The 57,671-nt window shown below is 63.6% G+C and carries 45 protein-coding genes and 1 pseudogene (1 of these 46 running past the window's edge); 13 read left to right on the top strand and 33 right to left on the bottom strand.

Annotated elements, in window-relative coordinates; genetic code table 11:
• Nucleotides 1–514, top strand: partial view of a hypothetical protein gene (locus BCY88_RS29520; RefSeq protein ID WP_120347698.1) — the 3' portion only. The gene continues 38 nt to the left of window position 1, outside the view; 514 of the gene's 552 nt are visible here — the last part of the coding sequence; its start codon lies off the left edge, out of view; its stop codon occupies nucleotides 512–514.
• Between the two features lie 33 nt (nucleotides 515–547).
• Here the strand turns inward: BCY88_RS29520 and BCY88_RS29515 are convergent, their stop codons facing one another.
• The gene (locus tag BCY88_RS29515; protein ID WP_120347697.1) at nucleotides 548–1,213 is read right to left on the bottom strand and encodes a hypothetical protein; all 666 of its coding nucleotides are present in this window, start codon (nucleotides 1,211–1,213) and stop codon (nucleotides 548–550) included.
• 314 nt (nucleotides 1,214–1,527) lie between these two features.
• On the opposite strand from BCY88_RS29515, the gene BCY88_RS40480 reads away from it, so the two are divergent.
• The gene (locus BCY88_RS40480) at nucleotides 1,528–1,662 is read left to right on the top strand and encodes a hypothetical protein (RefSeq protein ID WP_259461550.1); all 135 of its coding nucleotides are present in this window, start codon (nucleotides 1,528–1,530) and stop codon (nucleotides 1,660–1,662) included.
• A 319-nt stretch (nucleotides 1,663–1,981) separates the two neighbouring features.
• On the opposite strand, the gene hutG is transcribed toward BCY88_RS40480, so the two are convergent.
• From hutG to hutH, 7 genes are all read right to left on the bottom strand, one after another.
• Nucleotides 1,982–2,803, bottom strand: a complete 822-nt coding sequence (hutG, locus tag BCY88_RS29510; protein ID WP_120347696.1) for an N-formylglutamate deformylase — start codon at nucleotides 2,801–2,803, stop codon at nucleotides 1,982–1,984.
• 120 nt (nucleotides 2,804–2,923) lie between these two features.
• Complete coding sequence (locus BCY88_RS29505; protein WP_120347695.1) at nucleotides 2,924–4,309, bottom strand: formimidoylglutamate deiminase; 1,386 nt, start codon at nucleotides 4,307–4,309, stop codon at nucleotides 2,924–2,926.
• Between the two features lie 10 nt (nucleotides 4,310–4,319).
• Nucleotides 4,320–5,543 (bottom strand): imidazolonepropionase, encoded by a 1,224-nt coding sequence (hutI, locus tag BCY88_RS29500; protein WP_120347694.1) that lies wholly within the window; start codon nucleotides 5,541–5,543, stop codon nucleotides 4,320–4,322.
• 132 nt (nucleotides 5,544–5,675) lie between these two features.
• On the bottom strand, nucleotides 5,676–6,305 hold the full coding sequence (locus BCY88_RS29495) for a HutD/Ves family protein (RefSeq protein ID WP_120347708.1): 630 nt from the start codon (nucleotides 6,303–6,305) through the stop codon (nucleotides 5,676–5,678).
• 2 nt (nucleotides 6,306–6,307) lie between these two features.
• Nucleotides 6,308–7,996 (bottom strand): urocanate hydratase, encoded by a 1,689-nt coding sequence (gene hutU / locus BCY88_RS29490; RefSeq protein ID WP_120347693.1) that lies wholly within the window; start codon nucleotides 7,994–7,996, stop codon nucleotides 6,308–6,310.
• A 68-nt stretch (nucleotides 7,997–8,064) separates the two neighbouring features.
• Nucleotides 8,065–8,760, bottom strand: a complete 696-nt coding sequence (gene hutC, locus BCY88_RS29485) for a histidine utilization repressor (protein WP_120347692.1) — start codon at nucleotides 8,758–8,760, stop codon at nucleotides 8,065–8,067.
• Between the two features lie 25 nt (nucleotides 8,761–8,785).
• Nucleotides 8,786–10,309 carry a histidine ammonia-lyase gene (gene hutH / locus BCY88_RS29480; RefSeq protein WP_183081484.1) on the bottom strand — a complete coding sequence of 508 codons (1,524 nt, stop codon included), beginning with the start codon at nucleotides 10,307–10,309 and terminating at the stop codon, nucleotides 8,786–8,788.
• A 585-nt stretch (nucleotides 10,310–10,894) separates the two neighbouring features.
• On the opposite strand from hutH, the gene BCY88_RS29475 reads away from it, so the two are divergent.
• A complete protein-coding gene (locus tag BCY88_RS29475; RefSeq protein ID WP_120347691.1) occupies nucleotides 10,895–11,791 on the top strand; it encodes an NAD-dependent epimerase/dehydratase family protein in 897 nt (298 codons plus the stop codon).
• A gap of 145 nt (nucleotides 11,792–11,936) precedes the next feature.
• Entirely contained in the window at nucleotides 11,937–12,119 is a 183-nt protein-coding gene (locus BCY88_RS29470) for a hypothetical protein (protein WP_120347690.1), read from the top strand.
• A 112-nt stretch (nucleotides 12,120–12,231) separates the two neighbouring features.
• Here the strand turns inward: BCY88_RS29470 and BCY88_RS29465 are convergent, their stop codons facing one another.
• Both BCY88_RS29465 and BCY88_RS29460 read right to left on the bottom strand, forming a co-directional pair.
• Complete coding sequence (locus BCY88_RS29465) at nucleotides 12,232–13,599, bottom strand: APC family permease (protein ID WP_120347689.1); 1,368 nt, start codon at nucleotides 13,597–13,599, stop codon at nucleotides 12,232–12,234.
• A gap of 238 nt (nucleotides 13,600–13,837) precedes the next feature.
• A complete protein-coding gene (locus BCY88_RS29460; RefSeq protein ID WP_120347688.1) occupies nucleotides 13,838–14,674 on the bottom strand; it encodes a carbon-nitrogen hydrolase family protein in 837 nt (278 codons plus the stop codon).
• 345 nt (nucleotides 14,675–15,019) lie between these two features.
• On the opposite strand from BCY88_RS29460, the gene BCY88_RS29455 reads away from it, so the two are divergent.
• Nucleotides 15,020–15,901: a helix-turn-helix transcriptional regulator gene (locus tag BCY88_RS29455; protein WP_120347687.1), complete on the top strand. Its 882-nt coding sequence runs from the start codon at nucleotides 15,020–15,022 to the stop codon at nucleotides 15,899–15,901.
• 113 nt (nucleotides 15,902–16,014) lie between these two features.
• Here BCY88_RS29455 and BCY88_RS29450 read toward each other — a convergent pair whose 3' ends face one another.
• The 3 genes from BCY88_RS29450 to BCY88_RS29440 form a co-directional block, all read right to left on the bottom strand.
• Entirely contained in the window at nucleotides 16,015–16,749 is a 735-nt protein-coding gene (locus BCY88_RS29450; RefSeq protein ID WP_120347686.1) for a DUF899 domain-containing protein, read from the bottom strand.
• Between the two features lie 157 nt (nucleotides 16,750–16,906).
• Nucleotides 16,907–17,317 carry an ArsR/SmtB family transcription factor gene (locus tag BCY88_RS29445; protein WP_120347685.1) on the bottom strand — a complete coding sequence of 137 codons (411 nt, stop codon included), beginning with the start codon at nucleotides 17,315–17,317 and terminating at the stop codon, nucleotides 16,907–16,909.
• Between the two features lie 260 nt (nucleotides 17,318–17,577).
• Nucleotides 17,578–18,960 (bottom strand): NCS2 family permease, encoded by a 1,383-nt coding sequence (locus BCY88_RS29440; protein ID WP_120347684.1) that lies wholly within the window; start codon nucleotides 18,958–18,960, stop codon nucleotides 17,578–17,580.
• A 551-nt stretch (nucleotides 18,961–19,511) separates the two neighbouring features.
• On the opposite strand from BCY88_RS29440, the gene BCY88_RS29435 reads away from it, so the two are divergent.
• Together BCY88_RS29435 and BCY88_RS29430 are read left to right on the top strand one after the other, a co-directional pair.
• Complete coding sequence (locus tag BCY88_RS29435) at nucleotides 19,512–20,477, top strand: PRC-barrel domain-containing protein (protein WP_120347683.1); 966 nt, start codon at nucleotides 19,512–19,514, stop codon at nucleotides 20,475–20,477.
• Nucleotides 20,474–21,727: an MFS transporter gene (locus BCY88_RS29430; RefSeq protein WP_120347682.1), complete on the top strand. Its 1,254-nt coding sequence runs from the start codon at nucleotides 20,474–20,476 to the stop codon at nucleotides 21,725–21,727. Before BCY88_RS29435 ends, BCY88_RS29430 begins: the two co-directional genes overlap by 4 nt.
• A gap of 1,006 nt (nucleotides 21,728–22,733) precedes the next feature.
• Here BCY88_RS29430 and BCY88_RS29425 read toward each other — a convergent pair.
• Both BCY88_RS29425 and BCY88_RS29420 read right to left on the bottom strand, forming a co-directional pair.
• The gene (locus tag BCY88_RS29425) at nucleotides 22,734–24,089 is read right to left on the bottom strand and encodes an MFS transporter (protein WP_120347681.1); all 1,356 of its coding nucleotides are present in this window, start codon (nucleotides 24,087–24,089) and stop codon (nucleotides 22,734–22,736) included.
• A 67-nt stretch (nucleotides 24,090–24,156) separates the two neighbouring features.
• On the bottom strand, nucleotides 24,157–25,320 hold the full coding sequence (locus BCY88_RS29420; protein ID WP_220669704.1) for a M20 aminoacylase family protein: 1,164 nt from the start codon (nucleotides 25,318–25,320) through the stop codon (nucleotides 24,157–24,159).
• Between the two features lie 127 nt (nucleotides 25,321–25,447).
• Between BCY88_RS29420 and BCY88_RS29415 the strand changes: the two genes are divergently transcribed.
• Nucleotides 25,448–26,398, top strand: a complete 951-nt coding sequence (locus tag BCY88_RS29415) for a LysR family transcriptional regulator (RefSeq protein ID WP_120347679.1) — start codon at nucleotides 25,448–25,450, stop codon at nucleotides 26,396–26,398.
• A gap of 158 nt (nucleotides 26,399–26,556) precedes the next feature.
• Nucleotides 26,557–27,933 carry a hypothetical protein gene (locus tag BCY88_RS29410; protein ID WP_147408571.1) on the top strand — a complete coding sequence of 459 codons (1,377 nt, stop codon included), beginning with the start codon at nucleotides 26,557–26,559 and terminating at the stop codon, nucleotides 27,931–27,933.
• A gap of 83 nt (nucleotides 27,934–28,016) precedes the next feature.
• On the opposite strand, the gene BCY88_RS29405 is transcribed toward BCY88_RS29410, so the two are convergent.
• Both BCY88_RS29405 and BCY88_RS29400 read right to left on the bottom strand, forming a co-directional pair.
• A complete protein-coding gene (locus BCY88_RS29405) occupies nucleotides 28,017–28,475 on the bottom strand; it encodes a hypothetical protein (RefSeq protein WP_120347677.1) in 459 nt (152 codons plus the stop codon).
• A 90-nt stretch (nucleotides 28,476–28,565) separates the two neighbouring features.
• Nucleotides 28,566–30,023: an aldehyde dehydrogenase family protein gene (locus BCY88_RS29400; protein ID WP_120347676.1), complete on the bottom strand. Its 1,458-nt coding sequence runs from the start codon at nucleotides 30,021–30,023 to the stop codon at nucleotides 28,566–28,568.
• 214 nt (nucleotides 30,024–30,237) lie between these two features.
• Here BCY88_RS29400 and BCY88_RS29395 point away from each other — a divergent pair, with 214 nt between their 5' ends.
• Complete coding sequence (locus BCY88_RS29395; protein ID WP_120347675.1) at nucleotides 30,238–30,609, top strand: cupin domain-containing protein; 372 nt, start codon at nucleotides 30,238–30,240, stop codon at nucleotides 30,607–30,609.
• A 116-nt stretch (nucleotides 30,610–30,725) separates the two neighbouring features.
• On the opposite strand, the gene BCY88_RS29390 is transcribed toward BCY88_RS29395, so the two are convergent.
• The 3 genes and pseudogenes from BCY88_RS29390 to BCY88_RS29380 form a co-directional block, all read right to left on the bottom strand.
• The gene (locus tag BCY88_RS29390; RefSeq protein WP_120347674.1) at nucleotides 30,726–32,117 is read right to left on the bottom strand and encodes an NAD(P)/FAD-dependent oxidoreductase; all 1,392 of its coding nucleotides are present in this window, start codon (nucleotides 32,115–32,117) and stop codon (nucleotides 30,726–30,728) included.
• Between the two features lie 331 nt (nucleotides 32,118–32,448).
• Nucleotides 32,449–33,918: pseudogene (locus tag BCY88_RS29385) on the bottom strand (purine-cytosine permease family protein); the annotation flags it as partial.
• 337 nt (nucleotides 33,919–34,255) lie between these two features.
• A complete protein-coding gene (locus BCY88_RS29380) occupies nucleotides 34,256–35,224 on the bottom strand; it encodes a LysR family transcriptional regulator (RefSeq protein WP_120347673.1) in 969 nt (322 codons plus the stop codon).
• A gap of 177 nt (nucleotides 35,225–35,401) precedes the next feature.
• Here BCY88_RS29380 and BCY88_RS29375 point away from each other — a divergent pair, with 177 nt between their 5' ends.
• Nucleotides 35,402–36,820 carry an NAD(P)/FAD-dependent oxidoreductase gene (locus BCY88_RS29375; RefSeq protein WP_259461548.1) on the top strand — a complete coding sequence of 473 codons (1,419 nt, stop codon included), beginning with the start codon at nucleotides 35,402–35,404 and terminating at the stop codon, nucleotides 36,818–36,820.
• 64 nt (nucleotides 36,821–36,884) lie between these two features.
• On the opposite strand, the gene BCY88_RS29370 is transcribed toward BCY88_RS29375, so the two are convergent.
• On the bottom strand, nucleotides 36,885–37,778 hold the full coding sequence (locus tag BCY88_RS29370) for a LysR family transcriptional regulator ArgP (protein ID WP_120347672.1): 894 nt from the start codon (nucleotides 37,776–37,778) through the stop codon (nucleotides 36,885–36,887).
• A 97-nt stretch (nucleotides 37,779–37,875) separates the two neighbouring features.
• Between BCY88_RS29370 and BCY88_RS29365 the strand changes: the two genes are divergently transcribed.
• Nucleotides 37,876–38,502 (top strand): LysE/ArgO family amino acid transporter, encoded by a 627-nt coding sequence (locus tag BCY88_RS29365; protein WP_120347671.1) that lies wholly within the window; start codon nucleotides 37,876–37,878, stop codon nucleotides 38,500–38,502.
• Nucleotides 38,503–38,581: 79 nt separating this feature from the next.
• Here the strand turns inward: BCY88_RS29365 and BCY88_RS29360 are convergent, their stop codons facing one another.
• The 12 genes from BCY88_RS29360 to BCY88_RS29305 form a co-directional block, all read right to left on the bottom strand.
• Nucleotides 38,582–39,481 carry an alpha-amylase family protein gene (locus tag BCY88_RS29360; RefSeq protein ID WP_120347670.1) on the bottom strand — a complete coding sequence of 300 codons (900 nt, stop codon included), beginning with the start codon at nucleotides 39,479–39,481 and terminating at the stop codon, nucleotides 38,582–38,584.
• Nucleotides 39,474–40,976 carry an AMP-binding protein gene (locus BCY88_RS29355; RefSeq protein ID WP_120347669.1) on the bottom strand — a complete coding sequence of 501 codons (1,503 nt, stop codon included), beginning with the start codon at nucleotides 40,974–40,976 and terminating at the stop codon, nucleotides 39,474–39,476. Before BCY88_RS29355 ends, BCY88_RS29360 begins: the two co-directional genes overlap by 8 nt.
• Nucleotides 40,977–40,983: 7 nt before the next feature.
• Entirely contained in the window at nucleotides 40,984–41,220 is a 237-nt protein-coding gene (locus BCY88_RS29350; protein WP_120347668.1) for an acyl carrier protein, read from the bottom strand.
• 33 nt (nucleotides 41,221–41,253) lie between these two features.
• Complete coding sequence (locus tag BCY88_RS29345) at nucleotides 41,254–42,915, bottom strand: MBOAT family O-acyltransferase (RefSeq protein ID WP_120347667.1); 1,662 nt, start codon at nucleotides 42,913–42,915, stop codon at nucleotides 41,254–41,256.
• Between the two features lie 5 nt (nucleotides 42,916–42,920).
• Complete coding sequence (locus tag BCY88_RS29340) at nucleotides 42,921–44,198, bottom strand: alginate O-acetyltransferase AlgX-related protein (protein WP_120347666.1); 1,278 nt, start codon at nucleotides 44,196–44,198, stop codon at nucleotides 42,921–42,923.
• A complete protein-coding gene (locus tag BCY88_RS29335) occupies nucleotides 44,198–45,226 on the bottom strand; it encodes an alginate O-acetyltransferase AlgX-related protein (RefSeq protein WP_120347665.1) in 1,029 nt (342 codons plus the stop codon). Before BCY88_RS29335 ends, BCY88_RS29340 begins: the two co-directional genes overlap by 1 nt.
• Nucleotides 45,227–45,359: 133 nt before the next feature.
• The gene (locus tag BCY88_RS29330) at nucleotides 45,360–46,061 is read right to left on the bottom strand and encodes an alginate O-acetyltransferase AlgF (RefSeq protein WP_120347664.1); all 702 of its coding nucleotides are present in this window, start codon (nucleotides 46,059–46,061) and stop codon (nucleotides 45,360–45,362) included.
• 15 nt (nucleotides 46,062–46,076) lie between these two features.
• Nucleotides 46,077–48,665 carry a bacteriophage N4 adsorption protein A gene (locus BCY88_RS29325; RefSeq protein ID WP_120347663.1) on the bottom strand — a complete coding sequence of 863 codons (2,589 nt, stop codon included), beginning with the start codon at nucleotides 48,663–48,665 and terminating at the stop codon, nucleotides 46,077–46,079.
• Nucleotides 48,662–50,875 carry a glycosyl transferase family protein gene (locus BCY88_RS29320; RefSeq protein WP_120347662.1) on the bottom strand — a complete coding sequence of 738 codons (2,214 nt, stop codon included), beginning with the start codon at nucleotides 50,873–50,875 and terminating at the stop codon, nucleotides 48,662–48,664. The genes BCY88_RS29325 and BCY88_RS29320 overlap by 4 nt, the downstream gene beginning before the upstream one ends.
• Nucleotides 50,872–53,076 (bottom strand): cellulose biosynthesis cyclic di-GMP-binding regulatory protein BcsB, encoded by a 2,205-nt coding sequence (locus tag BCY88_RS29315; protein ID WP_259461547.1) that lies wholly within the window; start codon nucleotides 53,074–53,076, stop codon nucleotides 50,872–50,874. The genes BCY88_RS29320 and BCY88_RS29315 overlap by 4 nt, the downstream gene beginning before the upstream one ends.
• Before the next feature lie 148 nt (nucleotides 53,077–53,224).
• A complete protein-coding gene (gene wecB, locus BCY88_RS29310; RefSeq protein ID WP_120347660.1) occupies nucleotides 53,225–54,418 on the bottom strand; it encodes a non-hydrolyzing UDP-N-acetylglucosamine 2-epimerase in 1,194 nt (397 codons plus the stop codon).
• Nucleotides 54,419–54,960: 542 nt separating this feature from the next.
• Nucleotides 54,961–55,458, bottom strand: a complete 498-nt coding sequence (locus tag BCY88_RS29305) for a 2-thiouracil desulfurase family protein (protein ID WP_120347659.1) — start codon at nucleotides 55,456–55,458, stop codon at nucleotides 54,961–54,963.
• A gap of 1,097 nt (nucleotides 55,459–56,555) precedes the next feature.
• Here BCY88_RS29305 and BCY88_RS29295 point away from each other — a divergent pair.
• Nucleotides 56,556–57,671, top strand: a protein-coding gene (locus BCY88_RS29295) for an IS3 family transposase (protein ID WP_220669656.1) whose coding sequence is annotated in 2 segments (ribosomal slippage) — nucleotides 56,556–56,814 and nucleotides 56,814–57,671 — 1,117 coding nt annotated over the 2 segments. Because the reading frame shifts where the segments join, the coding sequence is not laid out codon by codon here. This gene is flagged as partial in the annotation.

Raw genomic sequence — 57,671 nt, 5'->3', positions numbered from 1 at the left:
CACCGCCTTGAGCGCTCCGGCGCGCGCCGCCGGCATCGATGCCGCCGACGATCTCTACGGCTGGCTGATCGGCAGTTGGGATATGGACGTGGTGCACTACCGCGTCGACCTCGGCCAGGCGCGCCGCCGCGGCGAGATTCATTTCGGCTGGGTTCTCGAGGGACGCGCCGTGCAGGACGTGTGGATCATGCCGCCACGCGGCGAGCATCAGGCGGGGCTCGCGCCCGCCGACACCATGTACGGCACCACACTGCGCGTGTGGGACCCGGCGCTGCGGGCGTGGCGCGTGACTTACATCAATCCGCAGACCGGTCAGCGCGACGAACTGATCGGACGGCGTGTGGGCAACGATCTCGTGCAGATCGGCACACATGCCGACGGCACGCCGATTCGCTGGAACTTCACCGATATCACACGGGACTCATTCCGGTGGACCGGGGTCGCGCTGGCGCAAGACGGCGTGACGTGGACACTCGAGGCCGAGTTTCACGCGCGGCGCAGGCTTCAGGTGTGAGTTGCGAGGTTACGAGGCCGCAGATAGCGGGCATCAATCCCCACCACCGATTTGCCCGAGCAAAGCCTGCAGCCGCTCCACGTGCCTGAGCAGCAAATGCCGATGCTTTTCGATCTGCTCGAGCCGGCCAGCCAGGTCGGCCTGGATCGGGTCGTCGAGCTCGGCGGCCGCGATCACGTCTTCCACTTTCGATCGCATCGACGCAAGATCCACCGGCGCGTGACTCAAATGCCGCTCGAAGCGCCGCACGTCCTGCATCGCCAGATCGCGAACTTTGCGGAAGTGAGCCTGCCGCCGATGCGCTTCGGCATCGAGCGTCTCTTCTTCGACGCGTTTGGCCGGACTCGCCTGACCGAAAATCGGCTCGGGCGGCCGCAGCACGGTTTTCTTGCGCACCGGATGCGCGGTGCCGCGAAAACGCGCGAGCGGCTGTTCGTTGTCGATCGCTTCGCGCGCGTTGGCCGGGATGTCCTGCTCGGTATGCGACACGTTCATCCAGCCGCCCGGCAAGCCCGTCACCGCCTCGATACCGCGCACGAATTCCTCGCTGAATTCGCGCTGGCCAGACAACATCAATTTCAGGTAACTGGCGGAAAAGGTCATCATGCGCGCCAGACGCGTCGCCGCGCCGACCTCACGGGTCAGCAGCACCAGGTTCGCTCGCCAGACCGGGAGCAGCAATTCATCGGAATCTTCCATCGCTGGGTCTTCCATCTTTTGCCCGATGTATGGATGACGTCATACCCACACGTCATCGTTCTGAAAGGGTAGCCGCATCAGCGCCTGATGCGCAATGCCCGCACGCGCATTGCGTGTCGCTCGACGTGTCGAAACGACACGCTAGCGTGCGACGCCCAGGGATAAAACGCCACGAAGCGCGGCGTTTTGAGTTGACCCATGCATTCAGTCAGTGTTCCCACGCGACGCGCGCGATATGTGGCATCCTTTTGCACCGTTGCGGCACGCAACGTGCTGCAGCGTCAGCACTACCATCATGATTTAAGGATTCTGTAATGAAGAAAATCGTTCTCGCTATCGCAGCAACCGTCGTCGCCCTGAGCGCGGTCGCTCCTGCTCAAGCTTATGAGCACCACCCCGTATGCCACAAGGTGCGCGTCCACCATCACTGGGAACGTCACTGCCACTAAGCGTTGCGCGGCGCCCACACGGCGCGCATCGGCAAGCCCCGCCATCCGCGGGGCTTTTTTTTTCGCCGCTGTGCTTCGAAGCGACGCGGACTCACGCCGCGCCTGAATGCGCTTCATGCTGACGAAAGCTGCAACGCTCTATACGTTCGGCGCGAAAGCCGCAGCATGCAATCACGGACACATGCTGTTACACCTTTGCGGTGTAAGCCGACGCGGCCGCGGCCTCGCGCAATGCGAAGCGCGGCGAGCCGCGTGGAGAAGATGAGATGAGTATCCGTGACGGCAGCGCCTTCAGATCGCCGCCGTCGAACTGTGTCCTTCAGGCTGCGCTCACGCGCGTCAATGCCGTCGTCACCAGCTCTTCCAGCAAAGGTTCGATCTTCGCGGCCAGGCTTTCGTCATACGCATACGGCATCTGTTCCTCCATATACGTAATCTGCGACAGCTCGAGTTGTACCGCATGCACGCCCTGCGACGGCTGCCCATACTCCCGCGTGATGTACCCGCCCTTGAAGCGCCCGTTGGCGATCGCGGAATAAGCGCCATGCCGCTCGACCACAGCGGCCAGCTCCTCGCCCAATCCCGCCACCGCGCTAGCGCCGTTCGACGTGCCGAAATTGAAATCCGGCAGACGTCCTTCGAAAAAACGCGGTACGTGCGAGCGAATCGAATGCGCTTCCCACAGCAGCACCTTGCCGTGCTTCGCCTTCAGCGCGGCGAGCTCGCCCACCAGCGCATCGTGATACGGTTTCCAGTAAGCGTCGCGCCGGCGCGCGACTTCGGCCTCGGTCGGCAGATGGCCTTCCAGATACAAGGACTCCTTGTCGAAGGTATCGACCGGCAGCAATCCGGTGGTGTCCTGCCCCGGATACAGGTTCGCACCGTCAGGCGGGCGGTTCAGGTCGATCACATAACGCGCGTACGTTGGCGCCAGGATCGACGCGCCCATGCGCTTCGCAAACGCATAGAGACGGTCGAGGTGCCAGTCGCAATCGTCGGTGCGCTGCGCGACCGGGGTCATGGTGGCGGCGATATCGGCGGGGATTTGCGTACCCAGATGCGGGATCGAAATCAGCAACGGCAGGCTTCCCTGATGCAGCGATAGAACCTGCGGAGCAGTTGCAGTAGACGAAGCAGTCATATCAGTCCGGAATCGATAAAAGTCGAAGGCTCAGCTTACTCGGATTGGGCGGCAATTCACGCGGGTATTTCGTTTCGGCGTGCGGCGTGTGGCGAGCACGCGTGGCGTGGCGTCGGCAACTTATCTGAGCAGATCGGCGAGCGCCTCGCGATAGCGGGCGTAAGCGCCCGCCTCGTCGCGATGGCGGCGGTTCTCGACGACCCTGTCGCCACCCGCATAGACGTCGCGAATGGGCGACTCGCCATGTTCGCAGAATACAACGCCCGAGAGCCACGCGTTCGGTGCATGCTCGGCGATGCTCGAATGATCGGCATCGAGCACCAGCCAGTCGGCACGGCGCCCTGCCTGCAATGCACCGACCGCACGCCCCGTGGCCTGCGCGCCGCCTTCCAGCGCGGCATCGAACAAACGGTCGGCCACGTACGTAGCGTGCGGCGAGGCGAGCACGTTGCGCTGCCGGCGCGTGAGGCGCTGGCCGTACTCGAGCAAACGCAATTCCGCCCGCCAGTCGACCCCGATATGACTATCCGAACCGACGCCGATGCGCCCTTGCGCGTCAAGATAGTCGTGCGCCGGAAAAATGCCGTCGCCGAGATTGGCTTCGGTGGTCAGACACAAACCGGCGACCGCGCCGCTCCTTGCGAGCGCCAGCGTTTCGTTCGCATCGACATGCGTGGCGTGTACGAGGCACCAGCGGCTATCGACGTCGAAGCGATCAAGCAGCCATTGCACCGGGCGGGCGCCTTCGGTTTCGAGGCAGGCGTCGACTTCGGCGGTTTGCTCGGCGATATGGATGTGAACCGGCGCGTTTTTATCGATGCCGTTCAGCAAGGCATGCAGAGAATCGGCCGACACCGCGCGCAATGAATGCGGTGCCACGCCATAACGCAATCTCGCGCTCTCGGGACGCGCCGCACGCAACGTGCCCAACAGATCGAGCAGACTCTCCGGCGAATTGATGAAGCGCTGCTGATCGTCACGCGGCGCGCGCGAACCGAAACCGCTGTACTGATACAGCACGGGCAGCATCGTCATGCCGATGCCGCTAGCCGAAGCCGCATCCACCACGCGCTGGGCCAGTTCTGCCTGGTTCGCATAGCGGCTGCCATCCGGCGTATGGTGCACGTAGTGAAATTCGCAGACCGACGTGTAGCCCGCCTTCAACATCTCGATGTACAGCCACTGCGCGACTGCAGCGAGCCCTTCCGGCGTGATCCGCGCGGCGAAGCGGTACATCAGGTCACGCCAGCTCCAGAAGTTATCCGTCGCATTCGCACGATACTCGGTCAGGCCGGCCATCGCGCGTTGAAACGCATGCGAGTGAAGATTCGGCATGCCAGGCAACACGGGACCCGCGGCTTTTTGCACGCCGTCGGGAACCGCCGCGGTATCGGGCGTGACGGACGTCAGCGTGCCGTTCGCGTCCCATTCCAGCAGCACATTGCGGCGCCAGCCATCGGGCAGATACGCGTGATCGGCGAATAGTGATTGTTTTGATTTCATCATCTCTCAGGCCCTAGCTCAAATCACGTCGCGTATAAACCGTCTCACCCGCGCGCACGACTTGCGCGCACAACGGACGCCCAATCCAGTAAGCCAGCTCGGCAAGTGTTTCCACCGACCACACCGCGAAGTCCGCCGCGCGCCCAACTTCGAGCGAACCGTGTCGATCCGCCTTGCCGAGCGCGCGTGCCGCATGCGAAGTCACGCCTTGCAGCACTTCGGGCACGGTCATGCGGAACAAGGTGGTCGCCATGTTCATCATCAGCAGCAGCGACGTGGTGGGCGACGTGCCGGGATTGCTGTCGGTGGAGATCGCGATCGGCATCTGGTAGCGCCGCAGAAGGTCCAGAGGCGGCAGTTGCGTCTCGCGGATGAAGTAGTACGCGCCCGGCAGCAGCACGGCGACGGTGCCGGACGCTTTCATGGCGGCAACGCCCGCTTCGTCGAGAAACTCAAGGTGATCGGCGGACAGCGCATGGTATCGCGCGGCCAAGGCCGTGCCGCCGCTGTTCGACAATTGCTCGGCGTGCATTTTCACCGGCAGTTTGTAGCGCTCCGCGGCCTGGAACACGCGTTCGCTTTGCGCCGGCGAAAAGCCGATACGCTCGCAAAATACGTCGACGGCGTCGACCAGACCTTCGTCGGCGAGCGTCGGCAGCATCGTGTTGCAGACTTCGTCGATGTACGCATCGGCTCTTCCCGCGAATTCCGGCGGCAACGCGTGTGCGCCGAGAAATGTCGTGTACACCGATACCGGATAGCGCTCGCCCAACCGACGCGCGACACGCAACATCTTGCGCTCGCTGGCGAGATCGAGGCCGTAGCCGGATTTGATTTCAATCGCCGTGACGCCTTCGGCGAGCAGCGGTTCGAGGCGCGCGGCCGATTGGCGGAACAGCGAGTCTTCGTCGGCGGCGCGCGTGGCGCGCACCGTTGAGACGATACCGCCGCCCTGCCGCGCGATTTCCTCGTAACTGACACCGGCGAGGCGCTGCGCGAATTCGTCCGCACGCTGCCCGCCGTACACCAGATGCGTATGGCAATCGACGAGACCCGGCGTCACCCATGCGCCGTGCAGGTCTTCACGCGGCCACCCGGCATAGCCAGCGGGTAAGTCGGATGCTGCGCCGAGCCACACGATCTTGCCGTTCTCAACGGCAAGCGCGGCATCGGGCAGCGTAGTTTGGGGATCGCCCTGGGGGCAAAGTTTCAGGTGATGCCAGACGGTTTGCTTCATCGCGTGCTCTTTGCAGCTCGTTGCGTGTCTGTGGTGATTCGCGGCGCGCTTCTACCGGACCATTGCCTGGCATGGGCGAGGCCCGTGCCGTAACTCAAGCGCGCGTGCGAATCGTCGTCATCGTTGCGCTTATCACGTGTAGCGGATGCTGATCGCGAGCAATGCGCCTGCGCCCTTGACCGTGCACGACAGCGCACGCGGCGCGTCGATACGCAGTGTGTCGTCGGCCTCGAGCACGTGCGTTTCGGCTTCGTCACCGAGCGCGACCGAAACCGAACCGCTCGCGCAGAACAACAGCACCACGTCGGCAGACAAGGTGCGGTGCGTCTCACCGCGCCACACTTCGGTTTCGCCCACCGCCGCGCCACGGCGCACCATCAGGTTGAAGTCGCGCGTGGCGCCGTCGACCAGACGTGCTCCGATTTGCGCTTCGCCCGCGAACCGCGCGATGTCGAGCGGCTGGGTCAACGCATGCGTCTTCACGACCTGCGCGCCGGCGTCTGTTTCATCGAGCAGCATGCCCGCTCCCGACAACAACGCCAACGTACGGTCGATACCCGCAAAACGCGAGAACGGTCCGGCTTGCGCCACGTCGGCAATGCTCACGCGCCACGTGAATGCATCGAGCCCCGCGCTTACCGGAAACGCCGCCACTTCACGCGTGACGCCGCCGCCGTTCTTCCACGGCGCCGCCACGAGATCGGCGCCGCGAATCAGCGTCGTGGTTGCCGTGGTATCCACAGGCGTGCTGTGAAGCGCCACGATCAACGGCCCAGCATCGGCAGATTGAGGCCGGCCTCACGCGCCGTTTCCTGCGCGAGTTCATAGCCCGCATCCGCGTGACGCATCACGCCGGTCGCCGGATCGTTGAACAGCACGCGGCCAAGGCGTTCCTTCGCGGCATCCGTGCCGTCAGCGACAATCACGACGCCCGAGTGCTGGCTAAAGCCCATGCCGACCCCGCCGCCATGATGCAGCGAGACCCACGACGCGCCGCCTGCCGTGTTCAGCAGTGCGTTGAGCAGCGGCCAGTCGCTGACTGCGTCCGAGCCGTCTTTCATCGATTCGGTTTCGCGATTCGGGCTGGCGACCGAACCCGTATCCAGGTGATCGCGGCCGATCACGATCGGCGCCTTCAGTTCGCCGTTCCGGACCATTTCGTTGAACGCCTGGCCCAGACGGTAACGATCCTTCACGCCGACCCAGCAGATGCGCGCCGGCAGGCCCTGGAACGCGATGCGTTCGCGCGCCATGTCGAGCCAGTTGTGCAGATGCGGATCGTCAGGAATCAGTTCCTTGACCTTGGCATCGGTCTTGTAGATGTCTTCCGGATCGCCCGACAGCGCGACCCAGCGGAACGGGCCCTTGCCTTCGCAGAACAACGGACGGATGTACGCCGGCACGAAGCCCGGGAAATCGAAGGCGTTTTCGACGCCCATTTCCAGCGCCATCTGACGAATGTTGTTGCCGTAGTCGAGCGTGGCCGCGCCGCGTTCCTGCAGCGTCAACATGGCCTGCACCTGCTTGGCCATCGACTGCTTGGCGGGCAGCACGATGCTGTCCGGCACGGTTTTCTGACGCTCGCGCCAGTCTTCGACACTCCAGCCTTGCGGCAGGTAGCCGTGAATCGGATCGTGCGCGCTGGTCTGATCGGTCACGCAATCCGGCGTGATGCCGCGCGTCACGCATTCGGCGAACACGTCCGCTGCGTTGCCCAGCAGGCCAATCGACACCGGCTTGCCGGCTTTCTTCGCTTCCTCGAGCATGGCGAGCGCTTCGTCGAGCGTCGCTGCTTTCCTGTCGACGTAGCGCGTCTTCAGACGGAAATCGATGCGCGTCTCGTCGCATTCCACCGCGATCATCGAGAAGCCGGCCATGGTCGCGGCCAGCGGTTGCGCACCGCCCATGCCGCCCAAACCGCCCGTCAGAATCCAGCGGCCCGAAGGGTCGCCGTTGAAATGCTGGTTCGCCACCGAGAAGAACGTCTCGTAGGTGCCTTGCACGATGCCCTGACTGCCGATATAGATCCAGCTGCCCGCCGTCATCTGGCCGTACATCATCAGGCCCTTGCGATCGAGTTCGTGGAAATGTTCCCACGTCGCCCAATGCGGCACCAGGTTCGAATTCGCCAGCAGCACGCGCGGAGCGTCCGCATGCGTGCGAAACACGCCGACCGGCTTGCCCGATTGAATCAGGAGCGTCTCGTTCTCTTCGAGGTCTTTCAACGACGTGAGAATCTGATCGAAGCAATCCCAATTACGCGCGGCACGGCCAATGCCGCCGTACACGACGAGAGCGTGCGGGTGCTCGGCGACTTCCGGGTCCAGATTGTTCTGGATCATCCGGTACGCGGCTTCCGCGATCCAGGTCTTGCAGGTCTTTTCCGCGCCGCGCGGTGCGCGGATCGTGCGGGTCGGGTCCAGACGCGGGTCGATATGTTTCGGGTTGTTCATGGTGGCCCTCGGAATGCGTGAAAATGTTCGGGAAGAATGCGGGAAATGGGTCGATAAATGCGGCGAAATCAGAAATGGCCGGTGAAGCGATAGCGGCTGCCGGGATGCCAGAGATTCGCGACCGAAGCGACCTGGCTTTGCGACCACGTGCGCCGATGCAACACGAGGCACGGTTCGAGTTCATCCATGGTCAGCAGCTCGCGGGTATCCGCATCCGCCGCCAACGCTTCGATGCGGTACTCGACGCGCTGCAGCGGCGCCACGCGCACCAGATACTGATTCGGCGTGGTGTTCGTGAAGTCCTGCAACGCGTACTCGGGCGCGACCGCCGGGTTGACCCAACGCTCTTCGAGCTGCACCGGTTCGTCGTTTTCGAAATGCAGCACGCGCGAATGAAACACCGGACTGCCCGCGCTCATCTGCATTTCCTCGGCAAGCGCCTCGTCGGCGATGCTCGCGCCGATGTGCAGCACCTTCGCCTGATAGCGATGACCGCGCGCGACAATTTCGTCGGAGATGCTGCGGATCGCCACCAGCGTCGATTCGTACTTGGGCCGGGCCACGAACGTGCCCGAACCCTGCACCCGCGTGAGAACCTGCTCCGAGGTCAACTCGCGCAACGCGCGGTTGACCGTCATGCGCGCGACGTTGAATTCGCGTGCGAGCTCGTTTTCGGAGGGCACCTGGTCGCCTTCAGCCCATTCGCCCGCATGGATGCGGCCGAGGATGAAGTCCTTGATGCCCTGATAGGCCGGTGCGTTCATTGGCTGGTTCTGCCTGGCTGCGTGCTTACTGTTCGGAGGCGAACGAGAACGGGCTCAGCTTCGCGATCGTGCCGTTCTGCACGAGACGCGTGACTGCCGCGATGTCCGGTGCAAAGTAGTGATCGAGTTCGTAGTGCGCGACGTCCTTGCGCACTGCGTCCATCACTTTCTGCAGGCTCGGGCTGGTCTTGTGCGGTGCGCGCAGATCGACGCCTTGCGCCGCCGCGAGCAACTCGATCGACAGGATATTCGCGACGTTCTCGGCGATGTCGCCGAGCTTGCGCGCAGCGAACGTGGCCATCGACACGTGGTCTTCCTGGTTCGCGGAAGTGGGCAGCGAATCGACCGAAGCCGGATGCGCGAGCGTCTTGTTCTCGGAGGCGAGTGCCGCGGCCGTCACGTGAGCAATCATGAAACCCGAATTCACGCCACCGTCGCGCACGAGGAACGGCGGCAGACCCGACAGCGTCGCATCGATCAGCAGCGCGATACGGCGTTCAGCCAGCGCGCCGATTTCAGCGGCGGCGAGCGCGAGGTTGTCGGCCGCGAAGGCAACCGGCTCGGCATGGAAATTACCGCCCGACAGCACTTCGCCCGTGTCCGGGAAAATCAGCGGATTGTCGGAAACGGCGTTCGCTTCGATCAGCAGCACTTCGGCTGCGTGACGCATCTGGTCCAGGCACGCGCCCATCACCTGCGGCTGGCAGCGCAGGCTGTACGGGTCCTGCACCTTGTCGCAATCGGCGTGCGAAACATTGATCGCCGAGCCTTGCAGCAGCGAACGGTAGGCCGTTGCCGCGTCGATCTGGCCTTGATGGCCGCGCAATTCGTGAATGCGCGCGTCGAACGGCTTGACCGAACCCGCCGCTGCGTCCACCGACAACGCGCCTGCCACCAGCCCGGTGCGGTACAGGTCTTCGATCGCGAACATGTTGTAGAGCGCGAGCGCGGTCGACGCCTGCGTGCCGTTCAGCAGCGCGAGACCTTCCTTCGCCTGCAGCGTGAGCGGCTTGAGGCCGACCAGCGCGAGGCCCTCGGTGGCCGGCATGCGCTCGCCCTTCGCCAGCACTTCGCCGACGCCGAGCAAGGTCGCCGACATATGCGCGAGCGGCGCGAGGTCGCCCGATGCGCCGACCGAACCCTTAACCGGAATCACCGGCAGCACGTCGGCGTTGTACAGCGTGATCAGCGCTTCCATCACTTCGCGGCGGATACCCGAGTGACCGCGGCCGAGGCTCGACAGCTTCAGCGCGATCAGCAGGCGCACCACCGGACGCGACATCGGCTCACCCACGCCGACCGCGTGCGACAGCACCAGATTGCGTTGCAGCAGTTCGAGCTGGTCATGAGGGATGTGCGTGCTGGCGAGACGCCCGAAACCCGTGTTGATGCCATACGCCGGTTCGCCCTTGGCGGCGATATCGGCGACGGCCTTGGCGCAGGCGTCGATGGCGGCGTGGCTGGCCGGATCGAGTTGCAGCGCGACGTGTTCGCGTGCGATCTGGCGCAGTTGCGGGAGGGTCAGATAGCCGGGCTTCAGAATCATCATGGTGTTGTCCTGTCTTGTCTATACAATTTGAGAGAAGTCTAGCGTCGCCGCCTTGTATATACAACCTGTTTTTGCAGCTTCAGACCTAGGGGTTTCCATTAGGGCTGGATGTGAGCGGCATGGATGCCGCATCGGCCGGGCTTTCGGACGCCTGGGCAAACGCGCCGGACTCGGCCGTCCCGCGGATCAACTTGTATATACACGTCAAAAATAGGCGGCGGCAAGCGGACAAAAAGATTCACCGCGGCAGCCTGCGCAGTTGGACCGGTTCGTGTGTCTTTGCTGAGTTATAGGCGAGCCCGCCGAGGGTGCAAAAAAGCCTGCGTACTCACAGGCGCCGTGGGGTTTGTTCAGCATGTGACTGGCGAAGTACTGGTCTGAGCCCCACCCCCGCTGCCCCGTCCCGAGACAGCCAACTGGCGCAATGTCTCGCCGCACAATACGCCGCTCACCGTCGGCGAACGTCTTGATTGTTGATTAAAAATCAAGATTGATTTGAGACTAATACGCTTTTTGCGAGAATCAAGACGGCGGATACTGCGTGTATTGCATCGTGTTTCCGGTGTTTCCACCAAGGAGAACGTCTTGAAGATTTTCATTACTGGCGCAAGCGGCTTTATCGGCGGTTCGATCGCGGCGCATCTCGTGCGCGCCGGCCATCAGGTGCGCGGCCTGATCCGCAAGCCCGAGCACAGCGCTGAGTTGCAACGCCTCGGTATCGAACCCGTCATCGGCACGCTCGACGAGCGCGAACTGCTGATCGCCGAAGCGCAAGCCGCCGACGCGGTCATCAACGCCGCGAGCAGCGACCACGAGGGCGCGGTGAAAGCGCTGATCGACGGTCTCGCCGGCTCCGGCAAACCGTTTCTGCACACGAGCGGCTCGAGCATCGTCGGCGATGCGTCGGGCGGCGAGGCCGGCGAGGCGCGCATCTATCACGAGGACGCCCTGCCCCAGCCCACCGCGGATAAAGCGGCGCGCGTCGCCATCGATCAACTCGTGCTCGATGCCGCCCAGCAGAACATTCGCTCGGCGGTGCTATGCAACACGCTGATCTACGGTCACGGCGCCGTGCCGGGCAGTGCGAGCGTGCAGTTGCCGCGGCTCGTGCGTCAGGCGCAAAAGAGCGGCGTGGTGCGGCATGTGGGCAGCGGCGGCAATATCTGGTCGAACGTGCATATCGACGACGTCGCCGAACTCTATCGCCTCGCATTGGAGAAAACGCCGGCGGGCACCTTCTACTTCGTCGAAAGCGGTGAAGCGGCGTTTCGCGACATGAGCGCGGCAATCGCGCACGTGATGAAACTCGGCGAGCCGCAAGACTGGCCGCTCGACGCGGCACAACAGGAATGGGGCTACGAAATGGCGTCGTACGGACTCGGATCGAACAGCCGCGTGCGCGGTGAGCGCGCACGCAAGCTGCTTGGCTGGCAGCCGAAACGCAGTTCGGTGATCGACTGGATCGAGCACGACATGGTTTGATGTGATGTCGCGCCGAGGGCTCGCTCCAGGGCGTAAGCAGTGTAAGCCTGGGTGTTGCGAATCCGTAAGCTCACCTCGCTAGAATCCGGCCCACGTTATAGCGCAATTCGACGTTACGAGTCGCGCGTGAGCCCGGATTTTATCGATGACTTTGGCGCTGAATTTCTACTGGCTGACCAACCTGTTGGCGATTCTGTTCGTCGTGGCGTGCCTCTACGATGCACGCTACGACGAGTACGGTACGTTGACGCTGGCAGCGGCCGCGATGAGTCTTGTCGTGATGGCGATCGAGGTGTTCCTCAAGCCCGCTTTCGACATGGCACTCTGAACTCGACGCTGCGCAATGCAGCGCCATTCGTTTTAACTCGCGCTTAGCCGCTGACCGATAGACTGACCGACACGCCGACGGATCACCGCGAGCGCAAGCGCGAGCGGCTAAATCAAACCGCGACTTCGGGCGGCGCCTGGCGGAAACAGCGCGTGATCCAGCCGAGATAGCACAAACCCAGCACGAACCACACCGCGCCGAGCACCAGTGCGGTTTTCTCGAGGCTCACCAGCAGCCAGATATCCGCAATCGCACCGGCCAGCGGAAACAGCAGGCCGCCGATTACGCCCATTGCATTCGCACTGCCCTTCGCGTTGAAGAACTGGCGGATCACACACAGATTGACCGCGGTGAACGCGAGAAACGCGCCAAAGTTGATGAACGAGGTCGACGTCGCCACATCGAGCTTCAGCGCGACCAGACCGATTGCACCCGCGATTGCGATATTCAGTGCCGGCGTCTTGAACTTCGGATGCACGAAACCGAAGATGCGTTTGGGTAATACTTCATCGCGTCCCATCGCATACAGCAAACGCCCCACGCTTGCCTGCGCCGAAATGCCCGAAGCGAACTGCGCCAGAATCAGGCCGGCCAGAAACACTGTGACGAAGATATCGCCACCCACTTTGCGCGCGACTTCGAAAGCGGCCGAGTCCGGGTCCTTGAACACCGCACCCGGGTGCGCAAGCTGCACCGTGTAGGCGGCAATCACGAAGATCGCGCCGCCGATCAATGCGATCAGCACGATCGCGCGCGGCATGGTCTTCTCCGGGGCGATGGTTTCTTCGGTCAACGTCGACACCGCATCGAAGCCAAGATACGAATAGGCGGCAATCGCGGCGCCGGCCATCGTCGCGGAGAGCGGCACATGCGGCTTGAAGAACGGCTCGGCCGAAATCAGGCCGCCGGGGCCCACCGCGGCAGTCACATAGTGGCAGCACAGCACGACGAACAACGCGACGATCGCGAGTTGCACGACCATCAGCACGATGTTGAAACGGTTCGCGAGCTCAATGCCGAGGATGTTCAGCGCACTCGTCAGCACAATGAACGCGACAATCCAGATCCAGCCCGGGATGTGCGGAAACGCGGCGCTGAGATACGCCGCGCCGATCAGCCAGATCACCATCGGCAGGAAAAAATAATCGAGCAAGGTGGCCCAGCCGATCATGAATCCCAGATGCGGATTAAAGGTTTTGCGCGTGTACGTATAAGCCGAACCCGCCACCGGGAAAAGCCGCGCGAGCTTGCCGTAACTGAGCGCGGTAAACACGATCGCAATCAGGGCGATCAGATACGCGAGCGCGGCGGTATCGTTGCTGGCGCTCGCCAGCACACCATAGGTGCCGTAGACGATCAGCGGCGCCATATAGGCGAGGCCGAACAGCAGGACTGAAGGCAGCCCGAGGGTGCGCTTCAGGCGCGCGGCTTCGGGCGCGGCAGATGCGCCGGGGCGCTCGGTGGGCGATGTCGGGGTCATGCGGTGTCTCCTCTTGCGAATGGGCGAGCGTCGCCGGAGGCGGCGTTGAACGCGCCCCGGTCGAGCCTTGTCGATCAGATCTGCTGGATGCGCGTATGCCGCGCCGATGCTTGTTTGCCTGATGCGGTGCGCTCAGGTGACTGGTAAGTGCCCGGTGGGTGCCCGGTGAGTGCCTGGCAGGTGCTGAATTGCGCTTATGTGCGCCTGCAGGCACTTCTCGCGCGTGTCTTGGCGCACGCTAGCGCGCGCGGATCACACGCGCACGCTGCCCGTGCTCGCCGTCCAGCGTCGCGAGGTCGAGCAAAATGCGCGCGTCATGCAGGTAGCGATAGTGCTCGCGCGCGCCTTCGAGACGCGCGGGGTCGAGCGTGGCGCGCAGGACCGTTTCTTCGTGCGCGGCGTCGCATACCACCTCGCCGAACGGATCGATCAACGCCGATTCGCCGGGGAACGTGAGGTCGTCGTCGCCTGAACCGATGCGATTCACGAGCGCCGCGAACATCTGATTCTCCATCGCGCGCGCCACGATCGCCCGGCGATGCACCGGCCCGAACGGGTCCATATTGCCGTTCGTCACGATCAACAGATCGGCGCCGAGCGAGGCGACGGCGCGCGCCGTTTCCGGAAATTCGATGTCGTAGCAGATCAGCAGGCCGACGGTCAGGCCCTTGAAACTGCACACTTCGTAACGGTCGCCCGGTTCGAATACCCCGACGTCCGACGCCCACAGATGCGTCTTGCGATAGCGCAGCGCGATCTCGCCGCGTTCGTCGACCAGCACCGTGGTGTTGAAAAAGCGTTTGCCGTCACGTTCGGCGAGACCCACCGCCACCGCGACGCCCGCTTCGCGCGCCGCGTTGCGGACGGCGGTGAGCGACGGCCCGTCGATCGGTTCGGCCATGTCGGCGATGGTGTCGCGCGTCGGAAAGCCCGACAGCGTGGTCTCCGGAAACACGATCAGATCGGTGCCGGCCGCACGTTGGCCGATGGTTTGCAGCACGCGTTGCACGTTTGCGCCGCCTACGCCCGTCGCGCCATCGACGATCGGGATCTGTGCTAATTCGAGTTGAAGCATTCTGTCTCCTGTGTCGACCAGAGTTGGCGCTTCAGCGCTTACTCTGGTCCCATGCAAAGCTGTCGACCAGAGTTGGCGCTTTAGCTGTCGACTAGAGTCGGCGCTTCAGCGCCTACTCTAGTCCCATGCAGAGCTCTTACTCTGGTCCCATGCAAAGCTGTCGGCTGGAGTTGGCGCTTTAGCGCTTACTCCAGTCCCATGCAAAATGGTTACGGTCCCTGCCGGTTTGCTTCGCGCTGAATAGCGGCTATCGTCAGGCCGCCCGTGTTTTCAGCTTGGGCCTATTATTACCAGACATATTTTTGTTCGTAATCACCCGGCTGGGTTACCCTCAACGGAGCACGCATGGAACTTGAATGGCGCGACCTGGCCTTTCATCGCGAGATCGGCGCGGTTATCGAAGCGCTCGACAGCGCGCAATTCTGGACTCGCCTCACACGCGCGCTCGAACGTTATGTCGCATTCGACAACTGGGTCGCCCTGCGCTTCACAACTGGCATGGCGCCGCTCGTCTGCGCCGAATCGCCTACGCCGGACGGCGCGGTGGATTCAATGTTCCAGGACTACCTCGCCGCGCTGTATCAGCTCGACCCGTTCTATCTCGCCGCGACCGGAAAGCCGGCATCGGGCTTCGTCACGCTTGCGGACGTCGCGCCCGACAACTTCTCGATGACCGATTACTACCAGCGTTACTTCAGGAAAAACATCGTCGGCGACGAGGTGCATTTCAACTACATGATCGACGCGAGGCATACGCTGGCGTTCTCGCTGGGCGCAACGCATCGCTATGGCGAGCGCGACCTGGCCGTGCTCGCGCTCTGCGCGCCATGGGTGATCGCGCTGCTGCGCCAGCGCCTGCCGTATGAAGTGTTCGACGCGCCGCAGCCACTCTCGGGCGAAGTGACGACGCAAACGGGGATGCAAACGGGGACGCAAGCAGCGACGCAAACCACGACCGCAGCAACGGCACAAACCGACGCCCCGACCTATGCCGCGCGCTTCGAGCAGGTATCGTTGGAAAGCGGCCGCTCGCCCCTCACCGCGCGCGAAGTCGAAGTGGCGATGCTGACCTTGAGCGGATTTTCAACGCGCGCCATCGCGGAGAAACTGGCGATCTCGTTCGAAACGGTGCGCGCACACAAGAAGCACATCTATACGAAGCTCAACATCAATTCGCAGTCGGAATTGTTCGCACTGTTTTATGAAGCGGGACGCAAAGGGGCATGACGTCCCGCATATTTTCTGTCAGCGCGGGTTCCCGGCGCGGGGCCCACATGTCACGAGCGTCATAAGCGTCATGGGCATCACGGGCATCACGAGCATCACGAGCATCACGAGCATCACGAGCCGCATGCAGCACACCCGCTCACTTTCTCTTCGTAGCGATCGTGATGTTTGAGCCATTCGCCCATATTCTTTTTCTCGTTGCGGCCTTTCGGCGTGACGTCGAAATGCGCGTACGCGCTGATGAACTGTTCGCCGCCGCGTCCGTAGGTGGAGTACGTGTGATAGACGTCGCCCGCCTCGTCCTTGTAGAACACACTGTGACCGGGTAGTTCGTCGATGCCGACATCCTGCTCGGTGAAGTTGTAGAACGCCTTCTTGCTCGCGACCTCCTCCGGCGTGAACGACACGTGATAGTCGAAATTGAAATCGCTCTCATTCGACGACACCCACGGGAACGTCCAGCCCATACGCTCCTTGAAGGCCTCGATCTTCGCGAGCGGCCCGCGCGAAACCGCCACGTACGATACATCGTGATGTTCGAGATGCGTCAGGATGCCGTTCATGTGATCCGACAGGAACGAGCAGCCGAAGCAGCCCTCCTTCCAATCCGGGCCAAACATGAAGTGATAGACGATCAACTGACTGCGGCCGCCGAACAGATCGGCGAGCGTCTTGCGGCCTTGCGGCGTCTCGAACGCATAGGTCTTGTCGATCTTCACCCACGGCAGTTCGCGACGCTTGCGGGCAAGTTCATCGCCGGCCCGCATGTACGCTTTCTCTTCCACCAATAGCGCCTTGCTGGCGGCCAGCCATTCTTCTCTAGTGCCGATGCGGTGTTGCGGGTCCATGTGCGTCTCCTTGTCTGCGTCGTACAGGTTCGGGATAGAGCTAAATCAGGCGGAGCAGTGTTCCAGCGCATTAAGCCCATGGCACCAGCCAGACTGATGCACGTCGCGCGTTGCTTCGCCGGTGAACTGTTCTTGAATGAGCGTCAACAGCGTGCCGTTACCGTCCCGGCGTGGAAGACTTGGGCGGGCGTGTCGGCGGGGTGCCGCTGGACGGTGAGGCCGGACTTGCTGGACATGGGGTTTCCTCTTCAACGAAAGCCGCCAGACGATCGAGCGATCCGGACCAGAACCGCTGATACCGGGTGAGCCACTCCATGGCTTCCTCCATCGGTCCGGCGGACAGGCGGCACGCTACGGTGCGGCCGGTTTTGCTGCGCGTGATGAGACCCGCCTCGGACAATACGTCGAGGTGTTTCATCACTGCGGGCAACGACATCGCAAACGGCTCGGCGAGTTCGCTGACCGACAGGTCGCTCAGTTCGGACAGACGCGCGAGCAACGCACGCCGCGTCGGATCGGACAGCGCGGCGAAGGTGCGATCGAGTAACGTTTCATTAAACTTAACCATGAGGTTAAGTATAGAAACACACGTGAGGATGTCAAGCACAGGTGCGTGCTTTTTTCTGAGCGCGCGGTGCGCGAGATGAAAGAGGCGAAGGGAGCGCTACAAAAAAGATACGCGGCGGGTCACAGATAAAGCCCTGCAACACGCCGCGTCAAGGTGGAGAACAACCGACTACACGTTCGAGCGAAACGGCGCGGAAAAACCGCCCTGCTCTCGCGTTACTGCAAAACTGCGTATGCGTAATGCGGCGTCGTGCGGAGCAATCAGATCGCCCAACCGCCGAGATAGAAGCCGACCAGCACGACAGCGATGACAACCGTGCCCACGTTCAGCTTGCGATACTCGCCGCTCACCACGCGGCCAATCACCAGCGTTGCGAAGCCGAGCATGATGCCCGTCACGATGTTGGCGGTCAGCACGATGAACACGGCGCACATCAGGCCCGACATCGCGTCGACCATGTCGTCCATGTGCAGCTTGCTCACGTTCGAGAGCATCATCAGACCGACGTACATCAGCGCAGGTGCCGTTGCATACGACGGCACGAGACTCGCCAACGGCGAGAAGAACATCACCACCAGGAACAGCAGACCGACCACAGCCGCCGCCATCCCCGTCTTCGCGCCGGCTGCAACGCCGACCGTCGATTCGATGTAGGCAGCCGCCGGTGCACCACCGAGCAGGCCCGAGAAAATCGAGCTCAGCGAATCCGCCGTCAACGCACGGCCACCGTTGATGATGCGACCGTTTTCGTCGAGCTGGCCGGCCTGGCCCGCAACGGCGCGAATCGTGCCGGTTGCGTCGAACACGGCGGTCATCACGAGTGCCAGCACGCTAGGCAGAACCGCCATCGACAGCGCGCCCTTGATATCCATCGCGCCGATCAGCGAAGCATGGCCCGGTGCGCTCAGCGCAGGCAGTGCGAACACGCCATGAAACACCACCGTCGGATCGATCACGAGCGCGATCCCGGAGATCGCGACGATCACGATCAGGATCGAACCCGGCACGCGACGGCGCACCAGACCGAAGATCGCGGCCAGTCCCGCCACCGACATGATCGCCGGCAACGCCGTGATATTGCCGAGCGCGACCGGCAGACCAGCGCCCGGATTCTTGACGACCAGACCCACGTCATTCGCGGCGATCAGCAGCAGGAACAGGCCAATGCCGATACCCGTACCGTGCGCGATGCCGGTGGGCAGATTGCGCAGAATCCACGAACGTACGCCCGTCACCGAGATACCGGTGAAGACCACACCCATCAGAAACACCGCGCCGAGCGCGACGTTCGGATGCAGACCTTTGCCGAGCACGAGACCGAACGCGGTGAACGCAGTCAGCGAAATCGCGCAACCGATCGCGATCGGCAGACGCGCCCATACGCCCATCAGCAGCGAGCCGAAGGCGGTAGTCAGGCACACGGCGACGAATACCGCGCTGGTATCGAAGCCCGCTTTACCGAACATGCCGGGCACGACGAACACGGAGTAGACCATCGCGAGGAAGGTCGTGATGCCCGCGACGATTTCCGTACGCTGCGAACTGCCGCGTGAAGAGATTTCGAAGTAGCGGTCGAGAAAGCCCTTTCCGTCGAATGATTCGGCGCCGACTTCGGAAATCGGTTGGGCGTGGGGTTCCATCATGATGAGTGCCTCCTTTATCAGCGTGCTGAAACGGCCCGTTTTCCGGCCGCCATCAGGTTCGTCTCGTTGCGTTGATCTATTGTGGTGTGGCAAGGTTTGAACGTCGGCTTGCGATGCGTCCGGACAACCCGCATGCTCCGTTCTTGTTTTGCTGTCTCGAAATGTAGGGCAACACAAATATATCTCCCATCGCATGGATGGCATGCCCGACATGTCACGATCCTTATATCGTTTAAGGGACGGCAAATCGTGGGTACGTTCCGCGCGTTTACACCTACGGTTTGTCATGAAGTTGTGAAAGAGTTTTAGGGGTCCGGATTGAGAAAACCGGCGATAAACCGGCGTTCATAACGCTCGATGAACGCTCGACAATTGCTCGATGAACGCGCAACGCGGCATGAGCCGGACCCTGGCCGCACCTGTCAAAAAGCCTGCAAAACCGGGCCGCCCCGGCGCCGCGGGTTACACTCTGGCCCTTACCTGACTTAATTGCGTGACGTAAAGCGGCGCTCCACAGCGCCCGTACGCATTGGCCCATGGAGTCCTTCTTGATGAGCGGCGGTTTTTCGCGTCCTGCCTGGCGTCTTCTGATTCTTGCTGTGTTCGCGCTGTTCGCACTGTCCGGTTGCGGCCTGCTGTGGGGCCCCCAGCAGGCGCCGATTGTCGATGCCACGGTGATGCCCGTCGAGCCCGCGAGCGCCCCTGTGGCCGCCTCTGCGCCGGAACCCGTCGAGACTGAGGCGGCCGAGCCCGAACAGCCGAAGAAACCGAAGAAGCCGGTTATCAAGCCGCGCAAGGTCGAACCCCCGCCGCCGGTCGTCACGCCTGCGCCGCCGCCCCCTGCGCCCGCGCCGCTGATCGTGCTGCGCACGATCGAGCGTAGCGACGCGCGCACCTTGCTCGATAGCGAAGTGCAGAAACCCGACGGCAAGGTGGTGGGCCGCGCGGTCGATCTGATCGCGGATGCGAACGGCAAGCCGCGCGAGATGGTGGTCAATCTGCAGGGTTTCCTCGGCGTCGGCGACCGCAAGGTCAATTTCCCGTGGAGCGCGTTCCACTTCACGCCCACCGCGAAGGCCGCGCCGATCACGCTCACCGCGGGGGCCGTACCGGCTCCCGCCGTGAAATCCACCACCTTGCAATTGCCGCTGATCGACGCCGATGTCGAGCGTTCGAACGGCGCCAAGGTCGGCCGCGTGATCGATGTGCTGATCGACGCCAACGCGCAACCCCAGGCGGTCGTGCTCGACGTCAACGGCATGGTCAGCACCGAGCGGCGCACGATTGCCGCCAACTGGTCGGCGCTGCGCTTCGTCACGAAAGACAAGGAGCTGCATCCGCTGATCGATTTGAGCGACGCGCAGATCAACGCGACGCCGCCGTACGCCAGCGGCAAACCGGTCCGCGCGGTGTCCCCGGCGCCCCCTCCGGCGCCTGCGCCTGCTGCCCCTGCTGCTGCGGCTTCCGCCGCACCGGCTAATGTCACTGCGAGTTCCAACGCAAGGGCGGCCCGATGATAGGCCGTACTTTGGTTACCACGCGCAGCCTGCGTGCACTCGATTGGCTGAATTTCTTCGTCGCCAACGTGCAGACGGGCTTCGGGCCGTTCATCGCCTCGTACCTCGCCTCGCACAAATGGACCCAGGGCGAGATCGGCATGGCGCTGTCCGTCGGCACCATTAGTGCGATGGTGAGCCAGGTGCCGGGCGGCGCCGCTGTCGACGCGTTGCGCAACAAGAAAGGCGCGGCCGCATGGGCGATCGCCGCGATCATTCTCAGCGCGGTGCTGCTGGCCACGAGCCCGACGGTGCTCCCCGTGATCGCCGCCGAGGTGTTCCACGGCTTTGCCAGTTGCATGCTGACGCCGGCATTGGCCGCGATCTCGTTTGCTCTCGTGGGGCGCGCGAATCTGGGCGACCGGTTGGGACGCAATGCGCGCTGGGCATCGATCGGCAGTGCCGTCGCGGCTGGGTTGATGGGGATCTTCGGCGAATACTATTCGCCCCGTGCGGTGTTCTGGCTGACCGCGGCGCTCGCCGTGCCGGCGTTGTTTGCGCTGACGATGATTCAGCGTACCGATACGATCGAGCTGCCCAAAGCCGGACCGACGCCGGAGCAGATCGAACGGCGCGAGAGTTTGCGCGAGTTGTTGCGTGACAAGCGGATGCTGCTGTTTGCGGCTTGTATTGTGCTGTTCCACCTGTCGAATGCCGCGATGCTGAACCTCGCCGCTGGCGAAGTGACGGCCGGCATGGGCGACAACGTGCAGCTCGTGATTGCCGCGTGCATTATCGTGCCGCAGGCGATTGTGGCGATGATGTCGCCATGGGTTGGGCGCTCTGCCGAGCGATGGGGACGCCGGCCGATTCTGCTGCTGGGGTTTTCGGCGTTGCCGATACGGGCGTTGTTGTTTGCTGGAATCAGCAGCCCTTACTTGCTGGTGCCGGTGCAGATGCTGGACGGCCTGAGCGCTGCGGTGTTCGGCGTGATGCTGCCGTTGATTGCCGCCGATGTTGCCGGCGGGAAGGGGCGGTATAACCTGTGTATCGGATTGTTTGGGTTGGCTGCCGGGATTGGGGCTACTTTGAGTACGACAATTGCTGGGTTTGTGGCGGATCATTTTGGTAATGCTGTGAGCTTTTTTGGACTTGCTGCGGCGGGCGCGATGGCTGTTTTGCTGGTGTGGGCGGCGATGCCCGAAACGCGGGAGGCAGTGGTTGCTGGGGAGGCTGCGCCTTTGGGGGATGGGAAGTCGGCTGTCAGATAAGGTGTCTTTTTTGCCTGCGCGGCGCTTTGGGTGTGGTTTTGTGGTTTTGGCCTTTTCTTCATCTGTTTGCCTGCGCGGCGCTTTGGTTGTGGTTTCGTGACGTTGGCCTTTCCTTGATTTGCTAGTGGTCTATTAGCGTTGCCCCTGTGCGGGGCGGCATTTACTCTTTGGCCTTTCCTTGATTTGCTATTGGTCTATTAGTGTTGCCCCTGTGCGGGGCGGCACTTACTTTCTTTGCCGCCGCAAAGAAAGATAAGCAAAGAAAGCGGCTCACACCGCCAGCTTATAAGTGGGTCCCCCGCACAGTTGCGGTAGTGGTGCATCTGGAATCCGTGTTCTCGCACACTCCGCGTTAGCGACACAGCGCTCATTCGCTCCCACTCCGCACCGCGTGCGTCGCGGATGGGTCTGCCAGGGAAACCCTCGGCTTCGGTTGAGCTCGGTGGGGGCCATCGGCTTCGCCTCGGCGAGATGCTCCCGCACTCATTGGCGAACCCCACTTGGAATGAAATGGCGATGCACTGCATACGTTGAAGCGCGCGCAATTGTGCCCGCCGCGTCGATGCAGCGACTAGCCAGGGAACTGGGTAGACCGTGGGAGCGAACGCTTGAAATGTCGATGCGTTGCATTCATGGCAAGGCCACAGCCTTACCAGCGGCCGCGATGCAACGACGAGTCAAGGACCCTCACAAACCGCGCGAGCACCAAGTGGTTTTATGAAGAACCGTTCGGCGCGCGCAGCGCCGCCGGAAGTATGACGCCCTTGTCACTAGCGCCGAATGTGCGAGAGCACAGATTCCAGATGCACCACTACCGCGGCTGTGCGGGGGACCCACTTATGAGCTGGCGGGGTGAGCCGCTTTCTTTGCTTATCTTTCTTTGCGGCGGCAAAGAAAGTAAGTGCCGCCCCGCACAGGGGCAACACTAATAAACCACTAACACAGCAAGGAAAGGCCAAAGCCACAAGCAAACAACCAAAGCGCCGCGCAGGCAAAAAAAACCACCTCAATCAATAGCCCTTCCAGCAGTCTCCCGCATAAACGGCAACGGCAACAACGACACAACCCCACACCCGATCAGATACCACGCCGGAGCCAGATGGCTCCCAGTAATCTGAATCAGCCAGGTAGCAAAAAACTGCGCAAACCCGCCAAAAATAGACACACCTAAACAATAAACAATCGACATCCCGGTAGCGCGAATCGCGCGAGGAAACAACTCGGGCAGCATGACGATATTGGGCACAGCCGTAAAAGCGACCAACACCGCCAGCACAGCAACAACAGACAGCAAAACCGGCACCGTGGGCGAAGCATTAATCATCATGAACGCCGGATACACGGCAACAATCAGCATCACCCGCGAAATCCACAACACACGCTTACGCCCCACACGATCGGACAACGCCCCCGCAAAAGGCGAGCAGATCACCGTCACGATCGCCGCAGTCCACGCGGCCCACAGCGCCGACGACATCGGCAAATGCAAAATCTGAATCGCGTACGTCGACAGATAAAACAGCACGATGTAGTTCGCCGCCGTGCCGCCAATCGTCGTCAACACACCCGTCGTAATCACGCGCGAATGCTCGCGAAACAGCTTGCGAACCGGCTGCGCATCAGGTGCCTGCGCCGCCGAAGCCGCGCCGTCTTCCACGCCCGGCAACGTCTCGTCCAGATGCCGCCGGATGTAAATACCAATCGGCCCCATCGCCATGCCGATCACAAACGGCACGCGCCAGCCCCAGCTCTCCAGCGCGGCAGTGGACAGCGCCGCCGCCAACGCAACACCCAGCAGCGAGCCGCAGACGGTATTCAAGCCCTGACTCACGAATTGCCAGCTTCCGTAGAAGCCACGCGTCTTGTCGCTGCCATACTCGAGCAGCAACGATGTCGATGCACCAATCTCGCCGCCCAGCGCGAACCCCTGAATCAGGCGCGCCAGAATCACCAGCAAGGGCGCGGCAACGCCAATCATTGCGTACGTCGGCGCGAACGCAATGATCGCCGAGCCAAGCGTCATCAGCCACAACGTGAGACTCATCGCGGCCTTGCGTCCGGCGCGATCGGCATACGCGCCGAGCACGATGCCGCCCACCGGCCGCATGATGAAACCAACCCCGAAGGTGCCGACCGCCAGCATCAGTTGCGCAAGCTGCCCCTCCACCGGGAAATACAGCTTGCCGATGATCGTCGCGAAGAAACTGTAAATCGTGAAATCGAAAAACTCGAGACCGTTGCCAAGCGTGATCGCGGCAATCGCTTTGGCGTGGCTCGTGCGTTTGGCGGGCTGCAGGGCCGACGCGTCGGCGAGATTGAGCGCCTCGGCACCTGCGGTTTGCGGTGTAGCGGGATAGTCCATCTGTGTCTCCATGTGTCGCCTGCCGATGCGCGGCTCTACGGCCGCTTTTGCAAATAGCCGGCCAGCCTCAGACGAGGAAGGTCTGCGCGAGGCGCACCCAGTAGGCCGCGCCGGTAGCGAGGCAAGCGTCGTTGAAGTCGTAGCCGGGGTTGTGGACCATGCAGCCGCCCTCGCCGTCGCCATTGCCGATGATCAGGTAGCTGCCCGGGCAACGCTCGAGCAGGAACGCGAAGTCTTCACTGCCGGTCAACGGCTGCATGCCGGTGATCAAGCCGTCTTCGCCGAGCCAGTCGAGCGCGACCTGCCGCGCGAGGCCGGTCATCTCCGCGTCGTTGACGAGCACCGGATAACGCCGCTGATAGTCCACGTGCGCCCGCGCGCCATACACCGCCGCCTGACCACAGGCGACCGCCGTGATGCGCTCCTGCAAATGGTCGCGAACCTCGGGCCGCAGCGCGCGCACGGACAGGCGCATCTCCGCGGTTTCAGGAATCACGTTCGGCGCTTCGCCGGCGTGAATCGCCCCCACCGTGATGATCGCCATGTCGAGCGGCGCAATGTTGCGCGATACGATCGACTGCAAGGCCAGCACGATCTGCGCGCACACCACCACCGGATCGATCGCCTTGTGCGGCACCGCGCCATGGCCGCCGCGGCCGGTCACCGTGATGATCACGGTATCCGACGAAGCCATGAAGGAGCCCGGCAGGAAGCCGAACTTGCCGGTCGGAAAGCCCGGCATGTTGTGCATCGCGAATACGGCGTCGCACGGGAATTTGTCGAACAGGCCGTCTTCGAGCATTTTTTTCGCGCCGGCCTGGCCTTCTTCGGCAGGCTGGAAAATCACGTTCAACGTGCCGTCGAAACTCTTTTCCTGCGCGAGGTGCTTGGCGGCCGCCAGCAGGATAGCCGTGTGACCGTCGTGGCCGCATGCGTGCATCTTGCCGGGCACCGTGCTCGCATAAGGCAGGCCGGTGGTTTCGTGGATCGGCAATGCGTCCATGTCGGCGCGCAGGCCGAGTTTGCGCGTGCCGCTGCCAACTTTCAGTTGGCCGACAACACCGGTTTGACCCAGCCCGCGATGCACGGTGTAACCCCATTCCTGCAAGCGCTCGGCGACCAGATCGCCGGTGGCGAACTCTTCGTAAGCCAGTTCGGGCTGCGCGTGGATACGGCGGCGCAGCGCGATCATTTCGTCTTCGAGTTCGGCGATGCCCGCCGGGATGGCCATGGTGTTCACGATGTCGTCTCCGTCTATGAAAGCGTGCGCCAAGCATAACGACGCCGATTTCCCAGCGGCAGGCGTAGAATCGTTACGGTGGCAACCAGTGGTTGTCACCGTACTAAGGGTTTTCCAGATGAAACTCCATCAACTCAGCACCTTAGCGGCCATTGCGGATACCGGCAGTATCCGGGCGGCCGCCCGCTCACTCGAACTTTCGCCAGCCGCCGTGACCAAGGCCATGCGCGAACTGGAAGCCGATCTGCAGGCGCCGTTACTGCTGCGTGGCGCGAGCGGCGTCGCGTTCACGGAGTTCGGCCGTGCGCTGGTCGTGCATGCCCGGCTGGTGCTCGGCCAGTTGCAACGCGCGGAAGCGGAGATTGAAGCGCTGCGCGGCGCGGCGGCCGGCAAACTGTCGATCGGCGTTACACCATGGGTGGCGTTGACCTTTCTGCCGCCCGCCGTGCAGCGGTTCAGGCAGCACATGCCGGAAGTCCAGCTGGAATTTTTCGAGGGGCTGCTGGGCGTCGTGCAACCGCGCCTGCGCGACGGCAGCCTCGACTTCTCGATCGGCCGTCCGCCGCCCGCCTCGCCGCAATCGGAATTTCACAACGTACCGCTGTTTTCAACGCATTCGGCGGTGTGCGCGCGGCGCGATCATCCAAAGGCGGGTTGCCGCACGCTGCTCGAACTGGAAGACGCCGAATGGGTGCTGAACTGGGACCCGGCAAGCCGCGAGTCGATCTCGGACAATCTGTTCCGCAAGCGCGGCATGAAGGTGCCGCACACAATCCATCTCGCGCACTCGCTCTCGGTCGTGCTTGGCCTGCTCGCACGAACGGACATGGTCAGCATTTTTCCGTGGCCGCTCGTCGAGGTGCTCACCGCGAAGGAGAACCTGTGGGCGCTGCCCTTGCGTGAAACCGTGGATGAAACCATCGTCAGCATCACGTCGCGGCGTGGTGCGCCGACGAGTCCGGCGGCCACGTGTTTTCTCGACTGTTTGCGCGAAGTGATCGACGAAGGCGCGCGCTCGCAAGACCCCGAGATGCGCCGCCTGTTTCATTCGATCGAACTGCTGCTGTAGGGGTGTGACTGCATGGCTTGACCAGAATGGTCCGCTTGGTCCGCTTGGTCCGGTTGGGCGGTGTCACGGGCTCGTCGCGCTGTAAGCCGAATCGCAGACACGCCCGCTATGCTTCGAGTGCGCAGCCGCGCGCCGCCCTGCAGCTAACTCGACCGACCGTGACCCAGCGCCCCGACCACGAAGCCGTCCGCCAAGCAGCGCCTCCGGGCCCGTCAGCCGCGCATGCCGGCGACAGCGCCCCGCTCGATCCGGCCCGTCATCGCGCCCTCGCCGAAACCCGGCACGGCGATGGCGACGAACTGGGCGCGCTCGCGCATCTGATCGCCGCACACACGCTGGACGCTTACGCCGCCGCAGCACCCGACGCCAGCGCCGCGAATCTCTGCGACGTCGCGACCGGCTACTTCATGAAAGGCGATCACGCAGTCGCAGAGTACTGGTACCGCCTCGTTCTGAGACTCGATCCGCATGTCGCGGTGGCCTGCCAGAATCTGGCTGCCATCCTCGCAAGCGCGGGACAGGTGCATGAAGCCGCTGAGTATCGGGAGCGTGCGTACCGGATTCAACGTGTCTTTGTCGAGGGAAACGGCACGGAGCAGCACCGCGTGCTGGTTCTCTGCGCGGCGCGCACTGCCGGCAATGTGCCATTCGACGCGCTGCTGTCCGGCGCGCGCTGGTGCCGCATCAAATACGCGATCGATTACGCCGCCGACGAAGAAGACGATCACTTGCCGGCTTACGATCTGGTGTTCAACGCGATTGGCGATGCGGACATCGCCGCGCCACTCGCCGGGCGGCTCGCGCGCTTCGTCTCACGCTGCGCGCGGCCCCTGCTCAATCCGCCTGCTACGGTCGCCCGAACTCAACGGCACCTCACCGCGAGCCTGCTCGACGGGTTGCCGGACGTACAGGCGGCGCCATGCGTGCAGCGCGATGCCGCCCCAGCTTTACGCGCAGCGCTTGACGCCTTGCTCGCGCAGGCTGGCATCGACTATCCGGTTCTTGCGCGCCCGGCCGCTACACATGGTGGAGAGGGACTCACGTTATGCGAGAGCCCCACGGCGCTCGAAGCGTGGTGCGCGACACAAGCGGGAGTTTCCTATCTGACGGCGTTTCGCGACTACCGCAGCGCCGACGGCTTCTACCGCAAATACCGGATCATCTTTGTCGACCGGGAGCCGTTTGCCTACCATCTGGCGATTTCGCCGCACTGGATGGTGCACTACTACTCCGCGGACATGGAACAGCATGCGTGGAAACTGGACGAAGAGCGGCGCTTCCTCGACAATCCGCGCGCCGCGCTCGGCGAGCGTGCGATGAATGCCATTGCGGCAATCGGCAGGCGGCTCGATCTCGACTACGGCGGAATCGACTTCACCTTGCTGCCAGACGGACAGGTGCTGGTGTTCGAAGCAAACGCGACCATGCTGGCGCACTTCGAGCGCGAGACCGGCCTGCTCGCGCACAAGAATCCCTACGTGCAACGCATCGTCGACGCGTTCGAACAGATGATGACGCATCGCACGCCGGCCTGAAGGTTGGCCTAGGGGTTGGTCTCGAAGTTGGCCTAAGGGTTGGCCTCGAAGTTGGCCTAAGGGTTGGCCTCGAAGTTGGCCTGTTACTGACTGGACAGATGCTGGCGCAGATACGGCACGAAGCCGTTCTGTGTCGGTCCGATCTGCTTGACGCAATCGTCGTAGTCAGAGCCCATCGCGCGATCCTGGCCATACATGCCGCGGCACTGCGCATACAGCGTGATGGTCGCCCCGCTGCCCTTGGCCACGCGCGTGGCCGAATAGACTGCCTTGCCCGAGCGGCTCGGCACGTCGGTCTCGATCGACACCGTGTCCGCGCGGACGATCGACGTGGACGAGTGCGCCGCCACGTAGTCTTTCGTAAGCGACCAGGCCCTGTCGCACTGCGCCTGATCCGCGCACGCGATGGCAGCGTTACGCTGCGCGGCATCGAGCAGATTCTCTGAGCGGGTGAAGTCACGCTCCTGCGCCTCCTGCTTCTCGGCGGACATACAGCCACTCAGGGCAAGCGCGGCAAGCGCAATAGCGATAGTTGTTTTCACGGGTTGAAGATCCGATGGCGAATTCCGGTGAGGATTATAGACGCCCTCACCCCGCGCTTACAGGTTCGGAACGGCCATCGGAAGGCAGTCTCAACTCGCGTAGCCGACCACGCCCTTGATCTCCAGGAAGTCCTCGAGACCGAACTCGCCGTACTCGCGGCCATTGCCCGATTGCTTGAAGCCGCCGAACGGCGCGTCGGGACTATAGTCCGCGTAGTTCAGATAGATCGTGCCGGTACGCAGGCGCTTCGCCACGGCATGCGCATGCTCGATCGACGCGGATTGCACATAGCCCGCGAGACCGTAGAGACTGTCGTTGGCCATGGCGACCGCTTCGTCTTCGGAGTCGTAGCCGAGAATCGACAGCACCGGCCCGAAGATTTCTTCGCGCGCGATCGTCATGTCCGGCGTGACATTGCCGAATACCGTCGGGCGCACGAAGTAGCCGTCCTGCAAGCCTTCGGGACGGCCCAGGCCGCCTGCCACCAGCGTTGCCCCCTCTTCGATGCCCACGCCGATCAACCGCTGGATCTTGTCGAACTGCTGCTGGCTGATGACCGGCCCGAGATCGATCCCCTTCGCATCCGCGGGACCGACGACCAGGACTTCGGCCGCTTCCTTCGCATACGCCAGGGCCTCGGCAAGGTGAGCGCGCGGCACGAACATACGGGTGGGCGCATCGCACGACTGGCCGCTGTTGTCGAAACACGCCCGTGCGCCACGCATCACCGCCTGCTTCAGATCGGCATCTTCGAGAATCAGGTTGGCCGATTTGCCGCCCAGTTCCTGATGCACGCGCTTGACCGTATCCGCCGCGGCTTTCGCGACCAGCACGCCCGCCCGCGTCGAACCGGTAAACGACATCATGTCGATGTCCGGATGACGTGACATCGCCTCGCCCACCGTGGCGCCCTCGCCGTTGACGAGGTTGAACACGCCGGCCGGCACGCCCGCTTCGTCGAGGATCTCAGCGAAGATGATGCCGGAGAGCGGCGCCAGCTCAGAGGGCTTGAGCACCATCGTGCAGCCGGCCGCGAGCGCGGGCACGACCTTGGTGGCGATCTGCAGGGCCGGCCAGTTCCACGGTGTAATCAGCCCGCACACGCCGACCGCTTCCTTGCGGATCAGAATGCTGCTCTTCACGTACTCGAATTCGAACGTGTCGAGCGTGCGGATCATCGTTTCCAGATGCGCGACGCCCGTCCATGCCTGTGCGTCGTTCGCATATTGCAGCGGTGCGCCCATCTCGCGGCTGATCGCATGCACCATGTCGTCGTAGCGCTTGCGGTAGACGTCGAGAATCGCTTGCAGCAGATCGATTCGCTGCGCGATCGGCGTCTCGCTGTAGGCAGGAAATGCACGCTTCGCCGCGGCCACCGCGCGGTCGACATCGGCCGCGCCGCCAAGCGAAATCTGCGCGAACGCGCTGCCCGTGGACGGATCGATCACGTCGAGCGTGGCCGCGCCGGCCGTGTTTTGCGGCTCGACCCACTGGCCGTCGATATAAAACTGCCTGGCATGTTGGGCGTGTTGGAATTGCGATTGCATGGCTTAGTCCTTTACATGAATTGTGTGTGTTAGGTCAGACCGTGGACCGCGGATCGCGCCCATAGCGGTATCGAAGGCTTTACATCGACGCCGCTCAATCTGAATGTCTTCAAATCGAAATTCATCGCTGCGCTGCTTTGGCTCAGACTCCGGTTCTGCTTCGATTTCTTCATCGAATTCCCTGTCTTTGAATCACATCAACCTGGAGAGACACATGAGCACCATCACTTTCACCCGCATCGACGCCAAAGGTCCTGGCGCTACCGGCCTGAACGCTGCCCTGCACGATCCCGCCGACGTCATTCTCGAAGGCGCCAAGGCGCCGCACGCCCTCAACGCCTTCTCCGACGCGACCAACATGCTGTCCGCCGGCGTATGGCAATGCGACGCGGGCACACTGAAGCTGGCCGACCTGCCGATCCACGAAGTCTGCGTGCTGATCGAAGGCGAAGTCGTCATCACCAGCGACGACGGCCGCAGCGAACGCTATGCCGCCGGCGACGCCTTCATCCTGCACAAGGGCTTCTCGGGCACGTGGCACATGCCGGTGGCGACCAAGAAGTACAGTATCGTGTACTGCGGTTGATTCATACTGCGTCACACCGTTGCTTCAACTGGAACCGCACCTCCGCACCTCAAGGTGCGGTCCCCCTTAAGGTGCGGTTTTTTTATTCCAGCGGCAACTAATAAACACCGCCGCTGCTACATTGGAAAACCGAGCGCCTTGATCGAATTGATCCACAGACGCCGCCAGCCGCCGCGATCGTCGGCGCCGTCGAATGCGTTGAAGGTGATCTTCGCGGCGATCCAGCGCAGCGGTTCCGGCGGAATGTACGACGGCCCTTTGCGCGAAATATCCAGCGACGTGATCACGGTATCGCGATTCCACAGCATGTCGAGGCCCATCTTCGCACCGAAGCGGCTGCCCGCCACGCCAAAACCCGTATAGCCCGCGACGAACACGCTCTTGCCGCCGTGATAGCGGCGCGCGAACACGGCGCCGCGCGAGCAATAGTCGATCGGGCCGCCCCATGCGTGGGTGAAGCGCACGTCGTCCAGTTGCGGGAACGTGCGATAAAACGCTTCGGCGAGCTTGTAGTAGGTGCTCTCGTCACGATCGGCGGCCGGATTCGGATCGCCGCCGAAGTGGTAGCTCACCCGGCCGCCGAAGATAATCCGGTTGTCTTTGGTGAGACGAAAATAATTGAGCTGCGTACGCGTATCGTAAATGCCCTGGCGATTGTTCCAGCCAATGCGTGCCATCTGCTCCTCGCTCAACGGCGCGGTCGCGACGATGTGATCGCGCACCTGCATCACGCGGCGCTTGATGTCGCTCACGCCCACATCCGCCGTGCCGGTACCGAGCAGCACGCGCGGCGTTTCGATGCGGCCCGCCTGCGTATGCACGATCATCGTCGCGCCGAGATCTTCCAGGCGCGTGATCGGCGAGTGTTCATGCAAGCGCACGCCGAGTTTCAGCGCGGCCGCCTTCAGGCCCCACGCGAGCTTGGCGGGATGAATCGTGCCGCTGCGATTACGCGACCACATCGCGCCCGCGAACAGCGGCGAATCGAGTTGTTCTCTCGCGCCTTTGCTGTCGAGCAGCACCACGTCGTGTCCGTGGGACACGTGCAACTCGTAATCGCCCTTCAGATGATCGAGATGACCCGGGTCGACCGCGACCGTCATCTCGCCATTCCATTCGACGTCCGCTTCAATCCCGTAACGTGTCAAGGATTCCTTGAAACCGTCGAGGTTCTCCTGGCCCAGCTTTTCCAGCACGTCGAGGTCTTGCGGAAAGACCCGTGTCGCGTTCGGCAGACCGTGCATCACCGAGGTGGAAATGATCCCGCCCGGACGGCCCGATGCACCGTAGGCCACCTTCCCCGCTTCGACCAGCACGACGTCGAGCGACGGGTCTGCTTCCTTCGCCTGAATCGCAGCCCATAAACCGGTAAAACCACCGCCGACCACCACCAGATCCGCGCAAGTCGGACCGATCAATTCCCGTTCGACAGCCGGCGCGCGCGGATTGTCCAGCCAGAACGGAAACAGTTTTACCCCTTCGAACGCGCGCTTTACTGACTCGCTCATCTTGTTTGCCTACTCAACTTGAATACCATTGCATTTACCGCATGATTATCGTTCCGGTGCGGCCTGCGTGCTCCCTGACATGCTGCCTGAGCACGCCCGGGCGCCCTGCCTCGAACCCGACGATTCAACCCGCGTCCTGCGTGTCCAGCGCTTCTTCGCGTTCGCGTCGCGCGGCATGCCGGCCCGCTTGTGACGCTGCTTTTGACGTCACTTGTGACACCGCGTTTGACACCGGCTGCGACTTCGCTTGCACCGTCATTTGCGGCATGATTTGCGCCCCGCCTGCCTTAAGCTTAGTCGCCGGAACCACCGGATGCACCATCACATTGCGCCGCGAACCGCTGCGCAACCAGCGCCGGCCAAGCGGCCCATACACGCCATCCGGCTCAGGAAAGCACTGCAGCAACGCGATATACAACCCGCAGGCCAGTGTCAGCGAAACCGGCATGCTGATGTCGAGACCACCGGCGAGTTCTCCGAGCGGGCCAACAAACTGATCCGGCAGGTTGACGAAGCACAAACCGATCACGGCGCTCGGAATCCATGCACCCATCGCGCGCCAGTTCCAGCCGTGCGTGAACCAGTAGTGGCCGCCGCGGCCGCCGCGATTGAATACCTGCAGATCGTCGGACAGATAGAAACCGCGCCGTGTCACGAAGCCAATGATCATGATCACCATCCACGGGCAACTGCAGACGTTGATCAGCACCGAGAACGTCGACACGCTTTCGACCAGATTGAATGCGAAGCGGCCAAGAAAAATAAAGCCGATGGCGAGGCTGCCGATCAGCAAGGTAGCGCGCACGCGGTTCAGAAACTTCGGGAACATGCTCGACATATCGAGCCCGGTGCCGTACAGCGCCGTGGTGCCCGTCGACATCCCGCCGATGATCGCAATCAGGCACACCGGCAGAAAGAACCAGTTCGGCGAAATCGCCAGCAGACCGCCCACGTAGTTATTCGATGCGATGAATTCCGGCGCCTTGCTGGCGATGATCGTCGCGGTGGCAAGACCGAAGAAGAACGGCACGAAGGTCGCCAGCTGCGCGAGCATCACGGCGAGAATCGTGCGCTTCTTCGGCGTGTTCTGCGGAATATAGCGGGCCCAGTCGCCGAGCGTGCAGGCAAAAGAGACCGGATTGCTCATGGCAACCAGCACGGCGCTCACGAACGCCGGCCAGAAACCCACCGAGCCGAGCGCCACCTTGCCGGCGTAAGCGCTATTGAACGGCCCGGCGAACGCCACGATGCCGACCACGAACAGCAGGCTCGCCGCCCACACGGCGATCTTGTTGACCCACAGCATGAAACGAAAACCGTAGACGCAGACGGTCAGCACCAGCACCGCGAAGAGACCGTATGCGAAGCTCAGCGTCATCCAGTTGACCGGCAGACCGAACAGATGATTCGCGCCGCCCACCAGCGCGTCGCCCGAACTCCACACCGCCAGCGAGAAGAAGGCAACCGCGGTCAACACCGCCAGAAAGGAGCCGACGATCCGGCCATGAATGCCGAAATGCGCGCCTGAAGAAACCGGGTCGCTGGTGCCGTTGCGCGGACCGAACAGGCCCATCGGCGCAAGAATGCACGAACCGATCAGCACGCCGAGCACGATCGAATAAACGCCCGCCTTGAACGACAAGCCGAGCAGCACCGGAAAACTGCCGAGCACCGACGTGGAAAAAGTATTGCACCCGCCGAACAGCAAGCGGAACAGATCGATTGGCCGCGCATAACGCGAGCGATCCGGAATGCGCTCAAAACCGAATGTTTCGACTTGGGTGATGCTGTTGCTGCTCATTGTCTCCAACTCCTGTGACGGCCAGGTCTCAATCACGATGGCTCGCCACGGGGGATGTGGCGTCCACTTTTCTCAGATATCTGGACGTCACTGTAAAGACAATCGGCGTAGGCAAAAATACCGGCCGCCCAACCTTTACTTCGATGTTGGGCGATGTAACCCGAAAGCCCTGTCGAATAAGGCTCTACGAGGCGACGAAGGCACGTGCGGGGACGTCCCTCAGGCCCGATGCCGCGCAAACGTCGAAGCGAATCGCGAGAATCCGCATCTCAGCGCGGGCCTGCTTCACGTTCCTGCTTCATGTCCCTGCTTCACGTCCCTGCTGCGGGGCTCTGCTTCACGTCGCCATCTCACGACCCTGACGCCGCCGTTTCGCCGCGGCGACTGTCGGCAACGGTACCGGCACCGCGCCGGACATGCCGTGCTCGAGCAGAAAATCGCGGAACAGCCCGGCGACGTGCGGCAGGCGTTTATCGGACACATGCATCACATACCAGTCCCGCTCGATCGGATTGGCGGGCAAGGGCAGCAAGGCCAGCAAGCCGGCCTGAAACTCCAGCGAACACGCATGCAACGACAGAAACGCAATGCCCAAACCCGCCTCGACCAGTTGCTTGATCGCCTCGTTGCTCGAGAGTTCGGAGTCGATATGAAGCTTGTGTCCGGCGAGCCGAAACAGATTCTCGACGGTCGAGCGCGTGCCGGAACCCCGCTCGCGTACGAACAGATTCGCGGTTTGCAGATCGTCCAGCGACAGGCGTTTTTTCTTCATCAACGCATGGGCGGGCGAGGCGACGAACGCCATTGGATGTTTCGCGAAAGCCGTCGCCACCGTGCGCAATTCGCGCGGCGCACTGCCCATCACCGCAAGATCGATCTCGTGCGTGGCCAGCATGCGGATGATGTCGGCGCGATTGCCGACCTTGAACTGCACCTTCACTTGCGGGCGCAACTCGGTGAAACGCACCAGAAACGGCGGGATCAGATATTCGGCGGTAGTGATCGCGCCGATGCGCAGCGTACCGCCCTGCTCGCCATGCAAGGCGGCAAGATCGTCCGCCGCGCCGTTCCATAGATCGAGGATTTCCAGCGCATAGCGCGCGAGGATTTCGCCCGCCGCAGTCAACTGCACGCCACGGCCCACCCGCTGCAGGAGCGGTGCGCCGGCCGCCTCTTCGAGCAGACGTACCTGAAGCGACACCGCCGGTTGCGTGAGCTTCAACTCCTCGGCCGCGCGCGACACGCTGCCGAGCTTCGCGACGGTATGCAGCGCTTTCAATTGACGGAACGTGGCGGCTTTTAACATAAGTGAAAACCTATATGTTCTGTATAAACATTAAATTGTGCTGCGGTTTCAGCCGATTCTATACTGGCCCTGACAGATCAGAACGATGAATTCCGGATATAGCCCGCCAGGCCTTTCACCGGCTGGGCACGAATGACACGCGGATCACGCACGAATAACTTCAGGAGGATAAGGATCATGGCCGCAATCGATCAGCAAGCAACCTCTGACGCGCAATGTACACAGTCCGTGCGACATACGCAGCATACGAAGCAGGCGCCGCACACGGCACAGACAACGGCGCACCGCGTTGTGATCGTCGGTGGCGGAGTCGGTGGACTTGGGCTTGCCACGCGGCTCTCGGAAACCCTCGGACGCGCCGGTCACGCGCAGATCGTGCTGGTGGATCGCTGGCCCACGCATTTCTGGAAGCCCTTGCTGCACGAAGCCGCGTCGGGCCAACTCGATCCGGCCACGCATCAGTTGCAATATGCGGTGCAGGCACAACGGCACGGCTTCGAATTCGAACAGGGCGAACTCGCCGCGCTCGATCGCACCAACCGGCACATCACGCTCAATGCACTCCACGACGCGGACGGCCGCGAAATCCTGCCGTCACGGCAGCTTGCATTCGACACGCTGGTGCTGGCGATGGGCAGCGTCACGCAGTATTTCGGCGTGCCCGGCGCGGCAGAACACGCGTTGCCGCTCGAATCGGTCGCGCATGCGGAAGCGTTTCGCCGCAAGCTGCTCGACGCCTGCCTGCGTGCCAACCATGCGCGCCGCACGCGGACCGCTCAGGCGGACACGCCGGTCTCGATCAATATCATCGGCGCCGGTGCAACGGGCGTTGAACTCGCCGCTGCGGTACGCGATACGGTGCGTCTGCTGAACCGCTATAGCCCGTTTTCGCTCGACCCCGTGCGCGACTTCCGGATTCGTCTGATCGAAAGCAGCGAGCGTGTATTGCCCGCGTTGTCGGAAACGATTTCAGCGCGCGCGCAGAAGATGCTCGGCAGTCTCGGCGTCGACGTGCTGAATGCAACGCGCGTCACCGAAGTGCGCGCCGACGCCGTGCTGACGGATCAAGGCGCGCCGCTCGCCAGCGACATCGCGATCTGGACCGCCGGCATTGCAGGGCCGCCGGTGTTGCGCACGCTGGACGGCATCGCGGTAAATCGCAACGCCCAGGTGCAGGTGCACCGTACGCTGCAATGCACGAACGACGCGAATATCTTCGGACTCGGCGATTGCGCGGCCTGCCCTTCTTCCGACAACCCGGACGCGTTTCTGGCGCCACGCGCCCAGGTCGCCCACCAGCAGGCGCTGTTTCTGGCGCGCGCGCTGAAGTGCAGGATAGCGGGCGAGCCCTTGCCGGCGTTCGTCTACCGCGACGCCGGCACCCTGGTCGGTTTCGGCCGCGAAGGCACGATCGGCAGCCTGAGCAACGGCATGCTGACGCAGCCGATGTTCGTCGACGGTTGGCTCGCAACTGCCGTCTACAAGCTGATCTATCGCCGCCATGTGATGACGCTGACCGGCTTCGCACGCATGGCGCTCGATTCGGCGAGCCACTGGTTGCGCCGGCGCGTGCATCCGGTGATCCGCCTGCATTGACTCCGGCAAACGCAACTTGACCAACCCGGGCGGCACGTTTCAGCACGCGCCGCCCGAGTGGCGTTCAATCGAGAAACTCCGTCGCCCGTTTGCGCAGCACCGCGCTGAAATCGTCGAGCCAGCCGATCGACAGGCGCCAGCTCTGCCAGTAGAGATCGATGTCGATATGCTTGCCAGGCGCCATATCCACCAGCTCGCCGCTGGCCAGATGCGGCGCGATCATGCGCTCCGGGCACATACCCCAACCGAGGCCCGTCACACAGGCGCGCAAAAAACCGGCAACGTGCGGAATCCAGTGCAAAGGCGGGTCGAGGTCTGCCCGCGTAATACGCCGCATAAAGCGCTTCTGCAGCTGATCCTTCGGATTGAAATCGACGCACGGCGCGCGCCGCAGCGACTCGCGCGTGACGCCGTCGGCAAAATGGCGCGCACGAAACGCCGGCGTGCAGACCGCCAGATAGCGCATGCGCCCGAGCCGCGTCGAGCGGCAACCCTGCACCGGCTCGGCTTGCGTGGTGACCGCGCCTTGCACGCTGCCATCGCGAATTCGCTGCGCGGTGTGGTCCTGGTCGTCGATCACCAGATCGAGCAGCATCTCCCGTTCAACGCAGAATTGCGCCACCGCGTCGATAAACCAGGTGCCCACGCTGTCGTCGTTGACGGCCACGCGCAAGGCCGGCCACGCCTCCACCAATGCGCCAGGCAGCGCCGGCAGCCGGCCGCTCAGCTCCGCTTCCAGCAACAGCACGCGTTCGGTATGGCGGCACAGCAGCGCCCCGGAGGTGGTCGCGACACACGGCTGGCCGCGCTTCACGAGCACGCTGCCCACCCGCTCCTCCAGCAGTTTGACCCGCTGGGAGACGGCTGACGGCGTCACATTCAGTTCGCTGGCCGCGCGGTCGAACGATCCGTGCCGCACCACGGCGGCCAGGGCATCGAGCAACGCATAGTCGAGCATTAGCGTTCCTTAATCAGCATTAAGTAAATTAGCTTCTCTTATGAGCAGCAACCCCGCAGACTAGCCTCGTTCGCTTCCCCCGTCTACTGGACCGATTATGAACTGGCTGTCTTTTTCCCACGGCGCCGCCCTGTGCGCGTCGCTGATCGTGACGATCGGCGCACAAAACGCCTTTGTACTGCGTCAGGGCATCATGCGCTCGCACGTCGGCAAGATCGTCGCGCTGTGCGCGCTGTCGGACTTCATCCTGATCGGCGCCGGTGTGGGTGGCGCGTCGGTGCTGGTGGAGCGCTATCCGGTCTTCGTCCATACGATGCTGTATGTCGGGCTCGCCTATCTGGCGTGGTTCGGCGTCAATGCGTTGCGCCGCGCGGTGCGGCCCGGCCACGCGGTGCTGGACGCCAATGCGAACAGCGCGGCCGGCACGCCGGCAACCCAGCGCGCGATGCCGATCATTCTGATGACCCTGGCCTTCACGTGGCTCAATCCGCACGTGTATCTCGACACCTTCCTGCTGATCGGCACGGCGGGCGCGCGCGAACCCGACGGCGCACGGGTGGCGTTCGCGCTCGGCGCGATGGCGGTGAGCGGGGTCTGGTTTATCGGTCTGGGTTACGGCGCCCGCGCGCTGGCGCCGCTGTTTCGCCGGGCAAGCGCGTGGCGCGTGCTGGATGGCGCGATTGGCAGTATGGTGCTGTTGCTGGCGGTAACGCAGTTGCGCTAGGGCCAGTCTGCGGGCTGTTTATTTCTTCCATACATGCAGACAGGCGGCGCGCTTCCTGCACGCCGGCAACGCAGGCGCCCTACTTCTGCGCCTGCTGCATGCCCAGCAAGTCCTGCACGAGTTGGTCCGACACATAATGCGGCCCGTCGAACAGATAGGTCCGGTAGCCGCGGTAGGCCAGCAATTGCGGCGACAGTTCAGCGGCCGTCGCCGCGCGAAACGCGCCGCCCTGGGCCGGACGGAATGCCTCGGCGATGATCCGCACACGGTCCTTGCCGAGCCGCGCGGCCAGCGCGTCCGCGTACTCGCGCGCAGCGGCCGGACCGCGTGCATAAACCCCGCAGCCATCCTGCAGAAACACGCCGACATCCTTCGGCAGCCAGCCGTCCAGCCACGCCGCCAATGCCTGTCCCCCGACATTCGAATTGTCGTAGACGCTGATCCACAGTGGCCGCGGCAGCTTGTCGAGTAAAGGCGCGAGCGTGGCGGCGTCCTTCCAGGTCGGATCGACTTCAACCGGAAAGTAATAACCGTCGATGTGAACCGCCGGCCGCACGGCCGCCAGTTGCTTCGATTGCTCGACCAGCTGCGCCGCCCGCGCGCGGGCCGTGGTTTCGTCGAAACGTCCGGCGAGGCCGACGATCACATTGCGCGCCCACGGCTCGCCGCCAATCCGCGTCCAGTCCGGCAGACGTTGCGCCGTTTGCAGCGTGGTGCCCGGCAGAAACGAAATATCGTCCACCGCGGTCCATTGCACCAGCAGATCCGTTACACCGAGACGATTCCAGTCGCCGTGCGGATTGACATGATCTTCATCGAGTTGCCAGACCACGCCCTGCGCCAACGCGGCGGCGTCGGCCGAACCCGGCGCCGAGCAGCCGCATAGCAGCGCCGCGTACGCGCCCGCCGCGAGCAGCGTGCGCCGGCGTGGCGAGAGCGGCTCGCCGGCCCGGGTCTGAACGTCGTGTGAATTACCCATTGTGATGGCGCTGTGCCTTGAGATGAACGTCACGATAATCCTGAGCGAGTTGCGCACGGTCGATCTTGAAGTTGACCGATACCGGCAAGCTCCGGCACGCGAGCAATTCTGACGGGATCATATACGACGGCAGGCGGGCGGCAAGCAAGGCCTTCCAGTCGTGCAGCGCGTCGGGCAGGCGGCCGTCGTCGCTGCCGGTCGCGACGAACCCGACGATCCGTGCGACAGAGCCATCCGGGCGCCGCAATGGCACGGCGGCTGCACTCGCCGCACCAGGCAGCGCGCGCAAGCCCGCATCGATCTCCATCAGTTCGATCCGGTAACCGCCCATCTTGATCTGGTCGTCGATCCGTCCGTGACAAAACAGCAGCCCGTCGGCGTCGACCGCGCCCAGATCGCCGGTGCGAAACGCCCGCTCGCCGTGATGGGTGAACATGCGCGCCGCGTTCAGGTCTTCGCGATTCAGATAGCCGCGCATCACGTGCGCGCCGGCAATGCACAGCTCGCCGTTATCGACGAAAACCTCGGCGTCGCGCTTGGCACGCCCAATCGGCAGGCGCGCGTGATGCGCCAGCACCGCATCGTCGACGACGATCCAGGTGGTCGCCACTGTCGCTTCGGTCGGCCCGTAGGTGTTGACGATCCGTGCGGCCGGAAACCGCTGGCGCAGTTGCCGCGCGAGAGCAACCGGCAACACTTCGCCGCAGAACAAGAAGGTGCCGAGCGCCGGCAAACCCTCGTGCGAGAACTGCGGATTGAGCAATTGCTGCTGCGCGAACGACGGCGTCGATACCCAGGTCGTCACGCCGTGCCGTGCAAGATTGGCGAGGAACGTCGCGCCCTGTGCGGTCAACGCGCGTGAAGCGAGAACAGCGGTGCCGCCGAGTGCGAGCGTGCCGAATACTTCGTACATCGACAGATCGAAGCTGAACGGCGCCTGATTCAGGAACACCGGTGCGTCACCGAGTCCGAAGTCGGCCGCCATCCAGTCCACCAGCGCGGCGACGCTCTCGCGGCCGATCTGCACGCCCTTCGGCTCACCGGTCGTGCCCGAGGTGAACAGCACGTACGCAAGGTTTTTTTCGCGCAAGGGAGGCGCCGCCAAGGCCGCGACCGGCTCAGCCCGCACGTCCTGTTCGCTCTGTCCGTTCAAGTCCACGAAGCGGCCACTCTGCGCGTCGAAGTACGTCCGTGCGCCGAGCGTGCTCGCGATGCGCCGCATCCGTTCATCCGGGTAAATCGTGTCGACCGGCACGAACGGTGCGCCGAGCAGTAACGCCCCCGTCATCGCCACAAAGAATCCGGCTTCCTTGTGCCCGCGCACGATCACCGGCACATCCGCGGCAAAGCCGTGCTCGCACGCCAATGCGGCCCATGCGTGGGCCTGCTCCGCCAACTCGTGCCAGCGCAGCGCGCGATCGGCGCCGATCACCGCCCACGCGTCGGCGCGTACCCCGGTATCGACAAAGCGGCTCGCGCTCAGATCGAATCGCATGATGGGCCTAGCGGTTGGCGGCAATGAACGCGCAAAGCGCATTCACGGATGCCAGATGCTCGGGGATCTCGGTGGGCGGAATGCGCACGCCGAATTGCATCTCGACGCCCATCACGATTTCGACGGCCAGCACCGAATCGACCAGCCCCGTTTCGAGCAGCAGTTCATCGTCGCGCACGAGGCGCAGTACGACGGATTCGACCAGCGCCGCTACGTCGGCGTGCAGCGTTTCGTTTTGAGTCATGGTGTTGTCCTTGTGCAAACGTCGTTACGGCAATCAGAACTGGAAATAGAGAAAACGCACTTCACCGTGCAACTGCGCGACGCAGAACACGAGCACGCCGAGCATGGCGATGGTCCAGCGCAACGACGGCCGCCATGTCAGCGCAGCGGGCAGGCCCTCGGCCGCGCGTTCGAGCGCCGGCGAGAAACGCCCCATCAACTGATGCGAATTCGGCGTGCACCAGACGATCGCCAGCAGTGCGGCGATCTGCAAGGCGAGCGTCGAGCGCCCCGCGACCAGATGCAGCCACTCGCCGAAGCCTATGTTCGCGGTGCCCCATGCGGGCCAGTCGAGCGCTTCGATACCGTGCAGCCCCGCCATGCCTTGCAGTAATGCGAGCGCATCGCCAACGCCATGGGCGCGGAAAAACGCAAACGCGACGAGCGCGGCCACGAAGGTCAGCAACACGTTGCCCGTATGGCGAACACGTGCCTTGAGGCGCGTTGCGAATACCGCCGCGGTGCCTGCCGTTTCGATCGCCTGTGCTGAGGTTGCTGCTGCTCCCGCCGCCGCACCGCTCGCCGCGCGCCACGCGCGATAGGCGTGATTCACGGTGAGATACGCCGCGTGCAGCAAGCCGTAGATCAGATACTGCAAGCCCGCACCGTGCCAGATACCGGCCAGCGCCATCGTGTAGAACGTCGGCACGGCGACCGTCGAGAGAAAACCGCGCGTCGAGCGTTGCGCGAGACGGCCGATCGGCAAGCCACGCAGCGCACGACTGCGGTTGATCCGCATCGCCATCGGGTAGTACAGGTAAGCCGTGAGATAGCGCGTCAGCGTCATGTGCCAGCGCTGCCAGAAATCGATGATGCTGGCGGCCTTGAACGGCGAGTTGAAGTTCAACGGAAAGCGCACGCCGAACATCTTGGCGAGGCCCATCGCCATATCCGAGTAGCCGGAGAAATCGAAGTAGAGCTGCAGCGCGTACGCGAGGCAAGTGCCCCACGCCGCCAGCCACTGCAATTCGTGCGGTGCGGCAAATCCGGCGTCGGCAAACGGCGCGATGGTATCGGCGAACAGCACCTTCTTCGCGAGACCAATGGCGAACACGAATGCGCCGATAGAAAGATTCTCCGCGCGCAGTTTGTACGTGGCCGGTTGCGCGAACTGCGTCATCATTTCCTTGTGATGCAGGATCGGCCCCGCAATCAGATGCGGAAAGAACGTGACGAATTGCACGTAGCCGAGCGGGTCGCGCTCCTTGACGATCCCCGCATTGCAATCGAGCAGATAGCCGATCTGCGTGAAGGTGAAGAACGATACGCCGAGCGGCAGAATCACATCCTGCATGCCGTGCGCGAGCCAATCGGCGGGTGCCACGCCGCTTGCATGCACGAGCGCGGTAAGCAGCGTCGCCAGATACTTGTAGCGCACCAGCAGCGCAAGGTCGGCGGCAATCGCGAGACCGAGCAGCCAGCGGCGCCGTGCCGACTGCGCGCGCGCCGCGACGATCGCGCAACTCATCGCATAGTTGAACGCGATCGATACCACCAGCAAACTGACGAACGCCGGATTCCACCAGCCGTAGAACACGATCGATGCGCCGCATAGCCATGCCGCCGCGGCGCGCGGCATGCGTTGGCCAAGCAGGCAATAGCCGGCCAGCGCGGGCGGCAGGAACAGTGTGAGGAAGATGAATGAATTGAATAGCATCGCGCTCAGTCCTGCTTGGCCGGTGCGGCAATGGGGGTGACAGGCACCGCGGCGTTGGCGGCGGTTGCCCCGGCAGGCGCCGACGCCGACGCATCCACCGGCATCGACAGCGCGTCTTCCGACATTTCCCAGATCACCACGCGCACGCTCTTTGGCCACGTGGCGCGCGCTTGCCAGACCGCCTGCAACGCGCGATCGAACTGGCCGTCGTCGAGGCTGACGTTCCAGACTTCGCGGCCGAGCTGCTCGCCGAGACGTTCGGCAAACGCGCTGCGGCGCGAGAACGAGCTGCCTGCGAGCAGCACGTCGGCGGCCGGGCCGTCGTCGAGCAGGCCGCCGCTGCGTTGGGCCTGCAAGGTTTCCTCCGCGACGATATCGGGCGCCGGCCGCCAGGCGTTGGGCACGTCGTTCAAGTTCGCCAGCGTCAGCAGATCGCCGACGCGCGGCGCCGCTTGCGCTATTGCATGCGTGAATTTTGTCTCGCCGGGCTTGCCGAGCAAAGGCAACACCGCGGCGCCGACCACCTGGGCGGCGGCTTGCGCGCCTTGCGCATTCCAGTGCACGTCGGTGCGGAAAAACGCCGGACGCGCGGCCTGCAGCGCCGGCAGCAATTCGACGTGCGCAACCTTGCTCGCGCTCAGCGCGCGGTTCCAGACGTTCAGACGCTGTGTCATCCGTGCATCCTGACGCAGGCCGCACAGCGCCTCGCTTTCCGCGCGCGCCTTGTCGGGCACCGTCACGACGACCAGTTGAATCCCGGCGCCGCGCAGTGCGTCCGCGTAACGGTGCAGCGTGGCGATGCGCGCATCGGTCAACGCATCGCCACCGTCGGCGCGCTCAACGGGATCATGTCCGGCCTGCACGGGTGCGCGCAGACCGTCCGCATAGAACAGCCAGCCGGGACAGCCTTCGCGCACCTCGTGCCCGAGGTCGCCGAACAGCCGGTAGCGCGCCGCCGCCTGCCAGCGATGCAGCGACCGCGCGTACGGCACGTCGATTGCGCGATCGAGGCTGTGGCCGAGGCTGCCGTCGCGCCAGCCATGCAAATCGAACGACGCGCCGTTGCGCGACTGCATGACGAGCGATGCGACCGCGCCGGCGCAACCGAACCCAAGCAGCAGCGCGATCAGCCACGCAATACGCCGATGCGCGCGCGCGAGTGACGGCGCGAACTCAGGCGCCGCTGCCGCGTGGCCATGCACGGCATCACTGTCTCTCGCCGGCGTGCCTGCCGCCGGGCGAGCGGCCTCGCGCTCCGCCGTGCGTCCGACTGACTCGCTCATCAGGCGATTGCCTTGGTGAGGCGCGCGAGAAACACGTCGTCGGCCATCACCGATGCCGCGTCCCATTGGCCAGCCGCGCCCGGCAGATTCATCATCTGCCCTTCGTTGAATTGCCAGACGATCGCTTGCGGCGGATTGGCCTTGAACTCCGGCGATTCCAGATAGTTGAGCAGCGTCTTCCATGGACCGGTGTCGCCGAAGGTCCAGGTCAAACCGACCTGGCGATCGATTGCGTTCGAGAGCTTTTGCGGAAAACCGAGGTACGGCTGAACCATGCTGTTGCCGACCACCTGCACGACCGGCGGCCCGCTGTCGACGAGCCCCGGCGAGGCCACCACCGTACGCACGATGAAGTGATCCTTGCCGACCGCTTTCTTGCGCTCCGGCGACAGCAAGGCCGCGAGGTCGCCGTAGCGGACTTCCTCGTTCCACGTGCCGAGCCGGCTGCCCGCACCGGCCGCGCCCTTCAGCGGGCCGGCCGCGAGCAGGCGTTCGGCGACGCGCGCCGCGACCGCTTCGGCGGAATGGCCGCTCCAGTGATAGTCGGCACGAATGTACTTTTCCTGTGCCGGATCGACCGCGGCGATCGCGGCGTCGCCATCGACCATCTGCACACCGAGCGAATCGGCCCGCGCGCGAATCGCGGCGTAGCGGCCCGCGACACCCGTGGACAGCGCGGTGCCGTCCGGCAGATTTTGCGGACACGAACGGGCTTTGAGCGGTGCAATCGCGATCACGCTGCGAATGCCGCGGGCCGAGAGCTTGTCCGTCGCCTGATGAATCAGATCGACGGCTTTCAGACAGGCGGGCGTCGCATCGTCGGTGAGGCTTTCCCAGCCGGGATAGAGCCACAGATTGCGGCCTTCGATCACGCTGGTCGAGGCCGCGGCGGCAGCGCGGCGCGGCAGCAGCGACAGCGCGCCGCCAAGCGGCGCCGCGGCCAGTGCGAGCAGCAAACGGCGGCGTGCGCGGTCGAGCGGTTGCGGCTGGGCAGATGCCTGGATGAACGAACGGCTGGAATCGGTCATTGTGTTGGGTCCCCGTGATTTATATGAAGCGCGTGATGCAGGTACAGCCGGTGCAGCGGCAAGCGAAGCGGCAGACGAACCGCGCGCGATGAATCCCCGCACGCGCGGCAAACCGCTTGCGAACGCGCTGCGATCAATTGGCGGCCGGCGGCCACGCGAGCGCGTCGCGCGCGCCGCTCAACACCGGCTTTGCGGCATCGCCGGTGACGAACAGGCTGTAGCTGTCGCCGGCAGCGAGGGCCGGCAACGGCAGCGCCGCACTGGCCGCCGCACCGCACTGCCCCACCAGCTTCGCGCTGACCGGATTGATGGCGCGCGCGTCCTGCGCGCCCGCGGCCACCTGCGCGAACACCGTCGGACCGTTGCCGTCCACACCGATCTTCGCGCTGCAACCGGACGCGAAATTGAACGCACGCAAGGTCGCCTTCAAACCGTCAACGCGCTCATAGCGGCCAACGATCCGCGCCGCATGCCACCCCTTCGCGTCACGGCGCAGCGCGACGGTGACAGCGTCGCCCGCGCTGGTTGCTCCACCAGCCGCCGCATCGGCCACGACCTTGCCGTCGGCCGTAACACGCACAGGCGTGCCCGGCGTGAGGACGCTGAAGCGTGTGACCGCGCCCGGCGCAAGTGTCTGCGGCGCTTCGCTGCCGGCGAGCGCGACGCGCACCGCTTGCGACGACGCGTTCAACACGCGCAGATACGACGCGTTGGCGGGCGGTTGCGGTCCATACAGACTCGCGACGTCGTCCGCTGCCGCGTGCGCCATGCCTGCCGACAGCAGCGCCACCAGGAGAACTGCAACCCTCGAATTAGTCAGCTTATTTTTTTTCATTTGAGTCGTCCGGATTCAATACGAGTAGATCGCGCCGAAGAACACGCCGCGCGCGCGATCGTCGCCGCTAATCTTCCAGCGGTACTGCACCGACAGATCGACATACGAGCGCGGTGAGTCGTATTTGCTGTCGCGAAACCAGTAGCGCGTCGAAATCCCCACCCCGGCGCCGAGCGGAATGCTGTGATCGATGCTTGAGTCGTAGTCCGCGCCGATCACCGCATACGGGAACACGGTCCACTTCGGGCTGTAGCGATCCATGCGGTAGGTGCGGCCCAGTTCGAGATTGGTGGTCGCGTAGACTGACCCCGCGTTCAGATAGGCCCCCGTCTCGGCATAGATCTGCGCGGTCCACCACGACGGCACGTCGACTCGCCGCTCGATGCCGTAGCCGCCCGAATACGCGAGCCGCGCCAGCCAGTCCGGATTGACCTGTGAGCCGATCGGAATGATCCGTTCGAAGGCGACGATCGCGTCAATCTGCGAGAACGGCTTGGCACGCGCGCCGACGGTGGCCTGCAAGGTATCCACACCGCTCGCACCGCCGTTCTTCACGCCGAAACTCTCATAGCCACGCGCGTAGAGCTCGAACATCCGGTCGCCGAGACTGCCGAATGGACGCCAGTAGGCTTCCACGCCGGCCTGCCAGTTGTTCGACGTGCCCGGTGTCGGCGAAGACGCGTAACCCGGCTGCATGCCCGCGCCGCGATAGTTGAGCGACGCGTCGAAGCCCCAGTTGCGGGTGGCCTCGGCGTGCGCGCTGCGCATCTCGTTCAGTTGCGCCGGGGTGGCCGGCGTTGCGTCTTCGCCCGGTTTGGCGCTCGCGTCGATCGCGCGTTCGAAGTACTGCGCGGCTTCGCGGTTGCGGTATGCGTTCACGGCTGCGTAGCCGGCGTCGGCGTAGGCGCTGGCCGGCATCGTGCCGGCCTTGTCGGCCATGCTGAAGCGCTGGTACGCGACCTTGTTGTTGCCGGCCCGTTGTGCGATGTACGCGGCGGTCATGTCAGGCATCGCGTCGAGCATGCCGGCGTCGATCATCTTTTGCGCTTCGCGCGATGCCGCCGAGTCGTTGCCCGCCGTGCTGAGCGCGTTGATCAACTCGACCCGGTGCTGCGGATCGTCCGGCGCGGCTTTGACCGCTTCACTGGCGTAGCCGACCGCGCCGGTTTTGTCGTTCGCGGCCGCAGCGGCGGCCGCGGCTCGCGCCGCCGCGAAACCGCGATCGGCGGCGTACACGTCGCAGCTCGCGCCAAACTGATCGACCACACAGTCGATCACCGGACGGCGCGCGGGGTCGATCTGCGTGGCGGGAACAAGTGACGCGCCTGGCGTCGTCGATGTAACCGATGTAGCCGACGCAGCTGAAGTGGCCGTTGCCGCCGTCGCGTTCACGCCATTCGCCCCGGGCGCCGGCGTCTGCGCCAGCAAGCGCCGCGCCTGCGCGCGCCGCAGCGCGATCGGCGGATCGGTGTCGTCCGCATTCATCTTGAGCGGCACGAGCAGATCGAGCGCGCGCTGCGGCTGCCCTTCAGCGATCCAGGCATCGGCGATGATCACGCGCGCCACGCGCTGGTTGCGCTGGGTTGCATCGTTGGCCTGCAGCGCCTTGGCGAAGTCCGCCTCGGCCTCCGCCGTCCTGCCCTGCGCGGCCAGCACGTAGCCACGCAGCGTGAGCGGCATGATTTCCGTGTCGTCGGCGGCAATGGCGTCGCTTGCCGCCGCTTGCACGCCGGGCAGATCGTTCGCGGCGAACAGCACGTCCATCAGCTGAATCCGGTAGCCGACCTGATCCGGCGCATAGGCCACCGTCTCACGCGCGAGCGCGGCGGCCTGCGCATAGTCGCCCTTCCTGAACGCCTCATAGGACGCCGCGGAAGACTTCGGTGCCAGCCGGTTGCCGATGAAGCTGCGCCGCAAGCGCAGTTCGTCGCTGTCGCCAAAGCGCTTGCTTGCGTCGAGATCGGCGTTCCATGCTTCGGTATCCTGACCGGCCGCGCTCGCCGCGTCGATCAGCAACAGGCGCAGGCGCAGCAGGTCCGGACGCAGTGAAATCGCCTCGTTGGCGTACTTGACCGTACCCGTGAAATCCTTCGCCGCATAGGCCTTGTAGGCTTGCTGCGCGGCGCTCAACGCGGCGCCGGTCAGCGCGTCCGGGTCGCTGGGCTGCTGGCGGCCCGCGCGTGCCACCGAGCGGGTCGAGACGTTCAGCGCGTCGATCTGTTTGCGACGCGAGACCAGCGCCGGATCGCGGCCAAGCTGCGCGATCGCATCGCCGAGCGAGCGGCTTGCCTCGCCATAGCGGCGAAGCGCTGCGAGCGAGTTGGCAAGCAGCACTCGCAACGACACAACGTCGGGGCGCTGACGGATCGCTTCGCGCGAGCGCGCGACCGCACCGGCGTAATCGCCGCGCTCGTAGTCGGCGTACGCGGCCTGCGCCACCCGGTAGGCGGCGCCGCTCAAGGGCAGCGCATTCTGTCCGGCAGGCGCCGGCTGCGGCGCGGACGCCGTGTTCTGCGCATAGGCTGCCGCGCTGCTCAGGCACAACGCGCCCGTCATGGTTGCGGCGGCAACGGCACGCAAGCTGAAGAAAAATGATTCGCTCATTCGGATGCCGCCAGAGCGCCCTGCAGGCGGCGCTGTTGCTGGATTACGTTCTCGAGTGCGGCACGCGAGATCACGCCGCGCGCCACCATGTAGTCGCCGATACGGCCGTGCCGATCGGGGCGGTAGTCCTGCATGGCCGCTTCGAAGGCTTCGCGGCGCACGTGGCCATTCTCGATCAGCAGATCGCCGATCAGCGGCACGCTGCGTGCCGGCACAGAAGCAACGCCGTCGCCCGCCACGGCACCGGCTGAAGCACCTTCCACCGCGCCCCCTCGTTCTGCCTCGCCTGCCGGCGTCGCGCTCCCGACACCGCGCAACACACGCAGGCCCGCTGCGATCTCGCCCTCACGGACGATCTGCTGAACAACCGTTCCCTTGATCATCCCGCTCAATTCCGCGACCACCGTGTCGGCAAGCGGACTCGCGGTCAGCAAAATCGTGTGGCCCGCCGCGGCGTCAAACTGCGGCAAGACCCGGTGGCGCACGATCGCATCGAGCGGCAAGCGCTCGGCGTCGTCCTTGATGCGTTCGAGCAAGACGCGCCCACGCGGCAGATCCGACTGGAAGGCAATCGCTTCCGCAAGAGTTTCCTCGTCGAGCCAGCCCTTGGCCATCAGCACGCGGCCAAGCGGCGCCTCACGCGCATGGCTTTCGCCGAGCGCCAGTTCGAGCTTGTCCGGATCGATGGCTTGCCAGGACACAAGCAGTTCGCCCAGACGCTGGCGGCGATTGTTGAAGCCGTCAGCGGAGGGGAAGTCGTGCATGGTCTTGTCCCATGCCAGACGCTTGCCGGTTACGAGGTGCGTGAGAAACATCTTCCACGCCCGCGATACGGCCATGAAATTGATGAAGTTGCCCACCACCATGCGCGGCACGGACAGCACGCCGTGTTCCCAGCCGTACAGGCGGGTCACGAAATAGATCCGCTGCGTCACGCGTAACAGCAGCGCGCAACCGTTGGCCCACAGCAGGGCTTGCAGCCACGGCGAATCGGAGAACGGCGAAGCGATCAGATCCGGCATCCAGCCAAGCAGATCGGCCCCGGCGAACAGCAGGAACTGAATCACCAGCCCGTACGCGATGATGCCGACGAACGCGGTGACGATGCCCTTGCGGTCACGAAACAGCAGATAGCGATTGGCAAACGAGCCGGTCCAGCCAGTCTGCTTCCAGCCTTGCAAGCCAATGCCGAGCGTCCAGCGCGCACGCTGCCGGTAAGCAGTGCGGAAGGTATCGGGGAAGAACTCGCGCACGCACAGCGGCATCGTCACCGTGATGTCGCGCTCCTTGCCAAGGCCAAACCATGCCTTGCGGCGCGTCGCGAATTGCACGGGAAAGCGCGCGAAAATTGACTGCATGCCCATCTTGCCCAGTCGCGCGCCGACGTCGTAATCCTCGGTCAGGCTTTCGGTATTGAACGGCTGATTATCGGTTTCGGCGATCAGCGCGAGCAGCGCGCGCCGCGAGAAACACGTGCCCACCCCCGCGGACGGCACCGCGCCCACCAGGCTCTCGCGCACCACCAGATCCTTCGCGTGCCATTCGGCGAACTCGTCCATGTAGGTGCCGGCCACGAGTTCGAACCAGTTGCGCTCCAGCGAGGCAACCGGCAACTGGATCATGTCCTTGCGCGGCAGCAGGTAATTGAAAAAGCGCAGCTCGAGCGGATGCAGCACGTCTTCGCTATCGTGCAGCACGACGCCCGCGAACTCGATGTCCGCTTCACTCTCGTACTTGAAAATCGCCTGAATCACCCAGTTCAGACAGTCGGCCTTGCAGGTCGGACCGTCGTGCGGCACTTCCACGCGACGCAGCTGTTTGTAGCGGCGCCGCATCCGTTCGACTTCGGCGATGGTCTGCGGATCGTTCTGATAGGTGCCGACGAACACCACGTAGTTGCGGTAGTCCATCACCCGCACCATGTCTTCGATCATCGCCGCGACCACGTCGTACTCGTGCCATGCGGGCACCATGATCGCGATCGGCTGCTCGTCGCGCTCGTACAACTGCAGGCTGGTGAGCGGCTTGTGGGCGCGCTGCACCGTGAAGTGGCGATAGATCGTGCGGGTCCAGTACCAGATGTCGATGAACAGATCGTCGATGCTGGAGAGCAGAATGACGAACGCCACCAGCGCCGCGACGTATTCGAGCCCCAGGTAGTAGTGGGCTACCGCGTAGCCCGCATACCATTTGATCAGCGCGATGCTCACGACCTGTCCTTATTCCTGCGGCGCGCCACGTTGGCACCCAGCAGCAATACGATCAGCAAGCCGACGAGGCCAGCCGGGACGCCCCAGCGCACCCAGTTCTGCATGAACCACGGACCTTGCGCGTCTTCCGCATCGAGCACTTCGCCCGGATGACGCGTATCGAACTGGCGCAGCGTGCCGCTGCCGTCGACGATCGCAACGTCGCCGCGCGAAAGTTGCAACGACGCCGGCAAGACCGCGGCCGTGTCGCCCACCGTGCGATACACAATGCCCGGGACGTTGCCCGACTTCACCGCTTCGATCACGCCGACCCGGTTCAGGCCCGACACGTCCGCGAGAATCTTGCCTGATGCGTCGGTCAGCGAAAGGCGGTCTTTCGACAGACGCGCGAGGCTCTTCTCATCGGCGAGCGTGACGTCGGCCGCGAGGAAGGCGCCCTTCGGGTTCACCGCTTCGCCATCACGGGCCACGCTGAAAGTCGCACCCGTCGGCGAGATGCCGCTCGCGTTCGCGAGTCGCGCAACGCGCGGCAGAGCCTGGGTGGGGTCGTTCAGGTACGCGGCCGGCACGAGCACATTCGCTTCCGATGCGAAACGCGCCACCATGCCGGTGAAATCGTCGCTCATCGTGGCGCTCGCGAGCGTCAGATGACTGCTCGGCAACACGGCGATCGGATGACCCTGGCCGCGCGGCTGGCAGCCGCCTTCCGGCTGACGCTGGAACACCACGCGCAGCAGATTGTTCGGCGCGAGCGCGTAATGCGGCACGCGCGCGGTGATGCGCTGCGGCTTGCCGTTGGCGTTCAGCAGTTGCGAGCCGATCAGCACGTCGTTGAAATAGATCGAGGCGGTCTGCGCGGTGTTGTTCAGCGTCGGCGACGCGGCCACGTCGAGGACCACGCTGCCCGGCAGTTTGCCGTTGCCCGACACCGTGCCCAGATCGAAATTCGCGTCCCAGGTGGCGCGGCCTTGCACGTCGAGCGTGCGCGGCTGGCCGCCCAGCAGGGACAGCGCGATTTCGTCGCCACGCGTGTTCGGCGCGGTATCGATCTGATGCACGACGAGACGGCTCGTCACGTCGATCGGACGCCACGTGCGCGCGAGGATCGCGACACCGTCGTTGTCGCCGACCACGATCGCGGTTTGACCGCCGAGGTGGGCAAGGCGCACTTCGCCCGAAACGAGCGGCTTCGCAATCGGATCGATCGCGCGGGCGCGCCATGCGTCGAACGCGTCGGCAGCGCCGGGCGCCGCGCTCACAACCTGTTCGCGCAACGCATCGAGCGTTGTCTTCAGCGTGTTGCGCAGCGTGTCGTCGGCGACGATCACGTCCGGCGCGAATGCCGCGCGCGGCGTCAGCGCGATCAAGGCGCCCGCTTCCGCCGGATTCGCCAGCTTGTGCGAACCGCCCGCGGCCAGCGCGGCAAACGCCGGAATCGCGCGCAACGGCGCCGGCACCTCGATATCGCTCAGATCGACCGTGTCGCCCGCCGTCGGCCATGTCCGCGTCACCGGCGTGCGGCCCTCGCGTTGCAGCAGCGCTTCGACGCGCCAGCCTGCATCGAACGCCGGGGCGGCCACACTCCGCGCACCGAGCATCACCACGGGTTTGGTCGGCAACGCGCCCCACGCGCTGCGCAGATCGACGATCGCGTCAGGATCGTAGCGATAGGTCAGCCGCGACGTCGGCGCAATGCGCCAGACATTGCCGATCGCGGTCTGATCGCTACACACGTTATCGTTCAGCACCGACGACCAGTCGAGACCCACGCGCACGAAACCGCTCGGCCGCGCCGCGCCGTCCACGCCGAGATTCGCGGAAGCGTCGCCCTGATCCTGCGCCGGGCTGCGCGAGAGTACCGGCGAGCCGTCGAGCGACACCAGCATGGTCGTGCGCCCGCCGTTGCCGCGCAGATAGCTGCCGTCGATCTGCAAGGCCGCATCGCTCAATGGCACACCGGCCGGCACCGGCAGATACAGTTCCTGACGACCCTCCGGCGCACGCAGCACGACCGGATCGCGCATGCCCAGTTCAGCCAGCGACACCGTGCGCGTCGCGAGCCGGCCGCTGCCGAGCTGCGCGAAGCTGCCGGCGACGTCGGCCGGCTGTTGGGCATAGGCCGTCGACGCAAGCAACAGCAGCGCGGCAAGGACCTTCAGATGGGGGCGCGCGAGGCGGCGCATGGGCGAATGGGTGGTCACGTTATCTTGTCTCGAAATTAGAGCGCAAACGGTGAGGCCGATTCGCGCTGCATGGATTGTCTGGAACTGCGATTCCGCATGTAGCAGGCAGCCTTGCCGGAGGCTTTGCCGGCGCGTCTGATCGACGCGCCGCCCGCGAGCTTTCGCGCTACAGTGCGCGCATATCTGGTGCGTGTGCAACCTGAGCAGCCGCGCCGACGCCGCCGCTCACGAACTCGTCGAATGGGCGTCCGGTCAGCGCCGCGACGATCCGTTGCGAGGCATGGCCATCGCCGTACGGATTGACGCGCTGCGCAAAATCGTCGCGCTCGCCTGCGTTTTCGAGCAAGCCGGTCACCGCGCGCACGATCGCTTCGCGCTCCGTGCCGACGAGGCGCACCGTGCCGGCCGCCACTGCTTCCGGACGCTCGGTCACGTCGCGCATCACCAGCACCGGCTTGCCGAGCGCGGGCGCTTCTTCCTGCACGCCGCCCGAGTCGGTGAGAATGATCGACGCGCGCTGCATCAGACGCACGAAACCGAGGTAGTCCAGCGGCTCGATCAGATGAACGTTGCGCGCCGTGCCGAGGGTTTCCTGCACCGGGCCGCGCACATTCGGATTCAGGTGGACCGGATAGACGATCTGCACCGTGTTGGTTTTCGCGAGCTCGGCGAGCGCCGCGCAGATATTCGCGAAGCCCGCGCCGAAGCTCTCACGGCGATGGCCCGTGACGAGCAGCACGGGCAGCGCGCCGTCGAGGAACGGCAGGCGCGCGTCGAGTTCGGCGCGCAATGCCGCGTCATTGTCGATGCGCGCGGTGGTGAGATTCAATGCGTCGATCACCGTGTTGCCGGTGACGATGATCTTGCCGTGCAGCGCTTCGTGCGCGAGGTTCGCTTTCGAGCTCGCGGTGGGCGCGAACATCAGATCGCTCATCACGTCGACCACACGGCGGTTCATCTCTTCTGGCCACGGCTGCATCAGATTGCCGGTACGCAGCCCCGCTTCGACGTGCCCGATGGGAATGCGCCGGTGGAACGAAGCCAGCGCCGCCGCGCACGCCGTGGTCGTATCGCCGTGTACCAGCACGCGATCGGGCTGCACGGCCGCGAGTACCTCGTCGAGCGATGCAATGAGGCGTGAAGCCAGACCGTTGAGTGTCTGGTTGCCGGTCATCAGGGCGAGATTGTGATGCGGTTCGATCTGAAACAGCTCGAGCACCTGATCGAGCATCTGCTGATGCTGCCCCGTGACGCAAACAATCGACTCGATGCCGGCATCGGCTTCCAGTTGTTTGACCAACGGCGCCATTTTGATGGCTTCCGGCCGTGTGCCGAAAATCGACAGAATCCTCATTGGCATATGTCCCGCATCTCTCTCAAATGTTTTATTGGCGGCAGGCAATGCGGAGCACGCGTTAATATCGCGCGCTCATATTTACCGATCTGACTTGCCCGTAGCCGATAATTACCGGCGATTCCCATCTGCGCAGGAAACCATTCGATCGGATGCAATTACTGCCCACTGGATTCACGCGAGCATCGTTTGAACGATTGGCCATTGACGGTGAATCGACGCGCATTCTAGCGCGTATCTCCAGCAATTCTACAACGGATTTTCCCTGAACCCGCCTTCAAGGCATCGGCTTACGAGCCTGAAGCCGCGATTTTTGCCGACGAAGCCGGGTGATTAAAGGAACGCAAACGTTTTCCAAATAGTTATGGGAACGTTAAATTCAGATCAATCATTTTCAGATTTTGTAAATGTCAAATCTGAATTAACAATTTCCCCATTTCACTTCTTCAATTTGAATTTCCCGCTGATTAAGGCTGCGCAAACGTTACCGCCGGATTCGGATATCCGAGGCAATATCACCAATTGTCAGCCCGAATTGACAGTGCGTCTCATTTGTGGGATTCGCGTTCGATTTCCGCGGCCAGTTCGGCGATCTGCGATTCCGCGAACACGCGGATGCCGTGTTGTTGCAACAACGCGACAGTGACGCCGGTGGCCGGATGGGTTTGGCCGTTGAACGCGCCGGTGTAGATGAAGGTGCTGCCGCAGGAGGGGCTGCCGTCGGCGAGCAATGCATAGCGGCAGTTTTCTGCCTTCGCGCGGTTTAGCGCATGCTGGGCGCCGGCGATGAAGAGCGCGGTGACGTCCGCGCCGGTGTTGTCGTTAATGGTGGCGTGGTGAGCCAGGACGTCGGCGCCGGTGCGGCGCAGTTGTATTTCGGCCGGCGGCCGTGGGGTCGGGAAGCCGGCGGCCACTTCGGGGCAAACGGTGACGAGGCGGCCTTCGTCGCGCCAGTGGGCCAGCCATGTATCATGGGTGGTTTTGGCTTTGCCGTTATAGCGGACTGGGTGGCCGACGAGGCAGGCGCTGACCAGGATCTTCAGCATGAGAGTTGGGGTTCGGGTTGGTTTTTGCCCTGCGGGCTGCCTTTGGGGGTGGGGGGATTGTAATGGGGTTTGGTTGGTTGTTTGTTTTTTGCTTTGGGTTTTTTTCATTCCGTTAGAGATGCTTAGCTTTTTCCTTCGGTGGTGATGCTGTCGGATTGCTTGCTCGGTACTTTGCTGATCTGTTTGCCTACGGCGTTTGGTCTTTTCTTGCTCTGGTCTCTTTGGTCTTTCGTTGCTTTGTTTGTGGTCTGGTTTGGATGTGCTCTTTATGGTGTTGGCCTTTCCTTGTTCTGACTGCTTTGGCCTTTCCTTGAATTGTTATTGGTCTATTAGCGTTGCCCCTGTGCGGGGCGGCACTTACTTTCTTTGCCGCCGCAAAGAAAGATAAGCAAAGAAAGCGGCTCACACCGCCAGCTCATAAGCGGGTCCCCCGCACAGCCACGGTAGTGGTGCATCTGGAATCTGTGTTCTCGCACACTCCGCGTTAGCGACACAGGGCTCATTCGCTCCCACTCCGCACTGCGTGCGTCGCGGACGGGTCTGCATGGGAAACCAGGGGCTTCGCTTCGCGTCGCGGGGGCCATCGGCTTCGCCTCGGCGAGATGCTCCCGCTCTTATTGGCGAATCCCACTTCAAATGAAATGCCGATGCGGCGCATTCGTTGCGCGGCGNGCGGGGGCCATCGGCTTCGCCTCGGCGAGATGCTCCCGCTCTTATTGGCGAATCCCACTTCAAATGAAATGCCGATGCGGCGCATTCGTTGCGCGGCGGCGGTCGTGCCCGCGCGATGATGAACAACGAGTCAGGGTCCTGGATAAACCGTGAGCGCGAACGCTTGGCGGGCGGTGTTTGAACTGCGCGTCGGCGCGCGCAGCGCCGCCGGAAGTATGACTCCCTTGTCACTAGCGCCGAATGTGCGAGAACACAGATTCCAGATGCACCACTACCGTGGCTGTGCGGGGGACCCGCTTATGAGCTGGCGGTGTGAGCCGCTTTCTTTGCTTATCTTTCTTTGCGGCGGCAAAGAAAGTAAGTGTGTAGTGGTCCAATGGTCCTGGACACCTCTAAAGGGGATAATTCTCCAACTGAGGTGAGAGATGAGCAGACGGAACATAACTGACGAATTCAAGGCTGAAGCGGTGCAACTGGTGGTTGCCCAGGGCTATTCATTCTCCAAGGCCTGTGAGGCGCTGGGCGTAGGAGACACGGCCTTGCGGCGATGGGTTGCGCAGTGGCGGGCCGAACAGGCTGAGCCGCCGCGCACTGAGATTCAGGTCAAGGCCGACCAGCGACGCATCCGGGAACTGGAGGCGCGGGTGATCGAGCTCGAAAGGGAGCGCGAGATCCTAAAAAAGTCCACGGCCTTCTTCGTCAAGGAAATGGATCGCTCATCGAAGTGATCCATTCGCTGAAGAAGGCCTGGCCGGTGAGCGTGATGTGCGAGCTGCTGAAGGTGCCTCGAAGCAGCTATTACGCCGTTTCCACACGGCCCGCCAGAGTTGCTGCTGCGCCCGCGCTGCTCAAGGCGGTGCGCGAAATTCACGGCGAAAGCCGCGCCAGCTATGGCAGTCGCAGAATGGCTCAGGCCTTGCAGCAGCGAGGCCACGCGATCGGGCGTTACCGTGCCCGATCGCTGATGCGCGAGGCACAACTGGCGGTGGCGCGACGACGAACGCACCGTTATCGCAAGACTGACGGTGAAGCGCTGGTGGCTCCCAACCTGCTTGAGCGTCGGTTCGAGCCGTCGTCGATCAATCAGGTATGGGCGGGCGATATTACGTACGTGAGAACGCTTCAGGGCTGGTCCTATCTGGCCATCGTGATGGATCTGTATTCACGCCGTATCGTCGGCTGGGCGTTTGCGCAACTGCCCGATACGGTACTGGTTATCAGGGCTTTGCAGCAGGCGCGCGAGCATCGACGGCCGCCACCGGGCCTGATGTTCCACTCGGATCAGGGATGCCAGTACACCAGCGCGCACTTCGTGAACGAGCTGAAGGCAAACGGCATCATCCAGAGCATGAGCAGAAAGGGGAACTGCTGGGATAACGCGCCGGTGGAGCGCTTCTTTAGAAGTCTCAAAAGCGAATGGATCGACGATAAAGGGTACCCCGACCACGCATATGCGGAACGCGACATCGGGGCCTACATCGACGACTTTTATAACTACAGGCGCATCCATTCAGCGGCAGACGGTCTGCCACCGGCACGAT

It is taken from the genome of Paraburkholderia fungorum (genome assembly GCF_003610895.1).
Taxonomy (GTDB): domain Bacteria; phylum Pseudomonadota; class Gammaproteobacteria; order Burkholderiales; family Burkholderiaceae; genus Paraburkholderia; species Paraburkholderia fungorum_B.
Note: the sequence above shows the minus strand (reverse complement) of the source record. Positions and strands in the feature narration are given on the sequence as shown.

What these genes read in the sequence shown, in the direction of transcription:
- BCY88_RS29515 (WP_120347697.1), bottom strand. Translation starts at nt 1,213, where the DNA reads ATGGAAGATTCCGATGAATTGCTGCTCCCGGTCTGGCGAGCGAACCTG.
- BCY88_RS40480 (WP_259461550.1), top strand. Translation starts at nt 1,528, where the DNA reads ATGAAGAAAATCGTTCTCGCTATCGCAGCAACCGTCGTCGCCCTGAGC.
- hutG (WP_120347696.1), bottom strand. Translation starts at nt 2,803, where the DNA reads ATGACTGCTTCGTCTACTGCAACTGCTCCGCAGGTTCTATCGCTGCAT.
- BCY88_RS29505 (WP_120347695.1), bottom strand. Translation starts at nt 4,309, where the DNA reads ATGATGAAATCAAAACAATCACTATTCGCCGATCACGCGTATCTGCCC.
- hutI (WP_120347694.1), bottom strand. Translation starts at nt 5,543, where the DNA reads ATGAAGCAAACCGTCTGGCATCACCTGAAACTTTGCCCCCAGGGCGAT.
- hutU (WP_120347693.1), bottom strand. Translation starts at nt 7,996, where the DNA reads ATGAACAACCCGAAACATATCGACCCGCGTCTGGACCCGACCCGCACG.
- hutC (WP_120347692.1), bottom strand. Translation starts at nt 8,760, where the DNA reads ATGAACGCACCGGCCTATCAGGGCATCAAGGACTTCATCCTCGGCCGC.
- hutH (WP_183081484.1), bottom strand. Translation starts at nt 10,309, where the DNA reads ATGATGATTCTGAAGCCCGGCTATCTGACCCTCCCGCAACTGCGCCAG.
- BCY88_RS29470 (WP_120347690.1), top strand. Translation starts at nt 11,937, where the DNA reads ATGACTTTGGCGCTGAATTTCTACTGGCTGACCAACCTGTTGGCGATT.
- BCY88_RS29465 (WP_120347689.1), bottom strand. Translation starts at nt 13,599, where the DNA reads ATGACCCCGACATCGCCCACCGAGCGCCCCGGCGCATCTGCCGCGCCC.
- BCY88_RS29460 (WP_120347688.1), bottom strand. Translation starts at nt 14,674, where the DNA reads ATGCTTCAACTCGAATTAGCACAGATCCCGATCGTCGATGGCGCGACG.
- BCY88_RS29455 (WP_120347687.1), top strand. Translation starts at nt 15,020, where the DNA reads ATGGAACTTGAATGGCGCGACCTGGCCTTTCATCGCGAGATCGGCGCG.
- BCY88_RS29450 (WP_120347686.1), bottom strand. Translation starts at nt 16,749, where the DNA reads ATGGACCCGCAACACCGCATCGGCACTAGAGAAGAATGGCTGGCCGCC.
- BCY88_RS29445 (WP_120347685.1), bottom strand. Translation starts at nt 17,317, where the DNA reads ATGGTTAAGTTTAATGAAACGTTACTCGATCGCACCTTCGCCGCGCTG.
- BCY88_RS29440 (WP_120347684.1), bottom strand. Translation starts at nt 18,960, where the DNA reads ATGATGGAACCCCACGCCCAACCGATTTCCGAAGTCGGCGCCGAATCA.
- BCY88_RS29435 (WP_120347683.1), top strand. Translation starts at nt 19,512, where the DNA reads ATGAGCGGCGGTTTTTCGCGTCCTGCCTGGCGTCTTCTGATTCTTGCT.
- BCY88_RS29430 (WP_120347682.1), top strand. Translation starts at nt 20,474, where the DNA reads ATGATAGGCCGTACTTTGGTTACCACGCGCAGCCTGCGTGCACTCGAT.
- BCY88_RS29425 (WP_120347681.1), bottom strand. Translation starts at nt 24,089, where the DNA reads ATGGACTATCCCGCTACACCGCAAACCGCAGGTGCCGAGGCGCTCAAT.
- BCY88_RS29420 (WP_220669704.1), bottom strand. Translation starts at nt 25,320, where the DNA reads ATGGCCATCCCGGCGGGCATCGCCGAACTCGAAGACGAAATGATCGCG.
- BCY88_RS29415 (WP_120347679.1), top strand. Translation starts at nt 25,448, where the DNA reads ATGAAACTCCATCAACTCAGCACCTTAGCGGCCATTGCGGATACCGGC.
- BCY88_RS29400 (WP_120347676.1), bottom strand. Translation starts at nt 30,023, where the DNA reads ATGCAATCGCAATTCCAACACGCCCAACATGCCAGGCAGTTTTATATC.
- BCY88_RS29395 (WP_120347675.1), top strand. Translation starts at nt 30,238, where the DNA reads ATGAGCACCATCACTTTCACCCGCATCGACGCCAAAGGTCCTGGCGCT.
- BCY88_RS29390 (WP_120347674.1), bottom strand. Translation starts at nt 32,117, where the DNA reads ATGAGCGAGTCAGTAAAGCGCGCGTTCGAAGGGGTAAAACTGTTTCCG.
- BCY88_RS29380 (WP_120347673.1), bottom strand. Translation starts at nt 35,224, where the DNA reads ATGTTAAAAGCCGCCACGTTCCGTCAATTGAAAGCGCTGCATACCGTC.
- BCY88_RS29375 (WP_259461548.1), top strand. Translation starts at nt 35,402, where the DNA reads ATGGCCGCAATCGATCAGCAAGCAACCTCTGACGCGCAATGTACACAG.
- BCY88_RS29370 (WP_120347672.1), bottom strand. Translation starts at nt 37,778, where the DNA reads ATGCTCGACTATGCGTTGCTCGATGCCCTGGCCGCCGTGGTGCGGCAC.
- BCY88_RS29365 (WP_120347671.1), top strand. Translation starts at nt 37,876, where the DNA reads ATGAACTGGCTGTCTTTTTCCCACGGCGCCGCCCTGTGCGCGTCGCTG.
- BCY88_RS29360 (WP_120347670.1), bottom strand. Translation starts at nt 39,481, where the DNA reads ATGGGTAATTCACACGACGTTCAGACCCGGGCCGGCGAGCCGCTCTCG.
- BCY88_RS29355 (WP_120347669.1), bottom strand. Translation starts at nt 40,976, where the DNA reads ATGCGATTCGATCTGAGCGCGAGCCGCTTTGTCGATACCGGGGTACGC.
- BCY88_RS29350 (WP_120347668.1), bottom strand. Translation starts at nt 41,220, where the DNA reads ATGACTCAAAACGAAACGCTGCACGCCGACGTAGCGGCGCTGGTCGAA.
- BCY88_RS29345 (WP_120347667.1), bottom strand. Translation starts at nt 42,915, where the DNA reads ATGCTATTCAATTCATTCATCTTCCTCACACTGTTCCTGCCGCCCGCG.
- BCY88_RS29340 (WP_120347666.1), bottom strand. Translation starts at nt 44,198, where the DNA reads ATGAGCGAGTCAGTCGGACGCACGGCGGAGCGCGAGGCCGCTCGCCCG.
- BCY88_RS29335 (WP_120347665.1), bottom strand. Translation starts at nt 45,226, where the DNA reads ATGACCGATTCCAGCCGTTCGTTCATCCAGGCATCTGCCCAGCCGCAA.
- BCY88_RS29330 (WP_120347664.1), bottom strand. Translation starts at nt 46,061, where the DNA reads ATGAAAAAAAATAAGCTGACTAATTCGAGGGTTGCAGTTCTCCTGGTG.
- BCY88_RS29325 (WP_120347663.1), bottom strand. Translation starts at nt 48,665, where the DNA reads ATGAGCGAATCATTTTTCTTCAGCTTGCGTGCCGTTGCCGCCGCAACC.
- wecB (WP_120347660.1), bottom strand. Translation starts at nt 54,418, where the DNA reads ATGCCAATGAGGATTCTGTCGATTTTCGGCACACGGCCGGAAGCCATC.
- BCY88_RS29305 (WP_120347659.1), bottom strand. Translation starts at nt 55,458, where the DNA reads ATGCTGAAGATCCTGGTCAGCGCCTGCCTCGTCGGCCACCCAGTCCGC.